Source organism: Arthrobacter sp. UYEF20 (assembly GCF_040546335.1).
In the GTDB taxonomy this organism is placed as follows: domain Bacteria; phylum Actinomycetota; class Actinomycetes; order Actinomycetales; family Micrococcaceae; genus Arthrobacter.
Map to the genome: position 1 here is coordinate 55775 of NZ_JBEPNP010000009.1, position 57671 is coordinate 113445.

Below are 57671 nucleotides of genomic sequence, written 5' to 3' on the forward strand. Positions count from 1 at the left end.
TTAGAGGGTTTGCCCGGCGATGCTGCGGTCGAGCACTTCATGTCCTGAGAGGCGCGGGCGCCGGTGGGTGGCGAAGTAGACGCCGGCCGCGACGGCTGCTCCGACGTAGTAGGAGAGGTCGCCGATTTGGGGGAACGCGGCCGCGATGGGGCCGGTGTAGATCGAGGACATCCAGAACGGGGAGGAGAGGACGACGCCTGCGGCCCAGGCCACGAAGCCCCACTCGAACTTCCTGCTCTTGTCGAATAGCTCGCGGAGGCCTCGCTCGGTGCGGCGCCCTCCGAAAAGGTAGTCGCACACGAGGACGGCTACGTAAGGGGCGATGCAGTAGGCCGTCAGATTGAGGAACGCCGTGAAACCTGCGTTGAACCCTTCCTGGCCGAACAGAGCTACGAGGTATGAGGCGACACAGATGACCACGACGGCGGTGTGGCGTTTGACGGGTACGCCCATGGTCTGGATGGATATGGCGCCGCCGTAGACGTTCAGAAAGTTCTGGGTGAAGGACGACAACGCGACGACGCCCAGTCCGACGGCGGCCCAGGGTCCCATGACCTCTTTAAGGGCCCCGATGCTGTCGGACGCGGTGGTGGAGGAGCCGAGGAGGGTCCCGAGGATTCCCATCCAGACCAGGGTGATGAAGTTTCCGAGCATGGTGGCCCGGCTGGCACCCCGCCGGTTGCCGGGTGTGTTGGGGAGGTAGCGAGAGTAATCGGAGGCGAACGGCATCCAGGCGACGATGAAGGAGAAGAACCATCCGAAGAAGATGATCCATCCGCCGATGCCGTCAAAGCCCGGGGCAGATTCATTGACGACGTTGACGACGCGGCCATTGGCGGCTGCAACGATGGTGATGAAGGCGAAGCCGATCACCAGGACAAAGGAGAGGATGCGCTGGAGGAAGTGGATCAGGTTGTATCCGATGACCGCCACTCCGAGCTGGATGACCATGAGAATGAGTGCAGAGAGCCAGAATGGCACGTCGGTCAGCAGCGAGATGGCCTTGCCGCCGAGAATCACGGTCACGGCGGCCCAGCCGACGCCGGCGAAGACGTTCACATATGCCACCGGGAACAGGTTGCCGATGAATCCGAGAGGTCCCCGGCCCTGCATTTGCTGGGGGACGCCCAGCCGGACGCCCATGGCCGACAGGTAGCCCATTCCTGCCGAGGAGGTCACGCCGGCGAGGACGATCGCCAGGGCGGCGGCCCAGAAGGGCAGGCCGAAATAGGCGGCGCTGAAGCCGAGGACGACGATGGGGAAGTTCATGCCTGCCGCGAACCAGAGAAAGAACTGCGAGCGGGGCTTGCCGTGGCGTTCCACGTCGGGGATGTGTTCGATGCCGTAGGGCTCGATTTTGGTGAGACTGTTGCGGTACCCGCGGTCTTCGGCGACGCTGTTTTCGGCAGCGCGCATGGTGTCTTCGCTCATTTTTGTCCTAAAGTTGGATACGCACCTTGGTGCGCTGCTTGCGAGCAGTTTGGGTCGGCGCGGCTGGTTTCCTGTCCGAGGGTGGTCAGCCGCGCCGGAACTTAGAGTTCGGCGAGGTCTGCGCCGTCGTAGAACCGGCCGGCCTTGTAGATCATGGGTGCCGTGTTGTCGATCTCGGCATGCCGGACCCGGCAGATAAAGACGGTGTGGGTCTTGGCTTGGAATCGTTCCTGGATCTCGGCTTCAAGGGATGCGGCCGAGCCGTCCAGGAGCGGGCTGCCTTTCGGGCCCTCGTGCCAGTCGAGCTCCGCAAACTTGTCCGGGGCCTTGGACGCGAAGACATTGACCGTATCCTTCTGCCCCGTTCCCAGGATGTTGATGCCGAGGTGGCTCGATGAGAAGAGCGCCGGGTAGGTACTGGAGGTCTTCTGGACACAGACGAGTACGAGCGGTGGCTCAATGGATACTGAGCAGTACGAGTTCGCTGCCAGTCCTTTGGGGGTTTCGCCGTCCTTGGTGGTGACCACGGTGACGCCCGTGATGAACTGGCGGTTGAACGCCTTCATCAGGTCTGCGTCGAGCTCGGGGAAATCGCCGGCGTCTCCAACCTCCGGTGCGGCTATCCCGCGCAGGGGACGAATCCCGAGGCCGGCCAGCAGCTCACTCCCGTCCCACGTCACGGTTTCTTTCGTGATCTTCCCGTCCTGGAGGATCAGGATGTTCGAGCCCCTGGTCTGAACAGTAAGTCCTGTTGCCGGGACGCCGAGGTATTCGTGGGTGTGAGTGCCCGTGGACGTCCAGAAGACGGCCACTGTTTCCGCACCTTCCACGATGTCGTCAATGGTCGTGCGCAGGTCCGGGAAGGCTTCCCGCACTGCGGCGATCTCTGCTTTTAGACCAGTGATATCGACAGTTGCGCCTGTCGCTTTACTGGTGCGCGTGTAGCCAGCCGCCACGAGGCCGTCGAGGGCATTTAGGTCACCCTTGTCCCAAGCCGCGAGCCAGGCTGACGTGATCAGCGGTTCAAGTGTCTGTTGCATACCAATGACGGTAAGGCAGATCACATGATCACGTCAACAGAAACCTCAAAAAACCTCAAAACACCCGGAATACAGGCATTTTGTAAAAAGCAGCCCTGCTCCCTTGACGCGCTTCTTGCATGCAACATAAGCTGTCATGCATGCAAGAAGAAATGGTGCTCAGTGTTGAAGCGGCGGAACGGCAGGGCCTCCTCGAAAAGATCCGGGGGCTCGTCCTGGGAGGCGAATTCCCGCCGGGCGCAGTGCTGCCGGAGGCTTTCCTTGCCCAGGAATTCGAAGTCAGCCGCACTCCTGTACGGGAAGCCCTCAAGCAGCTTCAGAATGAGGGACTGGTGGAGATACGTCCGAAGGTGGGAACCTTCGTCCGCGAGCCGACCCACAGGGAGATCATCGAACTGTTCCAGCTCAAGGAGTCCCTCGAGGGGCTCGCAGCATCGCTGCTCGCCCGCCGCGGCGAGACACCGGAACTGTCTGCCCTCCGCCTGAATCTCGAGGACTCCGAGGCCGCGGTCCTCACGAATGACAGCAAGGCCTACTCCCGGCTAGTACATGAGTTTCACTGGACAATCGTCCGGGGCTCGGACAATCTCAAACTTGCGGAGCACTATGAGCGGCTCATGAACCAGCTCGCCTACCAGCGGCTGGTCCTGCGCACCATTGAACACCCGGGCAGGATCGCAGCCTCCACCCGCGAGCACCGCGCCGTCCTCGAAATGATCGAACACAAAGACCCCTTCGGCGCCGAAACCGCCATGAGGAACCACGTCCACGCCTCGTCCCGAGAGGCGCTCACCGAACCAGTGCGGTCGCTCCGGAACTGAACCAACCACGAAAGGAAGCCATGCGCTTCTCCATTTTTCACGCCCTGGCCGGGGCCAAATGATGAACGTCCAGGGCTTCGACATCCGCAAGATCGTCTATTACAGCGAGGAGACCCTGCTCGAAAACGGCGTCTCCCCCGCCGTCCCGGCAGTCCGCGCCACGGCTGCGGCCGTGGTCGCCAACCCGTGGCTGGGTGGAAGGCCCACCGATGACCTGAACGAGGAAGTCGTCCAGCTCGCCCCGATCCTCGCGCGCAAACTCACCGACATACTCACCACCGCACTCGGGGGCGTGGACGCGATCCAGGCCTTCGGCAAGGCAGCAATTGTGGGCACCGGCGGCGAAATCGAACACGGCGCCGCACTCATCCACACACCGTTCTTCGGCAACCTCGTCCGGGAGTATTTCGACGGCGAATCCATCATCTGCTTCGCCGATGACCGGGCCGAGGCCGGCGCCACGCTGGTGGTGCCCCTCTGGCACAAGAACGCCGCCGCCACCCGCACGCATTACCAGACCATCACCACACGGATCGGTGACGCGCCACGGCCCGGGGAAATCGTCGTCGTGCTCGGCGCATCCACCGGACCCCGACCGCATTCGCGCATCGGAGACCGCCTCACCGACCCCGTCGTCAAAGCAGAAACCCTAGGAGAACTGATTTCATGAGCATCCGCAAAATCGTCACCCTGACCGAAGACATCCTCATCGAAGGCGGCCGCGACGTCACGCCCAACGCGCGGGTCGCCGTCGTCGCAGCCATCATCAAGAACCCCTGGGCCGGCCAGGGTTTCGTCGAGGACCTCTCCGCCGGGATCGACGGCAACGCCTCCGACATCGGCGCCCTGCTCGCCCCCCGCGTGCTCGAGGCCCTCGGCGCACCCGCCGAAGCATACGGCAAGGCCGCCATCGTCGGCCTCAACGGTGAAATCGAGCACGGTTCCGGCCTCATCCACACCCTTGCCTTTGGAAATCACTTCCGTGACGCGGCCAAAGCCACCACGCTCTTGCCGGCCGTGGAAAAACGCGGCCCCGCCGGCGTCGTGTTCGACATTCCGCTCAAGCACATCACGGATGCGACGATCCGCTCCCACCACCAGAGCATCGAGGTGCGGATCAACGACGCACCCCACGCCGATGAAATCGTGATCGCCCTCGCCGCCGCGGCCCAGGGACGCCCGCAGCAGCGCCTCGCGGCGTTCACCACCGAAACGAAGTAGGTGTCCGCCGTCGTGAGCCGCGCCCGCGTAGCACTGATCCACGGCGTCGGCCTCGACGGGTCGATGTGGGCGCCCCTGCGTGAATTCCTCGAACCGGAATACGACATTCAGGTCCTCGAACTCCTTGGGCACGGAGGCCGGGAGGCTGCGCCCGAAGGGGTGACGCTGGCCGAACTCGCGGCGGACGTCGCGGAGCGCCTGGAACCGGGCACCCATGTGGTGGGGTTCTCACTGGGTGCCCTCGTCGCGCAGCACCTGGCCCGGTTCCGGCCCGATCTGGTTGCTTCCCTGGTCTCCGTCGGATCGGTGTGCGACCGGACGGCGCAGGAGCACGCCGCGGTGATGATGCGCCTGGCCTCAGCGGCATCCGACTTCCCCGCAACGGTGGAAACCTCGATCCGCCGGTGGTACCCGGAAGGCTCCCCCGTCCCGGCGGAACTGATCGAGGCGACCAAGGAAGTCCTGCTTCGCAACGACCCGCAGTCCTTCCTGGCCTGCTACCGCGTCTTCGCAACCGCTGACGCGGAAATCGCGCCCGAACTCGTCCGGATCACCGTTCCGTCCCTTGCCGTGACCGGCGAGCTGGACCCGGGGTCGACGCCGGAGATGAGCGCCCGGCTCGCCGCGGCCATCCCCGGCTGCACGTACTCCGTCATCGGCGGGACCCGCCACATGATGCCGGTGGAACGCCCCCAAGAGCTCGCCACCACCCTCACTGCTTTCATCAAGGAGCATTCACATGTCCACTGATCGCCGCTACGAGCACTTCATCAACGGGGAATGGGCTCCGCCCTCATCCGGGGAATACTTCGACAGCACCAACCCTGCCACGCTGGACGTTCTCTACCGGGCCGCGCGCGGTAACGAGGCCGACGTCGAGCGGGCCGTGTCAGCCGCGGCGGCAGCCTTCGAAAACCCCGCATGGCGGGACCTCAGCCAGACCAAGCGCGGGCACCTGCTCCGCCGGCTGGGCGACCTCGTGGGCGAACATGCGGACGAACTCGCCCGCATGGAATCCGAAGACAACGGCAAACTCCTGCGGGAAATGCGCGCCCAGCTTGCCGCGATGCCCGAGTACTACTACTACTACGCCGGACTGGCTGACAAAATCCAAGGCGACACCATCCCGGGCTCCAGCCGGGCCATGCTGAACTACACCCTCCGCGAACCCCTCGGGGTCGTGGGCGCCATCACGCCATGGAACTCGCCGCTGACGCTGACCACCAGCAAGCTCGCCCCCGCCCTCGCAACGGGCAACACCATCGTGATCAAACCGTCCGAATACACCTCCGCCACCGTTCTGCGCCTGGCCGCACTGGCCAACGAAGCCGGATTCCCGCCCGGTGTCATCAACGTCGTCACCGGCTTCGGCGCAGAAGCCGGAGCCGCACTCGTCGATGACCGCCGGCTGGCGAAAATCTCCTTCACCGGCAGCACCGCCACCGGTGCCCGCATTGCCTCCTCCACCGCATCCCGCTTTATCGGCTCGACGCTGGAACTGGGCGGCAAATCCCCCAACATTGTCTTCGCCGACGCGGACATAGCCAATGCCTCCATGGGAGTGGTTGCCGGCATCTTCGCCGCGGCCGGCCAGACCTGCATCGCAGGCAGCCGCGTGTTCGCTCACACGTCCGTCTACGACGAACTGCTTGAGCGGGTCGCCAACCGCGCCCGCAGCATCGTCATCGGAGACCCGCTCCTGGACGCCACCGAACTCGGGCCGCTGGCCTTCCAGGACCAGCGGGACAAAGTCGCCAGTTACGTCGACCTCGGCGTCTCCGAAGGCGCCACCGTCCTTACCGGCGGCGGCCGGCCCAACACCGGCCTCGGCGGCTACTTCTTCGAACCCACCGTCCTCACCGACGTCAACAACTCCATGCGCGTGGTCAGGGAAGAGATCTTCGGCCCCGTAGCCGCGATCATGCCTTTTGAAACCGAGGAAGAAGTCCTCCGGCTCGCGAACGACACCAGCTACGGACTGGCCGCCGGCATCTGGACCACCAACCTCTCCAGGGCGCACCGCATGGCCAGCCGCCTGGAAGCCGGCACCATCTGGGTAAACACCTACCGCACCATGTCCCCCCAATCACCACGCGAAGGCTTCAAAACCAGTGGCGTCGGAGTCGAACACGGCATCGAAAGCATCCGCGAATACACCCGGGTCAAGAGCGTCTGGATCAACACGGACGAATCTCCCCTCGCCGACCCCTTCATCATGAGGAGCTGACCACATTGCCTCTTATCGAAGTCTCGATCGCCCGGGGCCGGACCCCCGAGCAACTCCGCTCTCTCATTCGCGCACTGCACCGTGCAGCCGAGAACTCTGTGGGCGCGACACCGGAAAACACCACCGTGATAGTCCGGGAAATTGAACACGAGCACTGGTCCCGCGGCGACCAGACAATTGCCGAACGCAGCGCCGCAGCCCGGGACGCAGCACCCACCCATCAAGCGTCGGCCAACATCGTCGCAGAACGAAGGAGTCACTAATGCGCTTTTCCCTCTTTGCCCACATGGAGCGCTGGGACGAATCCGTCTCACACCGCGAGTGCTTCGAGAACCTCACGGAACTCGCCCTCATCGCGGAAGCCGGAGGGTTCAGCACCGTCTGGATTGGTGAGCATCACTCGATGGAGTACACCATCTCTCCCAGTCCCATGCCCCAGCTTGCATACCTGGCAGCGCGCACGTCGCGCATTCGGCTGGGCGCCGGAACGATCATCGCACCCTTCTGGAACCCGCTGCGCGTAGCCGGCGAGACCGCGCTCCTGGATGTCATCAGCAACGGCCGCATGGAAGTGGGCCTGGCACGCGGCGCCTACCAGTTCGAGTTCGACCGCCTCATGGGCGGTATGTCCGCAGTCGATGGCGGCAAGCACCTGCGCGAGCTCGTCCCGGCCGTGCGCGCGCTCTGGAAAGGCGACTACGCCCACGACGGCGAGGTCTGGCAGTTCCCGACCTCCACCAGCGTCCCCAAGCCTCTGCAGAAGCCGACCCCGCCCATGTGGATCGCCGCCCGCGACATCTCCTCACACGAGTTCGCCGTCGCTAACGGCTGCAACGTGATGGTGACGCCGCTCATGAAGGGCGACGAGGAAGTCGAAGACCTTGCACACAAGTTCAACACCGCTGTGGAGAACAACCCCGGCGTCCCCCGCCCGGACCTCATGGTGCTGCGCCACACGCATGTCCACCCCGCCGACGAGCCCGAGGGATGGCGGCGTCCGGCCGAAGGCATCCAGAAGTTCTACCGGACATTTGATGCCTGGTTCGGAAACAAGACCACTCCCAAGAACGGTTTCCTCGAGCCCAGCCCTGCAGAGAAATTCGCCGACCGCCCGGAGTTCACGCCAGAGTCCCTCCACCAGACGGCGCTAATCGGGACGCCTGACGAGTTGATCGAGCGGCTCCGCCACTACGAGGCACTCGGCGTAGACGAGTTCAGCCTTTGGTCCGACAACAGCCTGACCCATGAGGAGAAGAAACGCTCGCTCGAGCTCTTCATCGAGCACGTCGTGCCGGCGTTCCAGGAGCAGACCGCTACCGCGGTACGCTGATGTCAACTGGTGCCGCGGGGCTCCGGCCGGGCCGATTCGGCTCCGGCCGGAGCCCCGGCACTCCTCTTCCCCGGCTCGACTGATGTGGCCGACGCCGTCGTTGTCTTTGGCCGCCGACGCTCTTGGGCTTGTTGGGGCTTTGGGCGCCAAGTGACCCCGCGTTGCTCCCGGCGGCTAGGAGGGTTCGTGGTTCTGGCCCTCGCGGGCCAGTGCGGTCAGCCGGGACACCGCCCGGAAATACTTTTTCGTGTACCCGCCGGTCATCATTTCCTCGGTGAACAGCTGATCGAACGGCACACCGCTGGCGAGGATCGGCACATCCTTGTCGTAGAGCCGGTCCGCCAGCACCACAAAGCGCAGCGCGACAGCCTGTTCCGTAATGGTGTGGACGTTCTTCCACACCACGCCCTCGATGCCGTCCAGCAGCTGGCGGTAGCGGCTCGGGTGGACACCCGCCAGGTGGTTGATCAGGGTGCTGAATTCGTCGCGCGCCACCGTCTTGCCGTCGAATTCGGCATGCATATGGTGTGTCAGGTCATCGTTGCGCAGCGGCAACGGTGCGGCCGGCAGGCCACGGTGGCGGAAGTCCTCGCCGTCGATCCGGACGACGTCGAACTGGTCCGCCAGCACCTGGATTTCTCGGGCGAAGTCGACGGCGGCAAAGCGGCCGTCGCCCAGGGACCCCGGCAGGGTGTTGGAGGTGGCCGCCAGCTTGACGCCGGCGTCGGCCAGTTCGCGCATCAGCCGGGACATCAGAACGGTGTCGCCCGGATCGTCGAGCTCGAATTCGTCGATGCAGACCAGCTTGTAGTGGCTCAGCGCCTCCACGGTCTTGCGGAAGGACAACGCGCCCACCAGGTTGGTGTATTCGACGAAGGTGCCGAACGCCTTGGGCCCGGGGGCGGCGTGCCACAGGGAGGCAAGCAGGTGGGTCTTGCCGACGCCGAATCCGCCGTCGAGGTAGATCCCGGCGCGCGAGGTGTCCTTCTTCCCGAAGAGCCGCTTGAAGAGCCCGTCGCCGTCGCGCGCGCCGACGCCCGCAGCGAAGCTCTCGAGCGCCCGGACCGCCGCAGCCTGGCTGGGCTGGGAATGATCCGGCCGGTAGCTGGAAAACGACACCTCACCGAAGCGCGGCGAGGGATAAAAACCGGTGAGGAGTTCATCCACTGAAACTGCCGGGGTGCGGGCGGCGAGCTGTTCGATCTGTACCAAGGTGGTCCGTTCTGCTGGTCACTTGTCCCCAGCAAGAATACCGGCAACGCAGGCCCTGCTTGTGAGCGGCCGAGGGAGCGGCCGGCCCACGTGACGAAGGCCATATTTCCGAGTGTGAACGGGGGCGGGACATTCCCGGCGGTGCGTGGCTACTGTTGTAGGAGACCCGGCGCCGCCATCGATCCGTCCGTGGCCCGGCCCTGACCGATTCAGTGAAAGGCCATCACCATGCCCTATCCCGTTGAGCAGAACGAAAAGTTTGCCGCCTACGCCCACCCGGAGCGGCTGGTCTCCACCGAGTGGCTGGCCACTGAAATCGAAGCCGGCGCCCTCGACGGCGGCAAGCTGGTGGTGGTGGAATCCGACGAGGATGTGTTGGTCTACGAGACCGGCCACATCCCCGGAGCGGTGAAAGTCGACTGGCACACCGACCTGAACGATGAAGTCACCCGCGACTACGTGGACGGCCGGGCGTTTGCCGCCCTGGCAGCGGCCAAGGGGATCTCCCGCGACAGCACCGTGGTGATCTACGGCGACAAATCGAACTGGTGGGCGGCCTACGCCCTGTGGGTGTTCACGCTCTTCGGCCACGAGGACGTCCGGCTCCTGGACGGCGGCCGCGACAAGTGGATCGCCGAGGACCGTGCCCTCAGCACCGAGACCACCGTGCCCGTTCCCGGCGAATACCCCGTCGTGGAGCGCAACGACGCCCCGATCCGGGCCTTCAAGGACGATGTCCTGGCGCACTTCGGCAAGCCGCTGATCGACGTCCGCTCCCCCGAGGAATACACCGGCCAGCGCACGCACATGCCCGCCTACCCTGAGGAAGGTGCCCTGCGCGGCGGCCACATCCCGACGGCTGCCTCCATCCCGTGGGCCCGCGCGGCCGCCGGCGACGGAACCTACCGCAACCGCCCCGAACTTGAAGCGCTCTACCTCGGTGAAGCCGGCCTGAAGGCGGGCGACGACGTCGTGGCCTACTGCCGCATCGGCGAGCGTTCCAGCCACACCTGGTTCGCGCTGAAGTACCTCCTGGGCTTCGACACCGTCCGCAACTATGACGGCTCCTGGACCGAATGGGGCAACGCCGTGCGCGTCCCGATCGTCAAGGGCACCGAACGCGGCGCGGTTCCGGCTGGCACGGTTCCGGCTGGCCACTGAAGGGGACAACTGAAGCTCAGTGTGGCCGGACCGGGACACAATCGGCTGCCGTGCGTAAGCTGGGAGTGATGAATACTTCTGCCCTCCCCGCCGCGCTGGCGGAAATTGTTGACGACTTCCAGGCCCTGACCGAACCCGACCGGCTGCAGCTGCTGCTCGATTTCTCGCGCGAGCTTCCGGAGCTCCCGGACCGGCTCAAGGACCACCCGGAGCTCATGGAGCAGGTGGTCGAGTGCCAGACGCCGCTGTTCCTCACCATCGAGACGGAGCCGCGCGACGGCGGTGCGCCGGACGGCGTGCGGCTCTTCTTCAAGGCGCCCCCGGAAGCCCCGACCACCCGGGGCTTCGCCGGCGTCCTGCGCGAAGGACTCGACGGGCTCAGCCCGGCCGAGATCCTGGCCGTCCCGGACGACATGCCGGAGCTGCTGGGCCTCACCCGCGCCATCACTCCCCTGCGCATGCGCGGCATGACGGCGATGCTGGGCCGGATCAAGCGCAAGGTTGCCGCGCTTCCGCAGCACTCCTGACGTTCGGCAACTGCTGATGGCCCGCAAACAGGCGTCACAGGGAACTCCGGCCACCGCGGCCCTCGCGGCGGCCGGGGTTCCTTTTGTCTCGCACCCGTACAGCCATGACCCCGCGGCGGCCAGCTACGGGCTGGAGGCCGCGGAGGTCCTTGGCGTCGATCCCGCCCGGGTGTTCAAGACCCTGATGGTCGACGTCGACGGGCGGCTCGCCGTCGGGGTGGTTCCGGTGAGCGGCAACCTGGACCTCAAGGCGATGGCCGCGGCCCTGGGCGCCAAGAAAGCCGCGATGGCGGACCCCGCCGCCGCGGAACGCCGGACCGGCTACGTGCTCGGCGGGATCTCGCCGCTGGGGCAGCGGCAGCCCTCCCCCACGGTGGTGGACGACAGCGCCCTGGCCCTGGACACGATCCTGGTCTCGGGCGGGCGGCGCGGCCTGGACATCGAGCTCAGCCCGGCCGAACTGATCCGGCTCACCGGCGCCCGCACGGCCCGGATCGGCACCGGCCGGGACTGAACATCACGGGTTGCGCACCGTCGAGATGGCATTTCGCCGCAGTATCCGCGCAAAACATTGCCGTGAAGTGCCGCCTCGGCGCGGTTAGGGCAGTTCCGGGCCGGACTGGCCCGGGTTGGGCCGGGGGGCGAGCTGCCGGCCCAGCCAGGCCGCCACGAGCCCTTCCCAGCGCTCCGGGTCCACGTTCCATTCCTTGGTATGCAGGGCGCGGTCGAACTTCTCGAAGGTGACCATCTCGGGGTTCTTCTCGGCCAGGGCCGCCGACGGGCCGTACGGGACGTATTCGTCGTCGACGCTGTGCAGGATCAGCGTCGGCGTCCGCAGTTCCACGGCGCGCGAGACCCAGTCCATCGTCTTCAGGTCCACCGGCGCGGCGAGGCCGGTCAGCCGGCGGCCCAGCTTGTGGCTCATCATCAGCTGCCCGTAGCGGCCCACGGCGGACGGGATCCGGTTGAGCTCCGCGTGGTGCGCCAGCACGTTCACCCAGTTGATCACCGGGGCGTCGAGCACCATGGCCCGGATCAGGTGGTGATAGCGGGAGAGGTCCGCGGTCTGCAGGCAGATGGCGCCGCCCATCGACCAGCCGAACAGCACCACCTCGCGGGCGCCCTGCGCCAGGGCGTAGCCGATGGCCGCCTCGACGTCCCGCCATTCGGTGGAACCGAGGCCGTAGCGTCCGTCCAGGGCTGATGGCGCGAGCCCGTCGTTGCGGTAGGAGATCAGCAGGCTGGACATGCCCAGTTCGTGTGCTGTGCGGACGGCCCGCAGGCCTTCGAGCCGGTTCGCCCCGCGCCCGTGGACCATGATCGCCCAGGTGTCCGCCTCGGGTGCCCGGATGAGCCACGCCGGTGCGGTCCCGCCGTCGACGTCGATCTGCACCTCTTCCGAGGCGAGGCCGATGCTGGCGGCGTCCGGGTGCGCGGCGCCGGTCCACCAGCCGCGCCGCGCCTTGGTGAGGTCGCCGCTGTAGACCGCCTCGACTTCCCGCAGCACCGTGCGCTCCGCCGGCGAGTAGGACACGATCCGGCCGATCCGCGCGTGGCCCCGGCCGCCGTCGAAAATGAAGCCGTAGACGCCCTCAACGGTGTTATCGGGGGTGGCCGCGAGGATGACCTGCAGCCCGTGCCCGTCACGGATCACCGCGAGGATTTCCTGGTCCTCGTCGCGGACCCTGTCCGGGGTGATCACCCGGCGGGCGAAGTACAGGGCCAGGGCGGAGGATCCGGCGGCGAGCAGTCCGGCCGCGGCGCTCCCGCCGATGATGCCCCCCAGGACCCACTTGGCGCTGGCGGGCAACGATGCCTCGGTCCCGGGTGCTGCCGCGGCGGTGACCGCCTTACCTCGGGCACGGGATACGCGGGCGGTGGGGATCCGGGGCGGGTCCGGCAGGAGTCGCTGGGAGGAAGCCATGCCACCATTCTTACCGAACGCGGCGCTCACAGCGGCATCCGGGCCGTTCCGAGACCCGGCTGCGTGCGCCGCGCCGGGCGAGGCAGGCCCGGACACGGGCAAATTCGTGCCGGGCCAGTAGCGCACGGCTAGGCTGGGGGCATGAGTGATCCAATCGTCATTTTGACAGAAGAGCCCCTCGGCGCGGATGACCGCGTCAACATCGAAGCCCTGGTTGCCGGCGGTGATGCTCCCCTGGTGGTCCTGGTACCCGCCAATACCGAGCGGCACCTGCTGGTGGACTTCCTGGAAAACCTTTCCCTGCTGGAAATATCCAAGGCCTTCCGTGAACTGACGGCACACTCCAACCCTGCCGGGGAACGGGCTGAAGCGGCCGAAACGCTGGCGCTCTCGCTCGCGGCCCTGGCCGGGCTGGGCGGCAGCGTCTCGGGCGAAATCGTCGAAGGCAGGGCCGTTGACGGCCTGGTCGCCAAGGTCAAGGAACTCGGCGCCGGACAGGCTGTGGTGATCACCCGCCCGCACGCCGTCGCTGACACCTTCCACACCGACTGGGCCAACAAGGCACAGGACAAGCTGGGCCTGCCGGTCCTGCATCTGTACGCCGGATCGGGATTTATCGGGGACTCCTGAGCGTTATTTAGGCTATGAGCATCTTTAACCACAGGCCCAAAGTCACGCCCGTAGCAGCTCCCGCCGCCGGGGATGCCGCCGAAACGGCCAGCACAGCGGTCGAAAAGTCAGATGAGCAGTGGCGCCAGGAGCTGACCCCGGAAGAGTACCGGGTACTGCGCCAGGCCGGAACCGAGCGCCCGTACACCGGCGAGTACTGGGACACCCATACCTCGGGCGTCTACCAGTGCCGGGCCTGCGGCACCGAGCTCTTCACGAGCAACGAGAAGTTCGACTCCCACTGCGGCTGGCCCTCCTTCTGGGCGCCGCTCGCGGAGGGCACCGTCCGCTACATCCACGACCGCACGCTGGGCATGGAACGTGTGGAAGTCCGCTGCGCCACCTGCGATTCCCATCTGGGCCATGTGTTCGACGGCGAAGGCTACGGAACCCCCACCGACCAGCGCTTTTGCATCAATTCCGTCTCGCTGAAGCTCGTCTCGGCTGACGACTCCGGCAAGTAGCCGCACGCCTGGTCCCGGGCAGCCCCGCCCTCACGCCTGGTCCGGGCAGCCCCGTCCGGGCAGTCCGGTCAGTTCAGCCCGGTCAGTTCAGCCCGGTCAGTTCAGCCCGGTCAGTTCGGCCCGGTCAGTTCAGCCCCGCCCGGGCTTTGGCTGGGACGGGCTCCCCGGCCCGATTGCCACAGAGTTTCTTATGCTCGAGGCATTTTTGCATTAGGGCTGCTGTTTGCTTGCTACGCTCGCCATAGATACTGACGAGCGATGCTCACGGCACACAGAAAGGCGCCTGCTGACGATGACTACTACCGCTATCACCGCCACCGCCCCCATCACTTCCAACTCCCCGGACTGGCTGCGGCTCAAGGCTGCGGCCACCGCGCTGCAGGGCCTCCAGGTGCAGGACGGATCCGTGCCCGAGGCTGCCGACCATGCGGCCGCGGCCGGTCATGTCGAAACCATCACTGCAGCGATCAGGGCCCTCTCCCCCGCCTTCCCGCACGACGCCGAATACCTCGACCTCCTCGTCAGCGACTTCGGCCGCTGGGCCGACGCCGGGTTCGGCGTCCCGGACTTCCTGGACTCCCTGCAGGCCTTCCAGCCGCAGCAGCATCGGGTCAACGGCCTGCAGCATCTCGTGGTCTTCCCGATGTACACCCAGAACGGCAGCAGCAACCGCCTGGTCGAAGCCGTGCTGATCGAGGTCATCTGGCCCGAGTTCATCGCCGGGCTGGAAGAGGGCGAATACTCCAACAAGCTCTTCGTCCCGATCCGCTTCCTGGACTTCACCCCCGGCTACAACACCAACTCCGCGGTGCTGTTCCCCGAATCCGTCGCGGTCCGGGAAACCCCCACCTTCACCTGGGGCGCCATCTTCGCGGACCGCGAGGCGGCCCGTTTCCGCCGCGTGCTCCGCGCCGCGGCGGACATCACCTCCCTGCAGCTGCCCGAGGACGCGGCGGCCCTGCTTGAGGACCAGGAGCTGACGCAGGAAACCTTCGTGATGTGGGACCTCATCCACGACCGCACCCACATGCGCGGCGATCTGCCCTTCGATCCGTTCATGATCAAGCAGCGCATGCCGTTCTTCCTCTACTCCCTCGAGGAACTGCGCTGCGACCTGACCGCCTTCCGCGAATCCGTGAAGATCGAGAAGGACGAGGACGCGGACCCGGAGGCACGCCGGCACGCCAAGCTCGTCCAGTACGCCGTCATCTTCGACCGGATCTTCCGCTTCGCCATCACCGGCAGCCGCGTCCGCAACTACGACGGCCTCGGCGGGCAACTGCTCTTCGCCTGGATGCACCAGCACCACGTCCTGCACTGGACCGACAGCAAGCTCAGCATCGACTGGGACGAGGCTGCCGACGTCGTGGTTGAACTCGGCGCGAAGATCGAGGAACTGTACTGGCGCTCTATCGACCGGCCCAAGATGGCGCACTGGCTGGCCGCCTACGAGCTGATCTCGGCGACCGTCACGCCCAACCCGGCCTCCGTCTGGGCCAAGGGCCCCGGCGCGCTCCCGCTGGACGGCCCGCCGCGCGGCCTCACGGACCAGGTGCTCGACGACGAGTTCCCGCTGTCCATGTTCTACGAGGCGCTGGAGAAGAAGATGCGGCCGGTCATCGAATCGACCGCCGGCATTACGGGGTCCTCAGACACCGGCAGGGACACCGGCTCCCCCGCCGGCACAGCAGCCGGCACGGCAATCACTGACATGAGCGCCGGATGAGTGCTGGACACGCCCTGAACGTGGTGGTCACGGGCGGCAGCGGGCCGTCCGGGATCGCCACGGCGCGCGCCCTGCACGACGCCGGGCATACAGTCTTCACGGTCGGCTCCGACGGGCCCCGGATCGAGGCCGCCGCCGCGGCGGCCGGCACCGGCGTCACGCCGCTCGTGTGCGACCTCGCGTCCCTTGCCGACGTCCGGGCGCTGCACGCCACCATCGCCGCGAAGGTGGGGGCCGTCGACGGCGTCGTGCACCTGGTGGGCGGCTGGCGCGGCGCGAAGGGCATCACCGACCAGAGCGACGAGGACTGGGACTTTTTGGAACGCGGCGCCATCACCACGCTGCGGAACGTCACCCGGGTCTTCTACGACGACCTCGCGGCCTCGGACAGTGGCCGCTTCGCCATGGTCTCCTCCACCGCCGTCGGCACCCCGACGGCGGCCACCGCCAGCTATGTGGCGGCCAAGGCCGCGGCCGAGGCGTGGACCCTTGCGGTGGCTGACGGCTTCCGCCGGGACCAGGCGGCCGCCCGCTCCGGCAGTACAGCAGACCCGGGCAGCCCAGCAGTTCCGGGCAGTACAGCAGTTCCGGGCAGTTCCGGCAATCCGGTGGAGCAGCGCAGCGCCGCCGTCGTGTTCGTGATCAAGGCGCTCGTCGACCCGGGCATGCGGGCCAACTCCCCCGAGCGGAAGTTCCCGGGCTTCACCGATGTGGAGGAGCTGGCCGCCGCCGTCGCCGGGCTCTTCACCACCCCTGCGGCGGAGCTGAACGGCCAGCGCCTGCTGCTGAACCGCTGAACCCGCTGACCTGAGCGTTCCGGCCCGACCTCCTTAGACTGAAAGTGTGAGCAAACCGATGACCAGCACAGTTGAAAATGCCCCTGCCAGCACTGCGGTGCGGCTCCATGACCCGTCCGTCCGGGGCTTTGCCTCGGACAACTACTCCGGCGTCCATCCCGAGGTGCTGGCCGCGCTGGCCGCCGCCAACGAGGGACACCAGGTCTCTTACGGCGAGGACGACTACACCGCCCGGCTGCAGCAGCTGATGGAAGGGCACTTCGGCGAGGGGATCGAATGCTTCCCGGTCTTCAACGGCACCGGCGCCAACGTGCTGTCGCTGCAGTCGCTGCTGCCGCGCTGGGGGGCGGTCATCTGCGCCTCGACGGCTCACATCAACATGGACGAGAACGGCGCCCCGGAGCGGATCGGCGGGATCAAGCTGCTCCAGGTCCGCACGGCGGACGGCAAGCTCACCCCCGAATTGATCGACCAGGAAGCCTGGGGCTGGGGCGACGAGCACCGGGCCCAGCCGCTCGCGGTGTCCATAACGCAGACCACCGAACTCGGCACGTGCTACACGCCGGAGGAAGTCCGGGCCATCGCGGAACATGTCCACTCCAAGGGCATGAAGCTGCACATGGACGGCGCCCGGCTGGCCAACGCCGCCGCGCACCTTGAGGTGCCGCTGCGGGCCTTCACCCGCGACGCCGGCGTGGACATCCTCTCCTTCGGCGGCACCAAGAACGGGCTGCTCTTCGGCGAGGTGGTGGTGGCGCTGAACCCGGAAGCGGCCCACGGCCTGATTTACCTGCGCAAGATGAACATGCAGCTGGCTTCCAAGATGCGGTTCATGTCCGCCCAGTTCATCGCCCTGCTCGAAGGTGACCTGTGGCTGCGCTCGGCCTCGCACGCCAACGCGATGGCGGCCCGGCTTCGCGCCGGCGTCGAGTCGATCCCGGGCGTCGAGCTGAGCCAGAAGACCGAATCCAACGGAGTCTTCGCGATCCTGCCTGCCGGTGTGGCTGACCGGCTGCGCACGTCCTTCCGCTTCTACGACTGGAATGAGGCGGCCCGCGAGGTCCGCTGGATGTGCTCCTTCGACACCACCGAGGACGACGTTGACTCCTTTATCGCGGCCATCAAGCGCGAACTCGCTGCCGGCTAGTCCGGCCCGCCGGCTTCCGCCCGGCCCGGCGGCTTCCGCCCGGCCGGCGGCGAGCCTGCCGGGCTTCGAAGCCCGCGTTGCATAATCTTCCATTGTGAACGCACTAGACGAGGTTCCGGCAGATTTTCTCTTCGCCTTGGGGACCCTTCGCCAAGCACGGTGCCGCAGTGAGCTGCACCTGGAGGAGATTCCGGCGCCCTCACGGCTGGCACCCTTCGCAGTGGCACTGGGAGCAGAAGTCATTGCCCCGGGAGAGGCGGCAGGCGCCGGCGCCGTCCACGGTCCGGCAGCGGCGGCACTGGAACCCGCTTCCGGGAGTGACGACGTCGAACTGGCCACCGGCCGCTTCATCCTGCTCCACGATCCCGACGGCTCCGCCGTCTGGGACGGGGAGTTCAGGGTGGTGACCTACATCCGCGCCCAGCTCGAGCCCGAGATGGGCAACGACGAAATGCTCGGCTCGGTCGCCTGGACCTGGCTCGTGGAAGCACTCGACAACCACGCCGCGTCCTACCGTTCGGCCGGCGGCACCGCAACGAGGGTGCTCTCTGAAAGCTTTGGCACCCTCTCCGACCGGCCCAATTCGATCGACATCGAACTCCGCGCCTCCTGGACCCCGGCCAGCCCGGACATCACCTCACACCTGGAGGCATGGTCTGACATGGTCTGCACCTTCGCGGGGCTCCCACCGCTGCCCGACGGCGTCACCCCGCTGCCGCACCGACGGCGGGAGCCGTCATGAGCCCGCGCCGAATCGGCCCGGTTTTTGCCGAATGCGCGGTCCGCAACGCCGTGTTGCCGGTAACTTGTCGGTAAACTGAAGTCACCATGACCCCTCAAATACCGGAAATCACCACGGCCGGCGCCGTTCAAAGTAAGGCAGCCGTTCCAAGTAAGACAGAGGCCGCTGACATCACAGCCCATATCACCGTGGAGGGCTTCGACAGCCTGGTCCCCGAGGTGATCGACCTCGATGCCCCCCGCGACGGCGTGCCGCTGGTGATCGAAACCCAGTCCGGCCTGGAACGCTGCGCTGCGGCTCTTGCCGCAGGCCAAGGCCCCGCGGGAGTGGATGCCGAACGTGCCTCCGGCTTCCGCTACGGCCAGCGCGCCTTCCTGGTGCAGATCCGCCGTGAAGGCTCGGGCACCTGGCTGATCGACCCGGAAGCCTTCGGGGACCTGCGGATCGTCAACGAGGCCCTCAAGGGGGTCGAATGGATCCTGCACGCGGCCAGCCAGGACCTGCCTTGCCTGTCCGAGCTCGGCATGTGGCCGGACAAACTCTTTGACACCGAACTCGCCGCCCGGCTCGCCGGACTGCCGCGGGTGGGCCTCGCCGCCGTGATCGAACAGCTCCTGGGCTTCGGCCTCGCGAAGGAACACTCCGCGGCCGACTGGTCCACCCGCCCGCTCCCGGAACCCTGGCTGCGCTACGCTGCCCTCGACGTCGAGGTCCTGGCCGAGCTGCGCGAGGAACTCATTGAGCTCCTCGTGGCCGACGGAAAACTGGACTTCGCCAAACAGGAGTTCGCCGCCATCCTCGAGGCCGGCCAGGCCCTGCCCCGCGTCGACCCCTGGCGCAAGACCTCCGGCCTCCACCAGATCCGGGACCGGCGCCAGCTGGCCGCGGTCCGTGAACTCTGGCTGGAACGCGACTCGCTGGCGCAGAAGCGCGACGTCGCCCCGGGCCGGCTCATCCCGGACTCCGCCCTCGTGGCCGCGGCCAAGGCGATGCCCACCACCGTGCCGCAACTGCTCGGCACGAAGGGATTCCATGGCCGCGCTGCCCAGCGCGAGGCGCCGCGGTGGCTGCGCTGCATCAGCACCGCCAGGAGCCTCGAGGAGCTTCCGCCCCTGCACCTGCCCACCAACGCTCCCCCGCCGCCGCGCGTCTGGGCCGACCGGGACCCTGAGGCCGCGGCACGGCTGGCCACCGCCCGGCCGAAGCTGCAGGCCAAGGCCGAGGAACTGAACCTGCCCGTGGAGAACCTGCTGACCCCCGACTACCTGCGGCGGGTGACGTGGCGTCCGCCGGTCGAGCCCAGCGAGGAAGGCATCGCCGAGGAACTCCAGAACCTCGGGGCACGCCAGTGGCAGATCGAACTCACCGCACCGCTGATCACCGAGGCCTTCCTGCACCCCGAGCCGCTGCCGGTGAAGGAACCCAGGGCCGCAGCCGAAGCGGCGGCGGACACGGCCTCCTGACGGGCATTCCGCACGCTCCTTGCCGGCAATGTTACTGACGAGTAACCTGTTGAATGATGTCGCCCGGATCCACGCTGCCTGTGGCTGTTTCGCCAACGGCGCGGATCCGGCATCCATGTCTCAATGAGGAGTCACACGTGAGCCAAGACCCGAGCAGAGAAGCCCGCAGCAGCGGAAAACCCAGCAGCGCGAATCCCCGCACCGCGGGTCCCCGCACCGTCCGCGATATCGTCTTCGTCGACGGCGTCCGCACGCCGTTCGGCCGCGCCGGCGAGAAGGGCCTCTACGCCGGAACCCGCGCCGATGACCTGGTGGTCAAGTGCATCCGGGAACTGATGTGCCGCAACCCGTCCCTGCCCGCTGAACGCATCGACGAGGTTGCCATCGCGGCCACGACGCAGACCGGCGACCAGGGCCTGACCATCGGCCGCACCGCCGCCCTGCTGGCCGGGCTGCCCCGCACGGTGCCCGGCTTCGCGATCGACCGGATGTGCGCCGGCGCGATGACCGCCGTGACCACGACGGCGAGCGGCATCGGCTTCGGCGCCTACGACATCGTGATTGCCGGCGGCGTCGAGCACATGGGCAACCACCCCATGGGCGCCGGCGCGGACCCCAACCCGCGGTTCATGTCCGAACGGATCGTGGACCCGGCGGCCCTGAACATGGGCAACACCGCCGAGAACCTGCACGACCGTTTCCCGGCCATCACCAGGGACCGCGCCGACGCGTACGCCGTCGCCTCCCAGGACAAGCTGGCCGCCGCCTACGCAAACGGCCAGATCCAGCCGGACCTGGTGCCGGTCGCCACGATGAAGCCCGGCCAGGGCTGGACCGTGAACACCGTGGACGAGCCGCCGCGGCCGGGAACGACGCTGGATGACCTCGCCGCGCTCAAGACCCCTTTCCGGGCCCACGGCCGGGTCACCGCCGGCAACGCCGCCGGCCTCAACGACGGCGCGACGGCGGCCCTGCTGGCTTCCGCCGAGGCCGCCGAAGAGCTGGGCCTGCCGGTCCGCATGCGCCTGGTCAGCTACGCCTTTGCCGGCGTGGAACCCGAGGTGATGGGCATCGGCCCGGTTCCCGCCACCGAAAAGGCCCTCAAGAACGCCGGCATCGGCATCGGGGACATCGGCCTCTTCGAGATCAACGAGGCCTTCGCCGTCCAGGTGCTCAGCTTCCTGGACCACTTCGGCATCGCCGACGACGACCCCCGGGTCAACCGCTACGGCGGCGCGATCGCCGTCGGACACCCGCTCGCCTCCTCGGGCGTGCGGCTGATGAACCAGCTGGCCCGCCAGTTCGAGGAGGACCCCTCGGTCCGCTTCGGCATGACCACGATGTGCATCGGGCTGGGCATGGGCGCCACCGTCATCTGGGAAAACCCGCACCACGCCGAGTACGGCACTGCCTTTGAACCAGCCACCACCACCGAGACTGGAGCCGCAGCATGAGCGCCGCCGATTTCCGCAAGCTTGCCGATCTCTTTCCGAACGAGACGGTCACCCACTCCTATGTCCAGGACATCCAGCTGCCCGCCGCAGGTGGGAAGACGACTGACGGCACCAGCCCCGGCACCTTCGCGCTGATCACCCTGGACAACGGGCTGGACCACTCCAAGCCGACCACCCTGGGGCCCAACACCCTGATCGAACTCGGCCTCGTCCTGGAGGGGCTGAAGGAACGCGCCGCCCGCGGCGAGATCGCCGGCGTCGGCGTCACCGGCAAGCCGTACTTCCTGGTGGCCGGCGCGGACCTGTCCACGGTCAAGTCCATCAGCGGCCGCGAACACGGGCTCTGGATGGCCCAGCTGGGCCACGAGGTTTACTCCACCCTGGCAAACCTCGGCGTCCCCAGCTTCGCCTTCATCAACGGTGTCGCCCTGGGCGGCGGGCTGGAGATCGCGCTCCAGTCCACCTACCGCACCGTGTCCACCGGCGCCGGCGCACTGGCGTTGCCCGAGGCGTTCATCGGCCTGATCCCCGGCTGGGGCGGCGTGTACCTCCTGCCGCGGCTCATCGGCCCCGAGAACGCCCTTAAGGTGATGATCGAGAACCCGCTGAGCAACAACCGCACCCTCACCGGGCCGCAGGCCTACCAGCTGGGCATGGCCGACGCGATCTTCGAGCCCGCCGACTTCATCGAACAGTCCGTCGCCTGGGCCGCGAAGGTCATCTCCGGTGCCGTGACGCCGGAGCGGGCCAACGCCGTCGACCCCGCCGCTCCGGAGGTCGCCGCCCGCTGGGCGGACGCCGTCGCCGCCGGCCGCGCCTTCGTGGAAGCCAAGACCTCCAACGCCTCCCCGGCACCGGCGAAGGTCCTGGACGCGATGGAAGCCAACCGCACCCTGACTCAGGCGGAATCCGCGGAGCTCGAATGCGAGACGCTCGCGGACCTCATGCAGACCGACGAGTTCCGTTCCACCGTCTACGCCTTCCTGGACCTCGTGCAGAAGCGCTCCAAACGCCCCGCCGGCGCCCCGGACCGCAAGCTCGCCCGCCCGGTGACCAAGATCGGCGTCGTGGGCGCCGGGCTGATGGCAAGCCAGCTCGCGCTGCTCTTCGCCCGCCAGCTCAAGGTGCCCGTGGTCATGACGGACATCGACCAGGCCAGGGTGGACAAGGGCGTGGGGTACGTCCACGCCGAGGTAGACACGCTCCTGGCCAAGAAACGGATCAGCCCCGACGCCGCCAACCGGACCCGGGCACTGGTGACCGGCTCCGTGTCCAAGGAGGCCTTCGCCGACGCCGACTTCGTGATCGAAGCCGTCTTTGAAGAGCTGAACGTGAAGAAGCAGGTCTTCAAGGAGGTCGAGGCGATCGTCTCCCCCGAGTGCATCCTCGCCACCAACACCTCCTCACTGTCCGTCACCGCCATGGCCGAAGACCTCGAGCACCCGGAACGGCTCGTGGGTTTCCACTTCTTCAACCCGGTGGCCGTGATGCCGCTGCTGGAGATCGTCCGGGCGCCCGGAACCGACGACGCCGTGCTGGCCACGGCGTTTGAGCTCGCGAAGGGCCTCAAGAAGTCCGCGGTGCTGGTCAAGGACGCCCCGGCGTTCGTGGTCAACCGCCTCCTGCTGCGCCTGATGGGCGAAGTGACGGCGGCCTTCGACGAGGGCACGCCCGCCGGGGTGGCGGACAATGCGCTGCGCCCGATGGGCCTGCCGATGACGCCCTTCGTCCTCGGTGCCATGGTGGGCCTGCCGGTGGCGCAGCATGTCCAGGAATCCCTGCACACCGCCTTCGGCGACCGTTTCCCGGTGTCCCAGAACCTGCAGACGCTGATCGACAACGGCGTGAAGTCCATCTGGGCCGTGCAGAATGGGACACCCGAAAAGGGCCCGGACGGCAGGCTGTTCCTTCCGGCCGAAACCCTGGCGCTGCTGTCCTTCGGCACCAGCCCGTCCACCGGCGAGGACGTGCTGCGCCGGACACAGGACGCGCTGGCAGAGGAAATCGGCCTGATGCTGGACGAGGGCGTCGTGGCCGGCCCCGAAGACATCGACCTGTGCATGATCCTCGGCGCGGGCTGGCCGATGTTCCTCGGCGGCATCACACCTTACCTGGACCGGGTGGGGGCCTCCGAACGGGTCAACGGCAGGAAGTTCCTGGCCGCCGGCGTGGCGTCCGGGCCGGCTGCCTGATCGGCCCCCGGCTTTGACCGCCGGCACCCCCGTCCGTACTGTTGATTGCCAGTGCGGACGGGGGTGCCGGCGCGTTTGGTGCCGCCGCAGTCACTGTCCTGGCGCCAGCGCCGCCGCGCCGTCGTGCGTCAGATCTCGCGCAGCCTGCCGCCGTCGAGCCGCAGGATGCGGTGTGCGCGGGCACGCGCGTAGCTGAGGTCGTGAGTGACCAGCACAACCGCGCCGCCCCGGGCCGTCGTGTCCTCGATGGCCTGCCGCAGCCGCTCAAGCCCGTACCGGTCCAGCCCCACGGTGGGCTCGTCCAGGGCCAGCACGGCCGGTTCGCGGGCCAGCACCGTGGCGAGGGCAAGCATCCGCTGGAGTGAGGCCGGCAGCTCCGCCGGGTGGGTCTCCGCAGCATCGGCCAGTCCGACGGCGGCCAGCGCCGCTTCCGCGCGGGTTGCGGCCCGCTCCGCTCCGAACAGCTTGCGGAGCCCGAAGCTCACCTCCCGGCGAACCGTCCGTTCAAAGAGCTGGTCCCGCGGCTGCTGGAACAGCAGCCCCACGGACGCGGCAACCCGGCCGGTCGGGATGCCGGCGATGCTGCTCCCGGAAACCCGGACCTCCCCGGCGTCCGGGCTCAGCAGACCGTTGAAATGGCGCAGCAGGGTTGACTTTCCTGCGCCGTTCGGGCCGGTGATGGCAATGATCTCCCCCGGCCGGACCGTCAGCTCGAGGTCCCGGAGCACAGCCGTCCGCGGCCCGGTTCCCGACGATCCGTGCGGGTCCGCGTAGCCGAAGCCGATGCCGCGCAGCTCCAGAGCCGGGGTGGTGTTGCCTGGCCCGCGGCTGGACATGTCCCTCAGGGGCGCCCGCGGGGAGGGCATGTCCGCTACAACGATGCCTGCCCGGGCCAGCACGGTCGCTTCCTCCAGCGCCGCAGGTGCGCCCCGGGCCGTGACGGTGCCGCCGTCGAGGATGATCCAGTGTGCTGCGGTACGGGCCAGCCGGTCAGCGGTCTGGCTCAGCAGCACGACGGCGGTGCCGGCGTCGAGCAGTCCCGTGATGAGCTCCCGGATCTGGGCCTCGCCTGACGGATCGAGGGAGGCCAGCGGCTCGTCGAGCACCAGCACTTCCGGGCCGGCAATCACGGCGCATCCCACGGCAAGGCGCCGCAGTTCCCCGCCGGAGAGCGTGGCGGGGTCCCGGTCCAGCAGATCTGCCAGGCCGGTGCGCGCGGCCGTGCTGGCCACCTCGCGGAGCATCTGGTCCCGCGGCGTGCCGTGGTTCTCGAGCCCGAAGGCGAGTTCCTCCGCCACGGTGGAGCGCACCGAAGACAGCATGGCGGAGGCGTCCTGCGGAACGAAGCCCACCCTCCGTGCCCACGCACCGGAATCGATCCGGGGATCGTCCCCGCCGCCGCGGAACTCCAGGCATGTCGCACCGAGCTGCAGGCTGCCACGGAGGCTGCCAGCAGGGCCAGGCCGCAGCCAGCCGGCCAGCAGTTTTCCCAGCGTCGTCTTTCCGCTGCCGGAGCCGCCCAGGACCGCTGTCAGCGTTCCCGGGGTGGCAACCAGCCCGAGCCCGCGCAACACGGGGGCGGTATCCCCGTGGAAAGTGAAGGTATCGACGCTCGCGCCCAGGGCGGGCCAGGCGGCGGCAGTCACGGAGTCCACCCGGCCGGCCACGAGGCGGCGAACCGCAGGGCCACGGCGGTGGCAGCGAGCAGCAGGGCTGCGGCCCGGGCCAGCCGTTGGCCGGGCGCGTCCGCGACCTCGCGGTAGCTGGTCCGCGGACCGGTGCTGCCGAAGCCCCGGGCGTCTAGGGCCTGGGCACGGCTGCCGGCGTCCTCGATCAGCCCCAGGACCAGCGGAACCATCTGCAGCCGGACGGCCCCGAGCCGGGACAGCACCCCGCCGCGGAGGACCAGGCCGCGGGCTTCCTGCGCCTGCCGGATGCGGTCGAGCCTGCCTGCGATGGCCGGCAGCAGCGTCAGGGTGGATGCCAGGACGAAGCCAAGCTGCGGCGGCACCCGCCGTGCCGAGAGTGCGGCAACGAGGTCAGGAACACTGACCGTGCAAGAGAACAGCAGCAGGACCACCACGCAGGCGGCCGTGCGCGTACCCAGTTCCAGGGCGAAGCTCAGCCCTTCCGCCGTCACCCGCGCCGGACCCCAGGCGGCAAGGACAGTGTGTCCTTCGGGAAAGAACAGCCCGTGCAGGACCAGGAGTGACAGCCACAGGGGGGCCAGGATCACGGCTGCCGCCGTCAGTACCCGGGTCCCGACCCCGGCGCGGACGGCCAGCAGCGCCGCCCCGAGGGCGACGGCGACGGACAGCGGCCAGCTTGCTGCCGCCGTCGTGATGACCGCGGCGCAGCCGGCCGCAGTCAGCGCCGTGAGCGGGTGGAGGGTGGATCGCGTTCTTCCGGCGGGCACGGCTCAGGCTTCGGGCGTTCCCGGGGCCGTGCCGGCGAGCACGCGGAACCGCCGGACGAAGGGGAACTGGAAGGTGGTGCGTCGCGGCAAGGCATAGACGAGCAGCGCGGCGATTACGAAGACGATCGCCTTGTCCATCGGGTCCGAGATCAGCGCCTGCTTGGTGATGGCCGCGAGCAGGGTGTCGCCCATGGCGCGGAAGGCGCTGACGATCGCACCGGTGCCCACGCCGGACGTGCCGCCGAAGACGAAGGCGGCGATCGGAGCGGAGACGACGCCGGCGAGGATGCCGGTCATGAACCCCGCGACCGGTGCCAGGTAGAACCGGCGGAACAGTCCGCTGCGCGCGGCCACGCCGGCCAGGAAGCCGATCAGGGCTGCGCCGGCGGCGAAGGGCAGGACGGTGGGGTTGAAGAAGGACCACACGACGCTGCTGAGCGCTCCGGTGGCGGCACCGGCAGCGGGACCGGCCAGGACGGCGATCAAAACCGTGCCGATCGCGTCGAAGTAGAACGGCAGCCCGGTGCTGCCCATGAGCTGGCCGAGGACCACGTTCAAGATCAGCGCCACCGGCATCAGGACCACGGTGGAGGTAGGGAGGACCGGCAGCACGGCGACGATCAGCAGCACGGCGCCGAGCAGGAATCCGCCGAGCGCCACGAGCGCGGAGAAGCTCGCCGGGCCGTTGGCGATGTCCGCCGGCTGGGTGAGGACAAGGAAGATGTACGTGGCCGCGATGGAGGCAGCCCCGGCCAGTTCCAGCAGGCGGCGTCGGCCGGCCGCGTGCCCGGAGTAGGGGTCAGATCCGGGGCCGGAGCCGGGGAGGGTCAGGGACTGCGGTGACATGGGATGGTCCTTCGGCTGGGTAGCTGCAACATCCGCCTATGTCACCTCGGCGCAGCTACCATCCTAGCGAGCAGCGGACCGTGCTGTGAACGGGTGTCGCGCCGGAGTGCCCGTTGGATGAGGTGGATGCCGATCAGGAGAGGAACTTGTCCGGGGTGAGCGGCAACTCTCGAATTCGAATTCCTGTCGCGTTGTAGGAGGCATTCGCAATCGCCGCTGCCGCTCCCACGATGCCGATTTCACCGATTCCCCTGGCCCCGAGCGGCCCGGCGTGATGGTCGATTTCGTCGAGCCAGATCGCCTCCACGTCGGCGATGTCGGCGTTGGTCGGGATGTGGTACTCGGCGAAGTCGTGGTTCATGATGCAGCCAAACCGGGCATCCATAACGCTTTCCTCGTGGAGTGCCATGCCGATTCCCATGGTCATTCCGCCGATGAACTGAGAGCGCGCCGTGCGGGGATTGATGATGCGGCCGGCGGAGAACACTCCGAGCATCCGGGACACCCGGACCTCGCCGGTGTCGGCATGCACGCGGACTTCAGCGAACTGGGCGCCGAAGGAGTGCATCGCATAGCGCTCATTATCGGGATCCACCGGTGCCTTTGCCTGCGTCTCGGCACCGGATGCAGGATTATCGCCATGCTCTTTCCGGAAAGCATCGGCCGCGGCGATGATTGTCCCACCCCAGCTTGCGGTGCCCGAGGAACCACCGGCCACACTGGCTACGGGGAGGGAGGTATCGCCGATTTCGAGCCGTACCAACTCCACCGGACAGTCCAACGCATCGGCCGCAATCTGGGTCAAAGTGGTCCAGGTTCCGGTGCCCAAGTCCGCTGCACCGATTTGTACCGTGTAGCTGCCGTCATTATCGAAGGAAATCCGCGCGGTGTTGCCCGGAATGCGCATGAACGGATACGTCGCACTGGCAACACCCAGCCCTACCAGCCAGCCATCCTCCAGCCGGCTCCGCGGCGGTGCCGAACGCTGGTCCCAACCGAAGCGCCCGGCGCCCTCGCTGAAACACTCCAGCAAATGGCGGCTGGAGAATGGCCTCCCGGATTCCGGATCAACTTCCGGTTCGTTGCGGACCCGGAGCTCAATGGGGTCCAGCCCGCAGGCTTCGGCCAGTTCGTCCATGGCAACTTCCGGGCCGAACATGCCCGGGCATTCGCCGGGCGCACGCATCCACGATGGGATCGGGACATCCAACGCAGCCACACGGTGCGTGGTCCTGCGGTTAGGCGCCGCATACATCATCCGTGCGGGGATGGCGGTCTGCTCGGCGAACTCCTTGATCCTGGAGGTCTGCTCCACCACGTCCTGTGAGATAGCGGTGAGCCGGCCGTCGTCGTGCGCGCCCAACCGCACATGCTGGATGGTGGGCGTCCGGTAGCCCGCGAGCGAAAACATCTGCTGGCGCGTCAACGCGAACTTCACCGGCCGGCCGTTGCTGCATTTGGCCGCAAGTGCGGCAAGCACTACGTGGGCGTGCGGAAGGCCCTTGGACCCGAAGCCGCCGCCCACGTGAGGTGCGATGACCCGGACATCTTCAGGCTCCAGTCCAAAAATCGGCGCAATAGTCTGCCGGACGGGATGGACGCCCTGGGTGGAGTCATACAGCGTCAGGCGCCCGCCGTCCCAGACCGCCACGGTGGTGTGCGGTTCCATCGGATTATTGTGCACGGTTGGAGTGGTGTAGGTGTGATCGATGACGACGGCGGCCTCCGCCAGTGCGGCCTCGACGTCACCTGCGGACGTATCCGTTTCATACCCGGCGTTGACGTGCTCCGGTGCGTACAGTCCGGGGTGGTCCGGGGTGAGTTGGGCATCGTGCTCGGCCGTCTCGTATCCCACGGTCACCAGAGAGGCCGCGTGGCGCGCGGTTTCGGGGGTTTCTGCAATCACGGCGCCGACGAACTGGCCGCGGAAGCCGACGTCGGGGCCCTGCAGAACGGTGTACTCCGCGTCGTCGGTCCGGGCCAGTTTCGGGGCGTTGAGATGGGTGATCACTGCGATCACGCCGTCGAGCGCCTCGGCCTCAGCCGTGTCGATTCGGCTTACTTTTCCCCGCGCGATGGTCGCCTGGACGGGGTGCAGATAGGTGGGGTTGTCTACTGGTTGTTCGAAGGCGTAGCGCGCGGTGCCCCGCACTTTCGCTATGCCGTCTAGGCGCCGGAGGCTGGTGCCGATTGATTTGGATTCGAGCAGTTCAGACATCGTTCCGCCTTCCGGTGAGATCCCGGAGCACCGCAACCATAACGTTGCGGGCCATGGGTATTTTGAAGGCGTTGTCCCGCAGCGCCGCCGCGAATTCCAGTTCCGCTTCAGCAGCTGTGCGAAAATTCTCCTCCGTGGCCTCCGCACCGCGCAGGATTTCCTCGGCGCGTTCTGCGCGCCAGGGTTTGTGGGCCACTCCGCCGAGCGCCATGCGCACTTCGCGGATGGTCCCGCCGCCGTCCATGGCAATCACGGCCGCCACGGACACCAGCGCGAACGCGTACGACGCGCGGTCCCGCACCTTCCGGTACGCTGACCGGCTGTAAGTGCCCGCTGGCAGATCCACCGCAGTGATCAGCTCGCCGTGCTCCAGCATTGTGTCGCGGTCCGGCTCGTCACCGGGAAGACGGTGGAACGCGGTCAGCGGGAGAGTGCGTTCGCCTCCTGGTCCCAGGACCACGATTTCGGCATCGAGTGCGGTCATCGCGACCGCCATATCGGAGGGGTGAACGGCCACGCAGCTGTCCGAGGCGCCAAGGATGGCGTGGTTCCGGGTGTAGCCCTCAAGGGCCGAGCAGCCTGAACCGGGCTCACGCTTGTTGCATGGCGTCGTCACATCCTGGAAGTAGACGCACCGGGTGCGCTGGAGCAGATTTCCGCCGGTGGTGGCCATGTTGCGGAGCTGACCGGAGGCGCCGGCCAGCAGCGCCTCGGCGAGCACGGGATAGCGTTGCCGGATGAGTGGGTGCGCCGCGAGGTCGCTGTTACGGAGCGTCGCGCCAACCCGCACCCGGCCGTCCGCGAGTTCTTCAACGGTGTCCAGCGGAAGCCTGCTGACGTCCACCAGCAGATCCGGGTTGGCGATGCCGAGCTTCATGTGATCCACAAGGTTGGTGCCGCCGCCGAGGAACTTGGCGCCGGGGCGTCCGGTAACCTCCGCAACCGCGCTGGCTGGATCTTCGGCACGCTGGTAGTCGAAGGGCATCATGATTTGGCACCGGCCTTCTGCACTGTCTCTCCAGCGGCACTTTTCCCCGCGGCGCCTTTCCCCACGGCGTCCCGGATCGCGGCCACGATGTTCACATAGGCGCCGCATCGGCAGAGGTTTCCGCTCATACGTTCGCGAATCTCGTCATCGTTCAATTCCACCGGTCCGTTGAGATCGGCGGTGACGTGGCTTGGATGTCCCGCAGCGGCTTCCCGCAGCATTCCCACCGCGGAACACACCTGCCCGGGAGTGCAGTACCCGCACTGGAACCCGTCCCTGTCCAGGAAGGCCTCCTGCACGGGATGCAGTTCATCGCCCTCGCCGAGTCCCTGGGCCGTGGTGACCTCCGCGCCGTCCTCCGCTACGGCGAGCACCAGGCAGGAGGTCACGCGCCGCCCCTCAAGCAGCACCGTGCAGGCGCCGCACTGGCCGTGATCGCAACCCTTCTTCGGCGACGTAACGTCGAGCCTGTCCCGCAGCGCGTCCAACAGAGTCGTGCGGGTATCCACGGTCAACGGCCTCTTGACCCCGTCCACCAGCAGTGTGATCTGAACGTCCATGAATGGAGCACCTCCGGTTGGTACGGACGGGTTGCAGCGGGCCGGCCAAGTGCCAGATACTAAGCGTGCTGATTTCCAAATCTAACCCAGTGATCAGCGGTGAACAACCCTATGCCCGGAGCGGCGGGCCTGCTCCGGCCAGTGGCCCGTTGGGAGTGCCCGCTACCGGCCGCCGAGCCGGCGGGCCAGGGCGCCGACGGAGGAGATCAGCTCATCAAAGCACTGTTCCGGATCGTTGGAGGCCACGATCCGGGCGTTGGGCGGCAGTCCCCAGAGTCCCCGGTAGTCGGCCACCGTGGTGCCGATGAGCAGCGGCGAAGAGGTTTCGACGTCGACTGTTGCCAGCCGCGCCGTGAGCTCGGTGCGGCCGACGGCGGCGCAGGCCGCGAAGGCATCGTGCATGTGCGCCACGTAGCCCTGATCGTGGCTGCGGTGGAACTCCAGGTAGAACCGGATCGCGTCGGACAGGCAGGCGACGAGCGGGCTGCTGGAGGTGCTGCGGAGCCCCTCGGGCTGGCCCGGCAGGACCAGTTCCGGGCCGTCGGTGCCGGCGGCCTCCGCGAGCCGGCGCAGGTGCTCCGGCCGCATTTCGATCCGCTCCGTGGTTTCCAGCGCGCACACCAGCGGGAGCTTGTCCTCGGGCAGGCCGCGGTAGGCCGCGAAGACTTCCCGGGCGGCGTGCGGGTCCACCGAGACGTTCCACTCGGCCGTCGGGGTGGTGTTGCCCTGGTAGTAGAAGCTCCCGCCCATGATGACCAGGCCCTTGAGCAGCCGCGGCAGTTCCGGTTCCCGGCGCAGGGCCAGGGCGAAGTTGGTCAACGGCCCGGTGATGAGCCCGGTCAGCTCCCCCGGGTGTGCCCGGGCTTCCTGTACCCAGACGTCGACGGCGTGCCGGGCCGAGACCTGCTGGGCGGCCGGCGGTAGTTCAGCGTAGCCGATCCCCTGCGGCCCGTGCGTTTCCTCGGTGGTCACCAGCGGGATCTCCAGGGGCACCTCGGCACCGATGGCGACCTCCACGCCCGGGCTCCCGCACAGCTCCAGCAGGGCCAGGTTGTTCAGCGCCACCTGGCGGGCGCCCACGTTGCCGGCGGTGCAGGTGATGGCCTGGATCTGCACCTCCGGGCGGGACAGCAGGTACACGAGGGCCAGTGCGTCGTCGATTCCGGTGTCGACGTCCATCAGCACGGAATGCGTCAGGGCAGGCTCACGGTCCATTTAGAACAGGGCGACCTTCGGCGCCCGCGGGAAGAGGTCGTCGAGTTCTGCCAGTTCCGCGGCGCTCGGGATCCAGGCCACGGCCGCGGCGTTCTGCCGGATCTGCTCGGGCCGGGTGGCGCCGGCGATGACGCTGCTGACGGAGGGCTGGGCCGCAAGCCAAGAGAAAGCGACCTGGATCTCGTTGAGGCCCCGCTCCAGGGCGAAGGCGCTGAAGCTGTCCAGCTGCTCCCAGTCGGCGTCGTGGACGAGGTTGGTGCGGGTGTGGCTCAGCCGCGAGCCGGCCGGCGCCTTGCCCGGGGCGTACTTGCCGGTCAGCAGGCCGTTGGCCAGCGGGAAGTACGGCAGCACGCCCAGTCCGTAGGCCTCCGCAGCGGGGGTGACCTCAAGTTCGGCGCTGCGGTCCAGCAGGTTGTAGTGATTCTGGCTGGAGATGAAGCGTGCTCCCCCGCGGGCCCGCGCCACGAATTCGGCCTCGGCAATCTGCCAGCCGGCCCGGTTCGAGTGACCGATGTAGCGGACCTTCCCGCTCGTCACCAGCTCGTCCAGGGCTGCCAGCGTCTCGTCGATGGGTGTCAGCGGGTCCGGCGTGTGGAACTGGTACAGGTCGATCCAGTCCGTTCCCAGCCGGCGCAGGGAGGCCTCGGCGGCCTTAATGATGTAGCGGCGGGACCCGCGGGCGCCGAAGTCGTTGCCGTTGGTCCCGCTCATGTCCATGCCGAACTTCGTGCCAACGACGGCGTCGTCGCGGCGGCCGGCGAGGGCCTTGCCCAGCATCGTCTCGCTGAGGCCCGGTTCCCGGCCGTAGTTGTCCGCCACGTCGAAGAAGGTGATGCCGGCGTCCAGTGCGGCATGTACGACGGCGTCGGTCCCCTCCTGCGACTCGGTGGCCGTATTGGACCGGCCAAGGTTGTTACAGCCAAGCCCTACGACAGAGACGGTCAGTCCGGAATTTCCCACGCGGCGGTATTCAGTCATGGGATTCAGCCTATAACAGCCCGGCGCCGCTCCCGCCCGAGCCGTCCGGGAGTTCCAGTCCGTTCTCATCCAGGGCGTCCCGCAGCTGGGCCATGGTCCGCGGGCAGACCCCTGCCATGTTGGCGAGTTGGCGTTCGCCCAGCTGCACCAGTTGTTCCAGGGTTTCCACCCCGGCGTGCGCCAGGGATCTGCGGGCCGGTGCCGCAATCCCGCGTGGAAGCGGGGTGCGGCCCGGTTCAAAGGATTTCGGCGTCATTGCGGTTGCCTTTCAGTTGGTAGCCCCCAAACTGATGTGACCCTTACGGTGTGAACTGACGAGCGGTGTGAACTGGCGGAGTGGACTAGCGGTGTGAACTGGCGGAGTGGACTAGCGGAGTGGACTACAGGCTGAAGCCGTTGGCGGGCTTCGGTGAGTGCTTGAGTTTGAAGGACGTCTCGCCGAACGGTGCGGCGCCGATGCTCAGCTTGGTGAAGTCGAGATCCTCGCCGCGGATGCACACCTTAATGGCGTTGACGGCCTTGTTGACGTCCGGGGTGAGGCAGAAGATGTTCAGTTTGGCGTCGGAAAACTCGGACCGGTCCACGATCCCCAGCCCGCGCCAGGCCAGATGGCTGATGAGCGCGTCCTTGGCTTTTTCTTCTAGGTAGCGGTCGCGGTCGGTGCCGTCCTTGGTCTTCAGGGCGTACTGGGCCACCACCCAGAACTGCTCGTCCTCGGGGATTTCGGCGTAGCCGTCCTCGGCGCACTGCACCGCGAAGGCATCCATGAGTCCCTCGGCGGCGGCGGCGTCGGCGACGTCGGTCTCATCGGTTTTGCTTTGGTGCCCGACGACGCCGTGATTCATCACAAACTGGCTGTAGTCCTCGTCAAACCAGGCTTCCCTGAACTCGAGGACCCCTTCTTCGTTGCGTTTGTAGACCCGGATAATTCCGCTCATGTGCCAGTTCCTTCGTGGACCGTGCCGCAACGGCGCCACTGGGGCGCCGTCGGACGGTGTTGCTGTTCGGACGGTTGCTGTTCGGACGGTTGCTGTTCAGACGTCCTGGCTAAAGCAGCGGCAGGCTGCCGGTGCTGGGGTGTTCCTGCCCGGGCAGGGGGCGGGCGAACGGCACCTTGGTCCCAAGGACCTGGGCGACGACGTCGTGCGTGACCCTCTGGGCGGTCAAGCCAACCCGCTCCAGCACCTGGCTGCGGGTTCCGTGGTCCAGGAATTCCACCGGAAGCCCCACCTCGTTCAGTGCGGTGTCCACCCCGGCGGCCCGCATCTCCTGCCGGATCCGGGAGCCGACGCCGCCGGCGCGCACCCCGTCCTCGATGCAGATGACGAGGCGGTGGTGCGAGGCGAGGGCGATGATGGACTTGCGGACGGGCAGCAGCCAGCGGGGGTCCACCACGGTGGAGCTGATGCCCTGGGCGCCGAGCCGGTTGGAGACGTCCAGGGCGAGTTCGGACATCGCCCCGACGCTGACAATCAGGACGTCGTTTTCGGTCGAACCGGCGGGGCGGCGCGCCAGTACGTCCACGCCGTCGCTGAGCCGCTCGATGGCTTCCACCTCGGCCCCGACGCTGCCCTTGGAATAGCGGATCACGCTGGGCGCGTTCTCGATCGCGACGGCCTCGCGGAGTTCCTCGCGCAGCCGGCTGGCGTCTCGCGGGGCGGCAAGGTGCAGTCCCGGGACGATCTGGACCATGGCCATGTCCCACATGCCGTGGTGGCTTGCGCCGTCGGGCCCCGTGACCCCGGCGCGGTCCAGGACCATTGTCACCCCGGCTTTGTGCAGGGCCACATCCATGAGCAGCTGGTCGAAGGCGCGGTTGAGGAAAGTCGCGTAAAGGCTGACCACCGGGTGCAGTCCGCCAAACGCCATGCCGGCGGCGGAGGTGAGCGCGTGCTGTTCGGCGATGCCGACGTCGAACACCCGCTCGGGGTGACGCGCGGCGAACTTGTGCAGCCCTACCGGGATCAGCATGGCGCCGGTGATGCCGACGATGTCCTTGCGTTCGTCCGCGATGTCCGCGATCTCGTCCGCGAAGACGGAAGTCCAGGATTTCGCGCCGCCGGCCTGGGTGGGCTCGCCCGTCTCCGGGTCGATGATGCCGACGGCGTGGAACTGGTCCGCCTCGTGCGCGCGGGCCGGCGCGTAGCCGTGGCCCTTCTCCGTCATGGCGTGGACAATCACGGGTCCGGCGTAGTTCTTGGCGGTGGAGAGGGCGTGTTCCATGGCCTGGAGGTTGTGGCCGTCCACCGGGCCGATGTACTTCATCCCGAGGTCCTCGAACATGCCCTGCGGCGCCCACCAGTCCTTGATGCCCTTCTTCATGGCATGGAGGCTGCGGTAGGTGAACTGGCCCGCGGGTCCGCCGCTCTGCAGCTTCCGGCGCCACCAGTCCAGGGTGCCCTCATAGGCGGGCGCGGCGCGGAAGGAATCGATGGTGGGGCGCAGCGAGGCTAGATAGTCCGCGAAGCCGCCCACCGTCGGGGCGTAGGAGCGGCCGTTGTCGTTGACGACGATCACGACGCGGCGCTTCTTGTCCGCGGCAATGTTGTTGATGGCCTCCCAGGCCATGCCCCCGGTCAGGGCACCGTCGCCCACGACGGCGATGACGTAGCGGTCGCCGTCGCCGGTCAGCCCCCGGGCCCGGGAGATCCCGTCAGCCCAGGACAGGGAGGAGGAGGCGTGCGAGCTTTCGACGATGTCATGCTCGGACTCGGCGCGGTCCGGGTAGCCGGACAGTCCGCCCTGCTGGCGGAGGGTGCTGAAGTCCTGGCGGCCGGTCAGGAGTTTATGGACGTAGGACTGGTGGCCGGTATCGAAGACGATGCTGTCGCGGGGCGAGTCGAAGATCCGGTGCACCGCGATGGTCAGCTCCACGACGCCCAGGTTCGGGCCGAGGTGGCCTCCGGTCTGGGAGACGTTGCCGATCAGGAAGTCCCTGACCTCCGCTGCCAGCTGATCCAGCTGCGCCCCGGACAACTTGCTCAGGTCCTGCGGATTCCGGATAGTCTCCAAGATTCCCAACGGCCCCTCCTTCGAGTGGTAGACATGCCTTTTAACTCTAACGCCTCCGGAGGAACGCCGCTGCCGGAACAGGAGCCGCGGAACGTGAAGGCCCCGGCCGGTCATTGACCGGCCGGGGCCTTCACTGCTGCTGTTTCTCCCGCGGGGAGGGGATTTCCGCCTAGTTGGCGGAGATCTGGCGCAGCACGTACTGCAGGATACCGCCGTTGCGGTAGTAGTCCGCCTCGCCCGGAGTGTCGATGCGCAGGACCGCATCGAAGGACTTGACGGAGCCGTCTTCGGCCGTTGCCGTGACCTTGAGCGTCTTCGGCGTGGTGCCTTCGTTGAGGGCAGTGACGCCCTCGACGGCGAAGGTTTCCGTGCCGATCAGGCCCAGGGTGGCAGCGGATTCGCCGGCCGGGTACTGCAGGGGCAGGACGCCCATGCCGATCAGGTTGGAGCGGTGGATCCGCTCGTAGCTCTCGGCCACCACAGCCTTCACGCCCAGCAGTGCCGTGCCCTTGGCTGCCCAGTCACGGGACGAGCCGGAGCCGTACTCCTTGCCCGCCAGGACCACCAGCGGGGTGCCGGCGCCCTGGTAGTTCTGCGCGGCGTCGTAGACGTAGGCCTGCGGGCCGTCCGCCTGCGTGAAGTCCCGGGTGAAGCCACCCTCGACGCCCGCGCCCTCGTTGAAGTCAGCGAGCAGCTGGTTCTTGATCCGGATATTGGCGAAGGTGCCGCGGATCATGACCTCGTGGTTGCCGCGGCGTGAACCGTAGGAGTTGAAGTCCTTGCGCTCCACGCCGTTGGCCAGCAGGTACTGGCCGGCCGGGGTGTCCGACTTGAAGGAGCCGGCCGGGGAGATGTGGTCGGTCGTGACCGAATCACCGAGCTTCAGCAGCACGCGGGCGCCGCTGATGTCGGTGACAGCGTCCGGCTCAGCCTTCATGCCGTCGAAGTACGGGGGCTTCCGCACGTAGGTGGACTTCGGGTCCCAGGCGAAGGTGTCGCCGGCCGGGGTGTCGAGTGCCTTCCAGCGTGCGTCGCCGTCGAAGACGCCCTCGTAGCCGCGGGCGAACATGTCCTTGTCGATGGAGGAATCGATGACCTGCTGAACCTCGACCGGGTTCGGCCAGATGTCCTTCAGGAAAACGTCGTTGCCGGCCTCGTCCTTGCCGAGTGAATCGGTGTCAAAGTCGAAGTCCATGGAACCGGCCAGGGCGTAGGCGATGACCAGCGGCGGGGAGGCCAGGTAGTTCATCTTCACGTCCGGGTTGATCCGGCCCTCGAAGTTGCGGTTACCGGACAGCACCGCCGTGACCGAAAGGTCGTTGGCCTGGATGGCCTCGGAGATTTCGGCGTCAAGCGGGCCGGAGTTGCCGATGCAGGTGGCGCAGCCGTAGCCGACGATGTAGAAGCCAAGCTTCTCCAGGTACGGCGTCAGGCCCGACTTGTTGTAGTAGTCGGTGACCACCTTGGAACCGGGGGCCACGGAGGTCTTGACCCAGGGCTTGGACATCAGGCCCTTGTCGACGGCGTTGCGGGCCAGCAGTGCGGCGGCCAGCATCACCGACGGGTTGGACGTGTTGGTGCAGGACGTGATCGAGGCGATGGAGACCGCCCCGTGATCCAGCTCGAACTCGCGGCCGTCTTCGGTCTTGATGTGCACCGGGTTGCTCGGACGCCCGTGGGCGCCGTTCGCGGCGGACATAACGCGCTCGATTTCCGTCGTGTGGGAATCGGCGTGCGTGAAGGAAGGCGGGTCCGAGGCCGGGAAGGACTCGTCCAGGGACTCGTCCACGCTGCCGTCTTCGAGCGTGACGTAGTTGTGGATGTCCTTGCGGAACTGTTCCTTGGCATCCGTGAGCTCGATGCGGTCCTGGGGACGCTTCGGGCCGGAGATGGAGGGAACAACCGTGGACAGGTCCAGCTCGAGGTACTCGGAGAACTTGATCTCGCGGGAGGGATCGTGCCAGAGGCCCTGTTCCTTCGCGTAGGACTCCACGAGGGCCACGTTCTCGTCGGACCGGCCGGTGAGGCGCAGGTAGTCGAGGGTGACGTCGTCGATCGGGAACATGGCGGCCGTGGAGCCGAACTCCGGGCTCATGTTGCCGATGGTGGCGCGGTTGGCCAGCGGCACAGCCGCGACGCCTTCGCCGTAGAACTCGACGAACTTGCCCACCACACCGTGCTTGCGCAGCTGTTCGGTGATGGTCAGGACGACGTCGGTGGCGGTGGCGCCGGCCGGGATGGACCCGGTCAGCTTGAAGCCCACGACGCGCGGGATCAGCATGGAGACGGGCTGGCCGAGCATGGCAGCCTCGGCCTCGATGCCGCCCACGCCCCAGCCCAGCACGCCCATGCCGTTGACCATGGTGGTGTGTGAGTCGGTGCCGACGCAGGTGTCCGGGTAGGCCCGGACAACGCCGTCAATTTCGCGGGTCATGACCGTGCGGGCCAGGTACTCGATGTTGACCTGGTGCACGATGCCGGTTCCCGGCGGGACCACCTTGAAGTCGTCAAATGCGGTCTGGCCCCACCGCAGGAACTGGTACCGCTCGCCGTTGCGCTGGTACTCGATCTCCATGTTGCGCTCCAGCGCGCCGGAGTTGCCGAAGGCATCGATCTGCACGGAGTGGTCGATCACCATTTCCGCCGGTGCCAGCGGGTTGACCCGCTTGGGGTCTCCACCGAGTTCCTTGACGGCCTCACGCATGGTGGCAAGGTCCACAACGCAGGGCACGCCAGTGAAGTCCTGCATGATCACGCGCGCCGGCGTGAACTGGATTTCAGTGTCGGGCTCCGCGCTGGGGTCCCAGCCGGCCAGTGCTCGGACGTGGTCGGCCGTGATGTTGGCGCCGTCCTCGGTCCTCAACAGGTTTTCAAGCAATACCTTGAGGCTGAACGGAAGGTTTTCTGCACCTTCAACGGAGTTCAACCGGAAAATTTCGTATTCGGTACCGGCTACATTAAGTTTGCCTTTTGAACCGAAGCTGTCCACAATGCTCATCGCAGGACTCCTCTCGCAACAGTTTCATCTTTGTCGCGCCGCAGACCCCATGCTAGTTAGGTCAACCTAACTGGCACTGAGACTCGCCAGGACAAGTCGTCGGGACAAGTCGCCAGGACCAGGATCAGCAGGTATTGCATGAGGTCAGCCGTGATTACGGAGCGCGACGTCGGACTACTAGGCCTATCGTAGTGGCATCAGCGCCGGGGAGTCAGCAGCGCCACAGTCTCCATGTGGTGGGTGTGCGGATACAGGTCGAAGGCCCGTAGTCCCGAGAGTTCCCAGCCGCCCTGCTGGAAGTAGCCGAGGTCGCGTGCGAACGACGCCGGATCGCACGAGACGTAGGCGACGGCGCGGGGGCCCGTGCCGATCAGCTGGTTCACGACGGCTTTGCCGGCGCCGGCCCGGGGCGGGTCCAGCAGGATGGCGTCGAAATTGCGCTGATTCTGGCGCAGCACCCGCTCCACCCGGCCCTGGACAATTTCGACCTGGGACGCGCCGTGCAGGTTCTTGCGGGCGTCCCGGCTGGTGCCGGGTGACCCTTCCACGGACAGCACCGATCCGGTCACGCCCACGGCGTCGGCGAGGGGCGCCGTGAAGAGTCCGGCCCCGGCATAGAGGTCCGCGACCACCGCCCCCGCGTCCAGGAAACCGCCGTCGTGCAGGAAGCCGGTCATGGCCCCGACGAGGGTGTCCGGGCCGGCGCGGTGGATCTGCCAGAACCCGTCGCCCGTGACACGGTAGTCATGGCCGGCCGCGGTCTCCTGGACGTAGGTCCGCCCGCGCAGCTGCAGGGCCTCGCCCTTGGCCGGGTCGAAGCTGGCCACCGAGACGTCCTCCGGAAGCTGCGCGAGGATGGCGCTGAGGCGCTTGGCCCGGGTACCCGGGGCCGGGACCAGGAGTACGAGCGGGCGGGAACCGTTGGCCGGGGCCGCGACCTCCACGCGTTCGATGCCCTGCAGGTCGATCTCCCAGAGCCGGAGGGCGTTGATGCCGTCCACCGCCAGGGGCATCTCCCGGACCGGCAGGACGGTGTCGGAGCGGTGCGCGTGCATGCCGAGTTTGCCGCCGGGTGTGACGGCGAAGCCGGCCCGGGTCCGCCAGGCCAGGCCGCCGGGCGTTCCTGCTGCCGCGGGGCTTTCCGCTGTTCCCGTCTGCTCCCCCACCGCTTCAACCACCGGTGAAAGCTCGACGCCGGCCAGGCGCTTGAGCTGTTCGGCCAGCACCTCGGCCTTGAGGCTGCGCTGGCGTGCCAGTGAAATGTGGCCCAGCTCCGCCCCGCCGAGGGGCGGGTGGCGGTGGGACCAGGAGCGGCGGGAGTCGGCAAAGTCCCAGAAGTGCTCCACCCGGTCCGGGGATGCCGCCAGGACCTCCACCACGTCGCCGCGCCAGAACTTGGCGTCCGGGGCCGACTCGGTCAGGCGGACCCGGACCTTCTCGCCCGGGATCCCGTGCCGGACGAACACCACGCGTCCCTCATGCCGGGCAACGCAGTGGCCGCCGTGGGCCACCGGCCCGACGTCGACCACGAGGTCGGTGTGGGATTGCGTGGCTGTTTCGGGGCTCATTGGATATCCTGCAGTTTCTTGGCTTCTTCGGACGATTTCAGCTGCCAGGGCACGCTGGCAACCATGACTCCCGGCTCGAAGTGGAGCCGGGTCTTGATGCGCAGCGCGGTCTGGTTGTGGACCAGCTGCTCCCACCATTTGCCGACGACGTACTCCGGGATGTACACGACGATCAGGTCCCGGGGGGAGTCGCGCCGCATGTTCTTGACGTACTCCATGATGGGCGTCACCGTTTCGCGGAACGGGCTGGCCAGCACCGTCAGCGGTACCGGGATTTCCAGTTTCTCCCAGTCTGCGACGGTCTGCTCGGTCTCCTCCTGGCTGATGTCCACGGTGATGGCGTCCAGCCGGGAGGGCCGCGAGGCCCGGGCGTAGGCCAGCGCACGCAGCACGGGCTTGCGGACGTGCGAGACGAGCAGTACGGCGTGCACGCGGGTGGGCAGCGCGCGCGGCGAGGAGTCCTCATCCACGGCGAGTTCCTTGGCCACGTTGTCGTAGTGCGCCCGGATGCTCCACATGATGAGGAACAGCACGAACATCGCCAGCAGCGCGATCCAGGCGCCCTGTTCGAACTTCGTGATCAGCACAATCACCAGGACCAGGGCGGTCATGCCGAAGCCGATCGTGTTGATGGTCCGGGACTTGACCATCCGCAGCTTCGCCGCCGGGTCCTTGGCGAGCTTCAGTTCCCGGCCCCAGTGCCGGATCATGCCGAGCTGGCTCATGGTGAAGGAGATGAAGACGCCCACGATGTAGAGCTGGATGAGTTTTGTGACGTCCGCGTTGAAGGCGATGATCAGCACCAGGGCGCCGGCGGCCAGCGCCAGCACACCGTTGCTGAAGGCCAGGCGGTCCCCGCGGGTGCGCAGCTGGCGGGGCAGGTAGCCGTCCTGGGCCAGGATGGAGCCGAGGACCGGGAACCCGTTGAAGGCCGTGTTGGAGGCGAACACCAGGATCACGCCGGTCGCGGCGACCACGAGGTAGAACGGGATCGATCCGGCGCCGAAGATGGTCTGCGCGATCTGGCTGATCGCGGGGCTCTGGATATAGTCCTCCGCCACCGGCTTGCCGTCCAGCAGGAATTCCTTTGCCGGGTCCAGCACGATGTGCACCTTGGTGGCGTTGGCGAGGTAGATGATGCCGGCCAGCATGGAGGCGGCAATCACGCCAAGCAGCAGCAGCGTGGTAGCCGCGTTCTTGCTCTTGGGCTTCTGGAAGTTCGGCACGCCGTTGCTGATCGCCTCGACGCCGGTCAGGGCGGCGGCGCCGGAGGAGAACGCGCGCAGCAGCAGGAAGGCGCCCGCCAGCCCGACCAGACCTTCGTCGAAGCCTCCCGCGGGCACAATGGCGAAGGCGGCCGAGGGCGCCTGGCCCAGCTGCCCGGTGGCGGCCTGGAAGATGCCGACGGCCGTCATTCCCAGGATGGAGGCCATGAAGATGTAGGTCGGCACGGCGAAGACGCTGCCGGCTTCCCGGATGCCGCGCAGGTTCACGAGGGCCAGGATCACGACGCCGATCGTGGCGATGGCGGCCTGCTGGCCGTGCAGCGAGGGGATGGCGGTGGTCAGGTAGGCGGCGGCGGAGGACATCGACACGGCGACGGTCAGCACGTAGTCAACGAGCAGCGCGGCGGCGACAGTGAGGCCGGCGTACTTGCCCAGGTTCACGTTGGCGATCTCGTAGTCGCCGCCGCCGGAGGGGTAGGCGTGGACGTTCTGGCGGTAGGAGGCGACGACCGTCAGCAGCACCACCATGACGGCCAGCCCCACCCAGGGTGAAAACGCCACGGCGCTGACCCCGGCCAGGGCCAGCGTCAGGAGGATTTCGTCCGGCGCGTATGCCACGGAGGACAGCGCGTCGGAGGCGAAAATGGGCAGCGCGATCCGCTTCGGCAGCAGGGTGTGGGCCAGACTCTCGTTCCGGAAGGGCTTGCCTACCAGCACCCGCTTCACGGCATTGAATATTGTCAGCACCAGACAAAGCTAGTCGCATTCGCGCGCGATGTCATGACGGCTTCGTCCGCTGGGTCCTGGCGGCAAGCTGCGGGGCGCCCGGCGGCGGGGCGCCGCGGGCCGCAGCGGGGACCCGGCGGCGGGGCGCGGCACTAGCCGCGGCACAGCCGGCGGCGGGGCGCGGCACTGGCTGCGGGGCGCCGCATGGCCGGTAGAGTTTTACGCAGCAGCAGACCGCGAAGCATTAGGAGGCACGTGTGGCGCACTTCGTCATCATGGGTTGTGGCCGGGTGGGGGCAACCCTGGCGCACACGCTCGAGGACGCCGGTCATTCGGTGGCCATCATCGACCAGGACGACCGTGCCTTCCGGCGGCTCCGCACCGGTTTCACCGGGCGCAAGGTCACCGGCGTCGGCTTTGACCGGGAAACCATGAAGCAGGCCGGCGTCGAGGAGGCCTACGCCTTCGCCGCCGTCTCCAGCGGCGACAATTCCAACATCCTGGCCACCCGGGTGGCCCGGGAGACTTTCCACGTCCCGCACGTCGTGGCCAGGATTTACGATCCGGGCCGCGCGGAGATCTACCAGCGGCTCGGCATCCCCACGGTCGCGGCCGTTCGCTGGAGCGCCGACCAGGTGCTCCGCCGGATCCTGCCGGAGCAGCACATCGCCGGCGATTTCCGCGACCCCTCCGGCCGGCTCGTGCTCGCCGAGGTGGACCTGGCAGCCGGCTGGATCGGGCACGCCGTGAGCGCGATCGAGAAGGCTGCGGGCATCCGGGTGGCATACCTGACCCGTTTCGGCGAGGGAATGCTGCCCGGTGCCGGTACCTCTTACCAGGACGGCGACACGGTCCACGCGATGCTGGATGTGGACCGCAGCACCGAAGTCGCCCATATTCTTGCCAAGTCCCCCGCCAAGGAGTCCTAAGTGAAAGTTGTCATCGTCGGGGCGGGAAGTGTCGGCTCGTCGATCGCCCGCGAGCTGCTGGCCCACAAACATGAAATCCTGCTGATCGATCTCAAGCCCGAGGTGATCGGACGCAGCGGCCTGCGGGGCGCCCACTGGCTGGTCGGCGACGCCTGCGAACTGAGCACGCTCAAGGACGCGAAACTGGAGGACGCCGACGTCGTGGTGTCCGCCACCGGAGACGACAAGGTCAACCTCGTGGTGTCGCTGCTGGCAAAGACGGAGTTCGGCGTGGGCAGGACGGTGGGGCGGGTCAACAATCCCAAGAACGACTGGATGTTCGACGATTCCTGGGGTGTCGACGTCGCAGTCAACACGCCGCAGCTGATGACGGCCCTGGTCGAGGAGGCGGTGGAGATCGGCGACCTTGTCCGGCTCCTCACCCTGCAGACGGGGGTGTCATCACTGGTCGAGTTCACCGTCCCGCACGACTCGCACGTCATCGGACTGACCGTCGGCGACATCGAGTGGCCGGAGGACGCCACCCTCGTGGCGATCCTGCGGGACCAGGCGCCGATCACCCCGAGCCGTGACGACGTGATTGACGGCGGGGATGAACTGTTCTTCGTGACCACGATCGCCGCCGAGGACCAGCTGCGTGCCCTGCTCTCGCCGGAATCAACGCTCGAGGAACAGCACCCGGTCACTTCCGACCGGCACGGCGCCGGGAACCAGCCGTCAGAGAACGACGGCTTCGACGGCTGAACCCAACTAGCTGGCAGTAGTTGTCGTTATGGGCCCACAGAACGACAACTACTGCGGGTCAGTTGGGCCGGCGGGGGCAGGGGCGGGCCGGGTCAGGAGCCAGGCCACCCAGACACCGAGGACGTAGAGCGGGGTCCCCATCAGGAGCCGGGTCGTGGCCAGGGCGGCCAGCCCGGCCTCGCCCATGAAGTACAGCGGAACCTGGACCAGCAGCCGCAGCACGAGCACGGAGACGATCACCCACGTGCCGATCCGGTAGGCCTTCATCCGGGCAGGGTGCTTGCGCCACTCCAGGCCCTCGTTCCGAATGAACCCGAAGATGAGCCCGGCGAAGGGCCAGCGGAAGGCAATCGAGAGGGACATCGCCAGGATGTACGCAATGTTGGTGAGGAAACCCAGAATGTAGAAGTCTTCCGCCTTGCCGGTGGAGTTGGCGATCCACGCAGAGAGGCCGACGCCGACGATCCCCGCCAGGGCCTGCGTCAGCGGCTTCCGCTGCACCAGCCGGGCGGCAGTGAAGGCTGCGGCGGCGGCCAGCGACGAGATGAGCGCCAGGGGCAGTTCCCGGGTGATGGTGAAGGTGATGAGGAAGACCAGCCCGGGCAGGATGCTTTCGGCAATGCCCTGGATGCCGCCGGCGCTCTTGAGCACGTCGATGTTGCCGTTGCCGGAACGGTGCAGGCCGACCTTGCTCGCGTATCCCTCGGCAAGCTGTGCCATGGTGGGCTGTTCAGCAGGGGGCTGTTCAGGACTGCCCTGTTCGGCTGGGGGCTGTTCAGCAGCGCCCTGAACAAGAGTGGGCTGTTCAGCTGGGGGCCGTTCAGCACTGCCCTGAACAAGAGTGGGCTGTTCAGCAGCGCCCTGTTCAGCTCGGGGCTCGGACTTTTCGGGCAAGGTCATTGCTCCTCCTGGCGGGAGAGTATCTCGTAGCGGGGATTGAACATGGTGAGCATGCCGTCACGCATGGTGACCATGCCTTCGAGCCGCAGCTCTGTGCCGGCGGCGACCCCGGAGATCCGCCGCCGCCCCAGCCAGATGACCCGCAAACGGGCCGGGGCGACTTTGCGGGTGGACTTGGACGCCGGCGGAGTATCGTGATCGACGACGACGGCGGTGAAGGCCGCCACCTGGCTTGCCGGCGCGTAGGTTACCGCCTCGATAAAGCCGTGGCACAACACGCGGCCGCGGTTCGGCAGTCCCCTGATGGAGAGCGAGGCGGCGATTCCCTCGCGGGCGGCATCAGCCAATCTGGGTGATCTCCGGTCCACGCTCAGGCTGTTCGAGGTCCGGAGCAGCCTTGGGTGACGGGGCGGCGGAGTCCTTGGGGAGGCGCAGCTGCAACAGGTCGCGCGGCGGCATGGGGTTCTCGCCCCGGACCACGACGATCCGACGGAACAGCCCTTCAAGCGCGGCGGCGGCGTCGCGGTCCACTGCAGCCTCTCCACCCAGGACGCCCCTGAGGAACCAGCGCGGGCCGTCGACGCCGATGAAGCGTGCCACGCGGTAACCCTGGCTTTCGTCCGAGCCGCTGGCGGGAAGCTTGGCGACGAGTTCGGTGCCGAAGTTGCCCTGGATCTCCTCGACCTGTCCACCCTGGCTTCCGACCGACTGTCCGATCTGTTCGCGGATTTCGTCCCAGAGCCCTTCGGACCGGGGCGCGGCAAACGCCTGCAGCTGGAGGCTTGAGCCGTCCAGGTCCATGGTGACAGCGACGACGCGCTGGGTGGCCTCCTCGACCTCGAGCCGGAGCTGAAGGCCTTCCTGGGGGGCGATCAGGAGTGCACCGAGGTCCACATACCCGTCCTGGTTCTCGATTTCCGAGACGTCGAACGGACCCGTGGCGCCGCGGGCCGCACCGTCAGCGGAATCCGCGGCGGAGCCTTCAGCTGCGCTCTCCTGGGTGTCCCCGGTCTCGCTCAGCTGCTGCTGCTTGGCTTTCCTGCCACGCCCAAAAACCATCGGGTTGTCTCCTTCGTTGTGATGTGCCGCCGCGACGCTTTGCGTCCGCGTGGCGTCTGCCCGTTCCCTCGGCACCGCCGGCTTAAGGTACCTGCTCAAAATCCTGAATTCCGCATGCCACGGATCTTTGCCACCGTCCCATGCCCGCTGCCCAATGCCGGCTACCCAATGCCCGCTGGGCAGGGCTGCGGGTCGCTCTTCTCAGGCTCAGGCCGTGGCGGCGCCGAAGCCACCCGTGGACCCGAAGCCACCGCCGCCGCGGACCGAGTCGCCCAGTTCCTCAACGGCGAGGAACCGTGCGTACTCGACGCGCTGGATAACCATTTGTGCAATTCTATCGCCGCGCTTGAGTTCGATCGCCTCATGCCGGTCAGTATTCAGCAGTGTCACGGCAATTTCGCCCCGGTAGCCCGCATCAACGGTTCCGGGCGCGTTCACCACCGTCAGTCCGTGCTTGGTGGCCAGGCCGGACCGCGGGTGGATCAGGGCAACGAAGCCGTCCGGGAGGGCGATGGACACGCCGGTCGGCACCAGCCTGCGCTCCCCCGGCTTCAGCACGACGTCCTCGCGGGCACGCAGGTCCGCGCCGGCGTCCCCCGGATGCGCGTACGACGGCGGTTCCAGCCCGGCGTCGAGCATCTTCAACTGCACGGTCAGGGTGGGGTTTCCGTACTCCCCGGCGCCGGTTTCCGCTGGCTGGTCCGGGCGGGTGGTCACGGCGGTTTTTTCTTCAGTCACAGTCCCTCACTCTAACGCCCGGCTGTGGTTCGCACCTAGCCGCACCTAGCCGCAGCGGCCTTCGGCCAGCACAGCAGCGGGCAGTACGTGCGCCGGACCGGACCACGCCCGGCGGCCAAGATGAAATAGGCCGGGAAAAGTGGAAAGCTGGGCTCATGCCCGAATCCAGTGCAGCTGTGCCTGCTTCCAACACCCCCAGTGACGCCGCCGTTCTCTACCAGGAGAAGATCTGGCCGAATTTCTGGATCTGGCTGGTGTCGGCGGGACTGTCCAGCGCCGGGATCCTGGTCTTCGCACCCATCAGCATCGCCGCCGGGATCACGGCCGCCGCCGTGCTCTTCGTCATCATCTCCGTACTGCTGATCGTCTCCACGCCGGCCATCACGGTGACGGGTTCGACCCTGCGCGTCGGCCGGGCCACGATCGAACGCCGCTTCCTCGGGACCGCGGAGGCCTACCGGGGTAAGGAAGCGACGGCGGAGCGCGGCACCCGGCTCAACGGCCTGGCGTTCATGTGCATCCGGGGCTGGGTGGATCCGGTGGTCCGGATCGAGATCACGGACCCCTCGGACCGCACGCCGTACTGGCTGACGTCCACCAAGCACCCGGATCAGCTGCTCGCCGCGCTGCAGTCCCGGAACTGACTCTCCGCGGCCGTTTTTCCTAGCCCACGCACTCCTTGCAGTACTTAAGCCCGTCCTTTTCGCGGGCGATCTGCGAACGGTGGCGGACGAGGAAACAGGAAGCACAGGTGAATTCATCCGCCTGGGCCGGCATCACCCGGACCAGGAGTTCCTCCCCGGAGAGGTCTGCCCCGGGGAGTTCGTAGCCTTCAGCCAGCTCGGTTTCATCTTCATCCACCACTGCGGAAGGCTTGTCCGTACGCCGCGTTTTCAGTTCCTCGATGGAGTCCTCGCTGAGGTCCTCTTCGGTCTTGCGTGGCGCATCGTAGTCTGTCGCCATTATATGTTGCTCACACTCCGCTGGTTCGATTGGTTTGCCGAGCCCCGGTTGGTCCTGCCGGGCTCGTGGCCCGGGACCCCTCCGGGCCCGGTTCACCGATGACAACGCCGGGCATGCGGTTTTTGTGCCCGATGTCGGGTCATTTTTGCTTAAGCGTCTGGTGAAAACCAGAGGCGAGTGGTGCACTGCCCGCCGGACGGTCCTTGACGGGCCGAAAAGTGCCGGAAAGTCGCGGAATTTCGCGGCGCGCCCTCTGTCCTCACCCGAAAAGTCCCCTCCGGGTGGCAGAGTTTCGATTGTTAGTAATGCCAGGGTGGAGGATTTGTATGCAGGATCTACGGCTTGTAGGCGTCCACGACGACGGGGAGCATCTCCTGTTGAGCGGCGCCGGCGGCGAGATGTTCCAGCTGCCAATCGATGAAGCACTTCGGGTGGCGTCCAGCCGGACGTCGGCGAAGGCTGCTTCCGGCGCGGGCACCACGCCTATTGCCATGTCTCCGCGCGATATCCAGGCCCGGATCCGCAGCGGGTCGACGGCGGCGGAGGTGGCGGAGCTCTCGGGCATCCCGCTCGCCAAAGTCCAGCGCTATGAGGGTCCGGTACTTGCCGAGCGCGAGTACATCGCGCTGCAGGCCCGCAAGGTGGAAGTTGCCTCCCCCGCCCCCGGCCAGGACATATACCGCTCGGTGTTCGGTGACAACCCGGCCTCCCTGAGCGACATGGTGACGCACCGCCTGCCGGCGCACGGCATCGATCCTTCGACGGTCCAGTGGGACTCCTGGCGGCGCACAGACGGCAGCTGGAACGTGGTGGCCCGCTTCGAACCGAAGCCCGGCCAGTCCGGCATCGGCGAGGAGCCGCCGGCGATGTGGACGTTCAATCCGGCCCGCAAATCCCTGCAGAACGCCAACCGTTGGGCGCAGCAGCTCAGCGAACTGGAACCGCTCGACGGGCCCGTCCCGGCACGCCGGCTCTCGGCCGTTTCGGACCGTCCCTTTGACTTTGAGACCGACGCCGATGCGGCGGCCCGGACGGCGACTGCCCAGCACAACGCCATCCAGCAACTCCAGCTCCAGCAGGATCAGGAAGCGGACGGGCTGCTCGACATGCTGCGCTCCCGCCGGGGCCAGCGCCTCGGCGTCGACGAAGACGCCGACGACGCCCTCGCCTTACTCCTGACCAACGGAGTCCCGGCGGCCCACCCGCGGCCGTCCGAAGTTCCGGCCGAAACCGAAGCGGAGCCGGAAGCGGATTCCACCCAGGAGCTGCCCGCGGCCCCGGAAGCGGACCGCCCGGACGCACCGGCAGAAGCGTTAGAAGCGGTAGAACAGCCCGGTGCGGACACAGTGCAGCCCGGTGCGGACACAGTGCAGCCCGGTGCGGACACCTGGGGACGCCGCCGCGACGGCCGGCCCTCCATCATGTCCCGGCTCACCTTGGCCCCCCGGCATGAGGACGCGGACGACGCCCTCAAACTGCACGACGGTGTGAGCACGGAGACCCGGGAGATCACCCTTGCGGCGTCCCAGCTCCGGCCGGCCGGGCAGCAGGGCCCCACCCCGAACAAAGGCCTGGACGAACTCCTCGGCGGCGGGAGCCCGCGCCGCCAGCACCGTGACGCCGGAGCCGACGTCCGCACCGAACGGGAATCCGAGCAGCCGGAGCGCCAGCCCGCCAAGCCCAAGCGTTCCAGCGTCCCCAGCTGGGACGAAATAGTCTTCGGCACCCGCGGCGACTAACGGGCACGCACCGGCATCCTGACCCCGACGGCTTAAGCGAATATGAGCACCGGATCAGGACATGCCCCGCGCCCAGGCCGGCCGATGGGCATATTCCGGTAATGCCCTGTCCCGGGCGCGAAAACTGGACATGTCCTCCCGGGGAAGCGGCCCGACGCCCCCAGCGGAGCCGCTGCACCTGCCACCGGATCAGGACATGCCCCGTGCCGGGGCCGGCGCCTGGACATATTCCGGATATGCCCCGTGCCGGGGCCGGCGCCTGGACATATTCCGGATATGCCCTGTCCCGGGCGCGAAAACTGGACATGTCCTCCCGGGGAAGCGGCCCGACGCCCCCAAGCCAGCCACTGCACCTGCCCCCCCGATCAGGACATGCCCCGCGCCCGGGCCGGCCGATGGGCATATTCCGGTAATGCCCTGTCCCGGGCGCGAAAACTGGGCATGTCCTCCCGGGGAAGTGGCCCGCCGTCCCAACGGCACCGTTCCAGCGGCACACCGTCCCAGCGGCACCGTCTCAGCGGCGTGGCGCCTTGGCCCCGTCGGCCGTGAAGCACAGCAGCGGGACGTCGCGTTCCGCCTTGGTCAGGGAACCGTGCTGGCCCACCACCTCCAGGGCAGTCGGCCGCACCCGCCGGGTGTCATAGAGTGCCAGGGCATCCCGGGCGGCGATCATGACGTCGCCGATCCGAGGGGCAACCTCGGCGCGGACCTCCCCGAACAGCCCCGCGGCGACGGCCTCTTCACGGGTGAACGCCCAGATCCGGTCGCCGAAGCGGGCACGCCAGGCCGCCAGCAGCCGGGCGCGGCCGGCGTCGTCCGTCCCGTCCTCCAGATAGAGATGGACCATCCGCGGCTCCCCCGCGGTGTGCCGGACACCGGCGATGAGGTCCGGTTCCGCCGAATAGTCGATCCGCTGGGATTCCGGGACGTCAAGCATGCCGTGGTCCGCCGTGAGCAATACCGTGGTGCCGGCCGGAAGGGTGGAGCTGAGCCGGCGCACGGTGGCGTCAAGTTCTTCGAGCTGGTACTCCCACTGCGCCGACTGGCAGCCGTGCCGGTGCCCGGCCTTGTCGAGCTCGTTGACGTAGAAGTACATCAGCGAGCTCCCCGCACCGGCCATGGCCTCGGCGGCAGCGGCGGTCCTGGCGTGCGAGGTGGTGGCCGTGACGTAGCGGCCGCCCCGGAGCGCCGCCTGGGTCATGGCGGAGTCGCCGAACTGGGGCAGGCCCACGGTGGTGACGTCCGCGTGCTCCGCGGCCCGCTCAAACACTGTGGGAAAGGGCTGCCATTTCTGCGGATCCACGCCGGCGTCCCAATTGCCCAGCATGTTGACCACGCGGTCCTGGTCCGGGTCCAGCACGTCGTAGCCCACCATGCCGTGCTGCCCTGAGGCCAGGCCCGTGCCGAAGCTGGCCAGCGAGGCTGCCGTGGTCGAGGGGAAGGCGGAATCCAGCGACACCGGCACCCGCCCCTGGCCTGCCTGCATGACGGAGCGCAGGAACGGAGTGTGGGCCGACTTCTGCTTCAGCAGGTTCCGGCCCAGCCCGTCGGCCAGCACGACGCAGATCCGCTTGCCAGCGGGCAGATCCAGCCGGTTTTCGAATCCGGGGACCCCGATGCTGGCCGCGGCGCTGCTGAGCACCTCGGCGACGGAGCGGTGGCCGAACGCCGGCGCGGCCGGCATGGCGGTGGGGAGCGTCACGGGCAGGGACGGTGCGGAAGGCACAGAGAGCGGCTCGGGCACGCGGACCGGCGCCATCTAGCGCTGGTGGCCGCGGCTGAGGCGGTTTCCGAAGACACCCATGCGGGCGCGCGGCGGCAGCCCGGGGCCGGTGTGCGGTGTGGGGGCCGAGGACCCGGTGTTCACGGCCCGGAGGGCGCGGGCGAAGAGTTTGGCGTCCTGGACGGCCTGCAGCCCGTCGGCTTCGGCGCTGATCCGGATCACAATGTCTTCCTGGGCGATGGTGCCGCTGTAGCCGTGGTCCGCTTCGCATTGCGGATCGCCGCAGCTGGCCGGGCCCATGTCCAACCGCTGCCCGCCGGACCAGGCGATGGACAGGGTCAGCTCGCGGACCGGGTCCGAGGACTTGTACTCCTGCGGCTGGGCGTACACGTAGCTGAGCACGACGGAGCGGATCTGCGTCACGGGGACGGATTCCGTGGAGACCTGCGCGACGGTCTGTTCGCCGGCATCATCGAGCTGCTGGTCATCCACATGGGTGATGACCAGCATGTCCTCGGTCAGCACCAGCACGGTGATGTGGCGGCGGACCTCGGCCCGGTCGAAATGCGTCTCAAGATGGACCAGGTGCGCCACGCAGTCGCGACCGTCCAGGGCGTCAGCGACCACATCGGCCACGAGCCGGGGGTAGAAACCGGACTGCTGGAGGGCCCCCTCGAGGCTTTGACCCTGCTCACTGTGGTCATGCAGGCCGTGGTGCGGCGTGCCCTGGCGTCCGGAGGCGGGCGCCGGGGACTTGGGTGTCGGAGACTGGGAGCTCATGATCTCCATTTTCACAGATCGGCTGGGGACATGCTAACTGCACGGCGGCTCGCACCGGCCAGCCGCGCGGCACCGGCCGGCCGCACGGAAGCGGCCAGCCGGCAGGGCCAGTCGGCAGGAACGGGCGGCGGACCGTCCGCAGCGCTCAGCTGCGCATCGCCCGGCGCGCGCTGTCGGTGCGCTGGGCGGCATTGGCGATCCGGACGTCCGCGGCGAGGATCGAGGCGCCGTCGGGTCCGGCCAGGACGGGATTGAACTCCACGAGGGCGATCTCCGGATGGTTGTCCTTGAGCCTGGTCAGCCGGGCGGCCAGATCCTCGAGGGCTGGAACGTCCACGGGCGGCAGCCCCTGGTAGCCGAACAGTTTCCGCGAGGCCCGCGGACCCCGGATGAAGTCGTGGACGTCGGAGCCGAACAGCGGCGGGACCCGGTGCGCCCAGTCATCGAGCAGATTGACCGCATCCCCGGCCAGGCCGAAGGAGATCACCGGGCCCAGCAGCGGGTCCTCGACGGCGCGGAAGGTGCAGGCCTGCCCCACCGGCGCCATGGTTTGCACTTCGAGCGAAGGCGAGCCGTAGCGTTCCAGCGACTTGCGCATCTGCAGCACGTTCAGCCGCAGCGATTCGGCGTCCTGGATGTCCAGCCGCACCCCGCCGAGGTCCAGCCGGTGCCGCAGCGCCGGGTCCGTGGTCTTCAGGGCCACCGGCCAGCCGAGCTTGTCCGCCGCGGCCACGGCTTCCTCGGCGGTCTCGAAGCCCACGGAGGGCACCACGCTGATGCCGTAGCGCGCCAGCAGCTTCGACGCCGTCGGCTGGTCGAGCCTGCGCAGCTGCTCGCCCCCCACGCTGCGGAGCAGCTCTTCCAGTTCCGCCCGGGTGCCCTCCGGGTCGCAGCCTTCGGGTTCCACGAAGAGTCCCTGGTCCCGGTCCAGCCATTGGGCGTAGCGGACCACGGCGCCGAGGGCGGCGACGGCGGCCCCGGGGTTGGAATAGCACGGCACGGCGGCCCTGGCGGCCGGCTCTGCGGCATCTGCGGCGTCTGCGCCGACCATGCCTTCCACAGACACGGAGGGATCCAGGATGCCGCTGAAGGCGGCCACCACCGGCTTTCCGGCGGCCGCCGAGCATTCGGCCAGCACTGCGGCGATCTTCTCCACGGTCAGCCCGTGCGCCGGGAGCAGTGCCACGACGACCGCGTGGACAGCGTCGATCGTGAGGGTTTCCTGCAGGCTGCGCCGCAGCGCCGGCAGCGCCAGCGGCATCCCGGCGTCGAGGTCGACGTCGGTGACGATGCGTTCCACGCCGAGCCCCTGGACGGCGGCGCTGTCCGCGACGACCTTTCCCAGGGCCCGGGAGTTGCTGAAGACGGCGACGCCGGGGCCCGTGGGCAAGGCCTGGCTCGAGACGATCTGGGCGATGTCCATCAGCTGTTCGATGGTCTCGACCCGGATCACTCCGGCCTGGCGCATCATCGCGTCGACTGCCTCGGGCGGGGCCTGGGTGGTCCGCACCGCGTGGCCGGGGGGCAGATGCAGTCCCACCGCGTCGGACTTGGCCACGATGACGGGCTTTGTCCGGGCCAGCCGCCGGGCCAGGCGGGAGAACTTGCGCGGATTGCCGATCGATTCCAGGTAAAGGCCCACCGCAGTGGTGTCGGCGTCGTCTTCCCAGAACTGCATCATGTCGTTGCCGGAGACGTCGGCGCGGTTCCCGGCCGAGAGAAACGTGGAGATGCCGACACGGCGGCGGCTCGAGGCGGCGTAGAGGGAGACCCCGATCGCTGCCGACTGGCTGAACAGCCCGAGGCCGCCGCGGCGGGCCAGCGAGGGTGCCATCGAGGCGTTCAGCGAGACCGCCGGGTTGGTGTTGACGATGCCCAGCGATGCCGGGCCGATCACGCGCATGCCGTTGGCGCGGGCCTGGCGGACCACCTCGCGCTGCCTGGCCAGTCCGCGGTCGCCGTCGTCCGCGAAGCCGGCCGTCGCGACGACCATCCCCTTGACGCCGGCGGCACCGCACTCCTCGACCACCGTGGGCACCTCGTCGTACGGGACGGCGATGACGGCGAGCTTCACGGGGCCCGGGACCTCGGAAAGCCTGGCGAAGGACAGCATCCCGGCGAGCTCCAAGGCCTCCCGGTTGATGGCGTAGACCGGGCCGGTGAACCCGCCTTCGATGACGTGTTCGAGCAGCTGGTAGCCCACGGTGCCCCACCTGCGGCTGGCCCCGATCACGGCCACGGAGGACGGGGCGAGCAGTTCCTGGATGCTGCGCGCCTCCGCGCGGTGCTCGCGGGATTCCATCACGGCGCGGGACTTATCGGTGGGGTCGATGTTGAACTCGAGGCTGACCACGCCGTCGTCGAAGTGGCGCTTGACGTCGTAGCCGGCGTCCGAGAAAACCATCAGCATCTTGCGGTTCTCCGGGAGCACCTCGGCGCTGAACCTGCGGATGCCGTTTTCGCGGGCGGCGGCGGCCAGGTGTTCGAGCAGGATGGACCCGATGCCGCGGCCCTGGTGGGCGTCGGCGATGTTGAAGGCCACTTCCGCTTCTTCCGGATCGTCCAGCCGGTCGTAGCGGCCGATGCCCATGATCTCCCCGCCGATCGTGATCACCAGGGCCACCCGGTCCCGGTAATCCACTTCGGTGAAACGCTGGAGTTCCTTGGCTGAGAGCCTGGACTTGAACGCGAAGAACCGCATGTAGGTGGACTTCTGCGACTGGCCCACGTGGAAGGCCTGCACGGCGTCCGCATCGGCCGGATGGATCGGGCGAAGGTGGGCGGTCCCGCCGTCGCGCAGGACAACATCGGCTTCCCAATATTCCGGATATACGCCGTCCGCGGGCTGATCCACCATAGGCTTAGCCTAGTCATAAACCTCCGCAGCACCCGCCCAGCACCCCTCAGAAGGACCCACCAGCCTCATGGCACGCCGCCAAACCACGCCCCCGGCAGGGGAAGCCAACCCCGATTCCGCAGGGAAATTCGTCGAGAACATCGTCGATATCGATGTCACTTCCGAGATGGAGGGATCGTTCCTCGAGTACGCCTATTCGGTGATCTACTCGAGGGCCCTTCCGGACGCCCGCGACGGCCTGAAGCCCGTGCAGCGGCGCATCCTGTACATGATGAGCGACATGGGCCTGCGCCCGGACCGCGGCCACGTCAAGAGCGCCCGTGTGGTGGGCGAGGTGATGGGCAAGCTGCACCCGCACGGCGACACAGCGATCTACGACGCCATGGTGCGCATGGCGCAGGACTTCTCGCTGCGGCTGCCGCTGATCGACGGGCACGGCAACTTCGGCTCGCTCGACGACGGCCCGGCGGCCCCGCGGTACACCGAGGCGCGCCTTGCGGCGGCGGCGCTGACCATGACGGACCACCTCGACGAGGACGTCGTCGACTTCGTGCCCAACTACGACAACCAGCTGACCCAGCCGGATGTGCTGCCGGCCGCGTTCCCGAACCTTTTGGTCAACGGCGCCACCGGCATCGCCGTCGGCATGGCCACCAACATGGCCCCGCACAACCTGGTGGAAGTGATCGCCGCCGCCCGGCACCTGATCGACAACCCGGACGCCACGCTCGAGGACATCATGAAGTTCGTCCCCGGCCCGGATCTGCCCACCGGCGGCCGGATCGTGGGCCTGGACGGCATCCGGGACGCCTACGCCACCGGCCGCGGCTCCTTCAGGACCCGGGCCAAGGTGGAGATCGAGCAGCTCTCGGCCCGCCGCACCGGCCTTGTGGTCACGGAGCTGCCGTACATGGTGGGCCCGGAGAAGGTGATCGAGAAGATCAAGGACGCGGTCAACGGCAAGAAGCTGACCGGCATCAGCGACATCGTGGACCTCACGGACCGCAAGCACGGCCTGCGCCTCGTGATCGAGCTGAAGAACGGCTTCAACCCGACCGCCGTGCTCCAGCAGCTCTACCGCTACTCGCCGATGGAGGACTCCTTCGGCATCAACAACGTCACGCTCGTGGACGGGCAGCCGCAGACCCTGGGCCTGCTGCAGCTGCTGTCCGTCTACGTCGAGCACCGCATCACCGTCGTCCGGCGCCGCACGGCCTACCGCCTGGGCAAGAAAAAGGACCGGCTGCACCTGGTCGAGGGCCTCCTCATCGCCATCGTGGACATCGACGAGGTCATCCAGATCATCCGCTCCTCGGACGAGGTGGCCGCCGCCAGGACCCGCCTGATGTCCATCTACGACCTCTCCGAGATCCAGGCCAACTACATCCTGGAACTCCGGCTCCGGCAGCTGACCAAGTACTCCCGGATCGAGCTCGAAAAGGAGCAGGAGGAGCTGCGCCGGGAAATCGCCGAACTTGAGGCCATCCTCGGTTCCAGCGAGCGGCTCCGCGCCCTCGTGTCTTCCGAACTTGCCGAGATCGCCGAGAAGTTCGGCACCCCGCGACGGACCGTGCTGCTCGAGTCCGAGGCCGTCTCGCCCACCGTCGCCGCTGCCCTTGCCGCAGCCCCGGGAGTCAAGGGCAAGGCCGCCCCGCTGGTGCTCGAGATCGCCGACGACCCGTGCTGGGCCATCCTCACCGTGTCCGGGCAGATCGCCCGCACCGCGAACCAGGACAGCCTCGCCGAGTCCGGCCCGCGGACGCGGCACGATGTGTTCCAGTCCGCGATCAAGACCTCCGCGCGCGGCGAGATCGCCGCCGTCACCTCCCAGGGGCGCATGCTGCGCCTGCAGGTGATGGACATGCCGGTGCTGCCGCCCACCTCGGGCACCCCGAATATGGCAGGCGGGGTGCCCGCCAGGGACTTCATCACGCTGCTGAAGAACGAGTCGCTCGTCGCCTTCGCCCCGCTGGACGAGGTACTGGCGGTCGGCACGGCGCAGGGCGTGGTCAAGCGGGTCCAGCCGGACTACCCGCTGAACCGCGAGGACTGGGAAGTCATCGTGCTCAAGGACCAGGACGCCGTGATCGGCGTGGCTCCCGCGGGATCCGACGACGTCGACCTCGTCTTCGTGACGCAGCAGGCCCAGCTGCTGCGCTTCAGCGCCTCGGCGGTCCGTCCGCAGGGCCGCACGGCCGGCGGCATGGCCGGGATCAAGCTGGCCGCCGGGGACAACGTGCAATTCTTCGGCGCCGCCGACGCGGCCGACGCGGCCGCCGTCGTGGTGACCGTCGCCGGCACGGAGGGGGCCCTCCCCGGCACCGCTCCCGGAGCCGCCAAGGTCACCGCCCTGTCCGAGTACCCGGCGAAGGGCCGCGCCACGGCCGGGGTCCGGGCGCACCGCTTCCTGAAGGGCGAAGACACCCTCCTGCTCGCGTGGGCCGGGCATGGTCCGGCGAAGGCATCCTCGCTGGCCGGGGTGGCACGTTCCCTGCCCGGGGAGCACGGCCGCCGCGACGGTTCCGGGATTCCGCTCTCACAGGCCATAGACGCAATCGGGCCGAGCATGGCCTGGACCGCGGAAGACGCCGACGGAGCTGCCGCCCCCTAAGGAAGGTCGGGCGCCCGGGACGCACCGAGCCCGGGCTGGCCGCGTTTCCGCGGGCGCCCGGGTCCCTCGTATCCGGCAATTCACACCGGGAGCCCAGGTAGACGTGCCAAGGTCACGGATCACGGATCACGGATCACGGATCACCCATTCGCCACAGATGGCCGCCATAGGACCCGCCATTGCGGCCATCTGTGACGAACGGCCGGCGCCGATCCGGATCGGTGGCGGCCAACCCAATTCCGGCTTCCGCGTCGTTGGAACCGGGGCCGGCGGACCGGGTCATCACGGCGCTGGTGTAGAGCCCGGTTACCGGCGATGATGTGTCCCTT

Annotated in this window: 50 protein-coding genes; 24 read left to right on the forward strand and 26 right to left on the reverse strand. The window is 67.8% G+C overall.

Annotated elements, in window-relative coordinates; translation table 11 throughout:
• Together ABIB26_RS11870 and ABIB26_RS11875 are read right to left on the reverse strand one after the other, a co-directional pair.
• Positions 1–1431, reverse strand: a complete 1431-nt coding sequence (locus tag ABIB26_RS11870) for a purine-cytosine permease family protein (RefSeq protein ID WP_354243013.1) — start codon at positions 1429–1431, stop codon at positions 1–3.
• Between the two features lie 101 nt (positions 1432–1532).
• Entirely contained in the window at positions 1533–2471 is a 939-nt protein-coding gene (locus ABIB26_RS11875; protein ID WP_354243016.1) for a flavin reductase, read from the reverse strand.
• Between the two features lie 140 nt (positions 2472–2611).
• Here ABIB26_RS11875 and ABIB26_RS11880 point away from each other — a divergent pair, with 140 nt between their 5' ends.
• From ABIB26_RS11880 to ABIB26_RS11910, 7 genes are read left to right on the forward strand one after another with little or no spacing between them, the layout of a single operon-like run.
• The gene (locus tag ABIB26_RS11880) at positions 2612–3292 is read left to right on the forward strand and encodes a GntR family transcriptional regulator (protein WP_354243019.1); all 681 of its coding nucleotides are present in this window, start codon (positions 2612–2614) and stop codon (positions 3290–3292) included.
• A 58-nt stretch (positions 3293–3350) separates the two neighbouring features.
• On the forward strand, positions 3351–3962 hold the full coding sequence (locus ABIB26_RS11885) for an amino acid synthesis family protein (protein WP_354243022.1): 612 nt from the start codon (positions 3351–3353) through the stop codon (positions 3960–3962).
• Positions 3959–4513: an amino acid synthesis family protein gene (locus tag ABIB26_RS11890; protein ID WP_354243025.1), complete on the forward strand. Its 555-nt coding sequence runs from the start codon at positions 3959–3961 to the stop codon at positions 4511–4513. The genes ABIB26_RS11885 and ABIB26_RS11890 overlap by 4 nt, the downstream gene beginning before the upstream one ends.
• 12 nt (positions 4514–4525) lie before the next feature.
• Positions 4526–5263, forward strand: a complete 738-nt coding sequence (locus ABIB26_RS11895; protein ID WP_354243027.1) for an alpha/beta fold hydrolase — start codon at positions 4526–4528, stop codon at positions 5261–5263.
• The gene (locus ABIB26_RS11900; protein WP_354243030.1) at positions 5253–6740 is read left to right on the forward strand and encodes an aldehyde dehydrogenase; all 1488 of its coding nucleotides are present in this window, start codon (positions 5253–5255) and stop codon (positions 6738–6740) included. The genes ABIB26_RS11895 and ABIB26_RS11900 overlap by 11 nt, the downstream gene beginning before the upstream one ends.
• Positions 6741–6745: 5 nt before the next feature.
• Positions 6746–7003: a tautomerase family protein gene (locus ABIB26_RS11905; RefSeq protein ID WP_354243033.1), complete on the forward strand. Its 258-nt coding sequence runs from the start codon at positions 6746–6748 to the stop codon at positions 7001–7003.
• Entirely contained in the window at positions 7003–8070 is a 1068-nt protein-coding gene (locus tag ABIB26_RS11910; protein WP_354243035.1) for an LLM class flavin-dependent oxidoreductase, read from the forward strand. Before ABIB26_RS11905 ends, ABIB26_RS11910 begins: the two co-directional genes overlap by 1 nt.
• Positions 8071–8244: 174 nt before the next feature.
• On the opposite strand, the gene zapE is transcribed toward ABIB26_RS11910, so the two are convergent.
• Entirely contained in the window at positions 8245–9282 is a 1038-nt protein-coding gene (gene zapE / locus ABIB26_RS11915) for a cell division protein ZapE (protein WP_354243038.1), read from the reverse strand.
• A gap of 228 nt (positions 9283–9510) precedes the next feature.
• Between zapE and ABIB26_RS11920 the strand changes: the two genes are divergently transcribed.
• From ABIB26_RS11920 to ybaK, 3 genes are all read left to right on the forward strand, one after another.
• Positions 9511–10443 (forward strand): sulfurtransferase, encoded by a 933-nt coding sequence (locus ABIB26_RS11920; RefSeq protein ID WP_354243041.1) that lies wholly within the window; start codon positions 9511–9513, stop codon positions 10441–10443.
• A 68-nt stretch (positions 10444–10511) separates the two neighbouring features.
• Complete coding sequence (locus ABIB26_RS11925) at positions 10512–10970, forward strand: SufE family protein (RefSeq protein ID WP_354243044.1); 459 nt, start codon at positions 10512–10514, stop codon at positions 10968–10970.
• A 16-nt stretch (positions 10971–10986) separates the two neighbouring features.
• Positions 10987–11484 (forward strand): Cys-tRNA(Pro) deacylase, encoded by a 498-nt coding sequence (ybaK, locus tag ABIB26_RS11930; protein ID WP_354243047.1) that lies wholly within the window; start codon positions 10987–10989, stop codon positions 11482–11484.
• Between the two features lie 84 nt (positions 11485–11568).
• On the opposite strand, the gene ABIB26_RS11935 is transcribed toward ybaK, so the two are convergent.
• On the reverse strand, positions 11569–12894 hold the full coding sequence (locus tag ABIB26_RS11935; RefSeq protein WP_354243050.1) for an alpha/beta hydrolase family protein: 1326 nt from the start codon (positions 12892–12894) through the stop codon (positions 11569–11571).
• A 141-nt stretch (positions 12895–13035) separates the two neighbouring features.
• Here ABIB26_RS11935 and ABIB26_RS11940 point away from each other — a divergent pair, with 141 nt between their 5' ends.
• From ABIB26_RS11940 to ABIB26_RS11980, 9 genes are all read left to right on the forward strand, one after another.
• Positions 13036–13524 (forward strand): hypothetical protein, encoded by a 489-nt coding sequence (locus ABIB26_RS11940; RefSeq protein WP_354243053.1) that lies wholly within the window; start codon positions 13036–13038, stop codon positions 13522–13524.
• Positions 13525–13538: 14 nt separating this feature from the next.
• Positions 13539–14027, forward strand: coding sequence for a peptide-methionine (R)-S-oxide reductase MsrB (msrB, locus tag ABIB26_RS11945; RefSeq protein ID WP_354243056.1), 489 nt, complete (start codon positions 13539–13541; stop codon positions 14025–14027).
• 292 nt (positions 14028–14319) lie between these two features.
• Complete coding sequence (locus ABIB26_RS11950; RefSeq protein WP_354243059.1) at positions 14320–15753, forward strand: DUF6421 family protein; 1434 nt, start codon at positions 14320–14322, stop codon at positions 15751–15753.
• The gene (locus ABIB26_RS11955) at positions 15750–16550 is read left to right on the forward strand and encodes an SDR family oxidoreductase (protein ID WP_354243062.1); all 801 of its coding nucleotides are present in this window, start codon (positions 15750–15752) and stop codon (positions 16548–16550) included. Before ABIB26_RS11950 ends, ABIB26_RS11955 begins: the two co-directional genes overlap by 4 nt.
• A 58-nt stretch (positions 16551–16608) precedes the next feature.
• Positions 16609–17697 (forward strand): threonine aldolase family protein, encoded by a 1089-nt coding sequence (locus ABIB26_RS11960; protein WP_354243298.1) that lies wholly within the window; start codon positions 16609–16611, stop codon positions 17695–17697.
• A gap of 91 nt (positions 17698–17788) precedes the next feature.
• Positions 17789–18439 carry a DUF3000 domain-containing protein gene (locus ABIB26_RS11965; protein ID WP_354243301.1) on the forward strand — a complete coding sequence of 217 codons (651 nt, stop codon included), beginning with the start codon at positions 17789–17791 and terminating at the stop codon, positions 18437–18439.
• An 86-nt stretch (positions 18440–18525) separates the two neighbouring features.
• Positions 18526–19902, forward strand: a complete 1377-nt coding sequence (locus ABIB26_RS11970) for an HRDC domain-containing protein (protein WP_354243064.1) — start codon at positions 18526–18528, stop codon at positions 19900–19902.
• Between the two features lie 227 nt (positions 19903–20129).
• Positions 20130–21356, forward strand: coding sequence for a thiolase family protein (locus ABIB26_RS11975; protein WP_354243303.1), 1227 nt, complete (start codon positions 20130–20132; stop codon positions 21354–21356).
• On the forward strand, positions 21353–23548 hold the full coding sequence (locus ABIB26_RS11980) for a 3-hydroxyacyl-CoA dehydrogenase NAD-binding domain-containing protein (protein ID WP_354243067.1): 2196 nt from the start codon (positions 21353–21355) through the stop codon (positions 23546–23548). The genes ABIB26_RS11975 and ABIB26_RS11980 overlap by 4 nt, the downstream gene beginning before the upstream one ends.
• A 128-nt stretch (positions 23549–23676) precedes the next feature.
• On the opposite strand, the gene ABIB26_RS11985 is transcribed toward ABIB26_RS11980, so the two are convergent.
• The 14 genes from ABIB26_RS11985 to ABIB26_RS12050 form a co-directional block, all read right to left on the reverse strand.
• A complete protein-coding gene (locus ABIB26_RS11985; protein ID WP_354243070.1) occupies positions 23677–25194 on the reverse strand; it encodes an ABC transporter ATP-binding protein in 1518 nt (505 codons plus the stop codon).
• The gene (locus ABIB26_RS11990; protein WP_354243073.1) at positions 25191–25964 is read right to left on the reverse strand and encodes an energy-coupling factor transporter transmembrane component T; all 774 of its coding nucleotides are present in this window, start codon (positions 25962–25964) and stop codon (positions 25191–25193) included. The genes ABIB26_RS11985 and ABIB26_RS11990 overlap by 4 nt, the downstream gene beginning before the upstream one ends.
• A 3-nt stretch (positions 25965–25967) precedes the next feature.
• Positions 25968–26810 carry an ECF transporter S component gene (locus tag ABIB26_RS11995; RefSeq protein ID WP_354243076.1) on the reverse strand — a complete coding sequence of 281 codons (843 nt, stop codon included), beginning with the start codon at positions 26808–26810 and terminating at the stop codon, positions 25968–25970.
• 133 nt (positions 26811–26943) lie between these two features.
• Positions 26944–29028: a xanthine dehydrogenase family protein molybdopterin-binding subunit gene (locus tag ABIB26_RS12000; protein ID WP_354243079.1), complete on the reverse strand. Its 2085-nt coding sequence runs from the start codon at positions 29026–29028 to the stop codon at positions 26944–26946.
• Positions 29021–30016, reverse strand: a complete 996-nt coding sequence (locus ABIB26_RS12005) for an FAD binding domain-containing protein (protein WP_354243081.1) — start codon at positions 30014–30016, stop codon at positions 29021–29023. The genes ABIB26_RS12000 and ABIB26_RS12005 overlap by 8 nt, the downstream gene beginning before the upstream one ends.
• Entirely contained in the window at positions 30013–30576 is a 564-nt protein-coding gene (locus ABIB26_RS12010; protein WP_354243084.1) for a 2Fe-2S iron-sulfur cluster-binding protein, read from the reverse strand. Before ABIB26_RS12010 ends, ABIB26_RS12005 begins: the two co-directional genes overlap by 4 nt.
• Positions 30577–30738: 162 nt before the next feature.
• Positions 30739–31791, reverse strand: coding sequence for a nucleoside hydrolase (locus tag ABIB26_RS12015; RefSeq protein ID WP_354243087.1), 1053 nt, complete (start codon positions 31789–31791; stop codon positions 30739–30741).
• Positions 31792–32769, reverse strand: coding sequence for an aldo/keto reductase (locus ABIB26_RS12020; RefSeq protein WP_354243089.1), 978 nt, complete (start codon positions 32767–32769; stop codon positions 31792–31794). It lies immediately after the preceding gene.
• Between the two features lie 10 nt (positions 32770–32779).
• A complete protein-coding gene (locus ABIB26_RS12025) occupies positions 32780–33025 on the reverse strand; it encodes a helix-hairpin-helix domain-containing protein (RefSeq protein WP_354243092.1) in 246 nt (81 codons plus the stop codon).
• Between the two features lie 124 nt (positions 33026–33149).
• On the reverse strand, positions 33150–33707 hold the full coding sequence (locus ABIB26_RS12030) for a hypothetical protein (protein WP_354243094.1): 558 nt from the start codon (positions 33705–33707) through the stop codon (positions 33150–33152).
• 109 nt (positions 33708–33816) lie between these two features.
• The gene (gene dxs / locus ABIB26_RS12035) at positions 33817–35790 is read right to left on the reverse strand and encodes a 1-deoxy-D-xylulose-5-phosphate synthase (protein ID WP_354243096.1); all 1974 of its coding nucleotides are present in this window, start codon (positions 35788–35790) and stop codon (positions 33817–33819) included.
• Positions 35791–35950: 160 nt separating this feature from the next.
• Positions 35951–38779 carry an aconitate hydratase AcnA gene (gene acnA, locus ABIB26_RS12040; protein ID WP_354243099.1) on the reverse strand — a complete coding sequence of 943 codons (2829 nt, stop codon included), beginning with the start codon at positions 38777–38779 and terminating at the stop codon, positions 35951–35953.
• A 197-nt stretch (positions 38780–38976) separates the two neighbouring features.
• Positions 38977–40347, reverse strand: a complete 1371-nt coding sequence (locus ABIB26_RS12045; protein WP_354243102.1) for a class I SAM-dependent RNA methyltransferase — start codon at positions 40345–40347, stop codon at positions 38977–38979.
• Positions 40344–42320 (reverse strand): APC family permease, encoded by a 1977-nt coding sequence (locus ABIB26_RS12050; protein ID WP_354243105.1) that lies wholly within the window; start codon positions 42318–42320, stop codon positions 40344–40346. The genes ABIB26_RS12045 and ABIB26_RS12050 overlap by 4 nt, the downstream gene beginning before the upstream one ends.
• Positions 42321–42556: 236 nt before the next feature.
• Between ABIB26_RS12050 and ABIB26_RS12055 the strand changes: the two genes are divergently transcribed.
• Entirely contained in the window at positions 42557–43228 is a 672-nt protein-coding gene (locus tag ABIB26_RS12055) for a potassium channel family protein (protein WP_354243108.1), read from the forward strand.
• Positions 43229–43972, forward strand: a complete 744-nt coding sequence (locus ABIB26_RS12060; protein WP_354243111.1) for a potassium channel family protein — start codon at positions 43229–43231, stop codon at positions 43970–43972. It begins immediately after the preceding gene.
• Between the two features lie 48 nt (positions 43973–44020).
• On the opposite strand, the gene ABIB26_RS12065 is transcribed toward ABIB26_RS12060, so the two are convergent.
• The 4 genes from ABIB26_RS12065 to dut form a co-directional block, all read right to left on the reverse strand.
• The gene (locus tag ABIB26_RS12065; RefSeq protein WP_354243114.1) at positions 44021–44872 is read right to left on the reverse strand and encodes a DUF3159 domain-containing protein; all 852 of its coding nucleotides are present in this window, start codon (positions 44870–44872) and stop codon (positions 44021–44023) included.
• On the reverse strand, positions 44869–45219 hold the full coding sequence (locus ABIB26_RS12070) for a single stranded DNA-binding domain-containing protein (RefSeq protein ID WP_354243116.1): 351 nt from the start codon (positions 45217–45219) through the stop codon (positions 44869–44871). Before ABIB26_RS12070 ends, ABIB26_RS12065 begins: the two co-directional genes overlap by 4 nt.
• Positions 45212–45931 (reverse strand): DUF3710 domain-containing protein, encoded by a 720-nt coding sequence (locus ABIB26_RS12075; protein WP_354243118.1) that lies wholly within the window; start codon positions 45929–45931, stop codon positions 45212–45214. The genes ABIB26_RS12070 and ABIB26_RS12075 overlap by 8 nt, the downstream gene beginning before the upstream one ends.
• Positions 45932–46138: 207 nt before the next feature.
• Complete coding sequence (gene dut / locus ABIB26_RS12080) at positions 46139–46669, reverse strand: dUTP diphosphatase (RefSeq protein ID WP_502913659.1); 531 nt, start codon at positions 46667–46669, stop codon at positions 46139–46141.
• 155 nt (positions 46670–46824) lie between these two features.
• Between dut and ABIB26_RS12085 the strand changes: the two genes are divergently transcribed.
• Positions 46825–47313 carry a DUF3093 domain-containing protein gene (locus tag ABIB26_RS12085; protein WP_354243121.1) on the forward strand — a complete coding sequence of 163 codons (489 nt, stop codon included), beginning with the start codon at positions 46825–46827 and terminating at the stop codon, positions 47311–47313.
• A 19-nt stretch (positions 47314–47332) separates the two neighbouring features.
• Here ABIB26_RS12085 and ABIB26_RS12090 read toward each other — a convergent pair whose 3' ends face one another.
• The gene (locus ABIB26_RS12090; protein ID WP_354243123.1) at positions 47333–47632 is read right to left on the reverse strand and encodes a DUF4193 domain-containing protein; all 300 of its coding nucleotides are present in this window, start codon (positions 47630–47632) and stop codon (positions 47333–47335) included.
• A 326-nt stretch (positions 47633–47958) separates the two neighbouring features.
• On the opposite strand from ABIB26_RS12090, the gene sepH reads away from it, so the two are divergent.
• The gene (sepH, locus tag ABIB26_RS12095) at positions 47959–49371 is read left to right on the forward strand and encodes a septation protein SepH (RefSeq protein ID WP_354243126.1); all 1413 of its coding nucleotides are present in this window, start codon (positions 47959–47961) and stop codon (positions 49369–49371) included.
• Between the two features lie 514 nt (positions 49372–49885).
• Here the strand turns inward: sepH and ABIB26_RS12100 are convergent.
• The 3 genes from ABIB26_RS12100 to ABIB26_RS12110 form a co-directional block, all read right to left on the reverse strand.
• On the reverse strand, positions 49886–51055 hold the full coding sequence (locus ABIB26_RS12100) for an alkaline phosphatase family protein (RefSeq protein ID WP_354243308.1): 1170 nt from the start codon (positions 51053–51055) through the stop codon (positions 49886–49888).
• A 75-nt stretch (positions 51056–51130) separates the two neighbouring features.
• Positions 51131–51874, reverse strand: coding sequence for a DUF5998 family protein (locus ABIB26_RS12105; RefSeq protein WP_354243128.1), 744 nt, complete (start codon positions 51872–51874; stop codon positions 51131–51133).
• Positions 51875–52019: 145 nt separating this feature from the next.
• Positions 52020–54731, reverse strand: a complete 2712-nt coding sequence (locus tag ABIB26_RS12110) for a bifunctional acetate--CoA ligase family protein/GNAT family N-acetyltransferase (protein WP_354243130.1) — start codon at positions 54729–54731, stop codon at positions 52020–52022.
• A 67-nt stretch (positions 54732–54798) separates the two neighbouring features.
• On the opposite strand from ABIB26_RS12110, the gene ABIB26_RS12115 reads away from it, so the two are divergent.
• A complete protein-coding gene (locus tag ABIB26_RS12115) occupies positions 54799–57342 on the forward strand; it encodes a DNA gyrase/topoisomerase IV subunit A (protein ID WP_354243132.1) in 2544 nt (847 codons plus the stop codon).
• Positions 57343–57671: the final 329 nt, after the last annotated feature.

Excerpts from the sequence above, each read along its gene's own strand:
- ABIB26_RS11870 (WP_354243013.1), bottom strand. The coding sequence starts at position 1,431 with ATGAGCGAAGACACCATGCGCGCTGCCGAAAACAGCGTCGCCGAAGAC.
- ABIB26_RS11875 (WP_354243016.1), bottom strand. The coding sequence starts at position 2,471 with ATGCAACAGACACTTGAACCGCTGATCACGTCAGCCTGGCTCGCGGCT.
- ABIB26_RS11880 (WP_354243019.1), top strand. The coding sequence starts at position 2,612 with ATGCAAGAAGAAATGGTGCTCAGTGTTGAAGCGGCGGAACGGCAGGGC.
- ABIB26_RS11885 (WP_354243022.1), top strand. The coding sequence starts at position 3,351 with ATGATGAACGTCCAGGGCTTCGACATCCGCAAGATCGTCTATTACAGC.
- ABIB26_RS11890 (WP_354243025.1), top strand. The coding sequence starts at position 3,959 with ATGAGCATCCGCAAAATCGTCACCCTGACCGAAGACATCCTCATCGAA.
- ABIB26_RS11900 (WP_354243030.1), top strand. The coding sequence starts at position 5,253 with ATGTCCACTGATCGCCGCTACGAGCACTTCATCAACGGGGAATGGGCT.
- ABIB26_RS11910 (WP_354243035.1), top strand. The coding sequence starts at position 7,003 with ATGCGCTTTTCCCTCTTTGCCCACATGGAGCGCTGGGACGAATCCGTC.
- ABIB26_RS11920 (WP_354243041.1), top strand. The coding sequence starts at position 9,511 with ATGCCCTATCCCGTTGAGCAGAACGAAAAGTTTGCCGCCTACGCCCAC.
- ABIB26_RS11925 (WP_354243044.1), top strand. The coding sequence starts at position 10,512 with ATGAATACTTCTGCCCTCCCCGCCGCGCTGGCGGAAATTGTTGACGAC.
- ybaK (WP_354243047.1), top strand. The coding sequence starts at position 10,987 with ATGGCCCGCAAACAGGCGTCACAGGGAACTCCGGCCACCGCGGCCCTC.
- ABIB26_RS11935 (WP_354243050.1), bottom strand. The coding sequence starts at position 12,894 with ATGGCTTCCTCCCAGCGACTCCTGCCGGACCCGCCCCGGATCCCCACC.
- ABIB26_RS11940 (WP_354243053.1), top strand. The coding sequence starts at position 13,036 with ATGAGTGATCCAATCGTCATTTTGACAGAAGAGCCCCTCGGCGCGGAT.
- msrB (WP_354243056.1), top strand. The coding sequence starts at position 13,539 with ATGAGCATCTTTAACCACAGGCCCAAAGTCACGCCCGTAGCAGCTCCC.
- ABIB26_RS11950 (WP_354243059.1), top strand. The coding sequence starts at position 14,320 with ATGACTACTACCGCTATCACCGCCACCGCCCCCATCACTTCCAACTCC.
- ABIB26_RS11955 (WP_354243062.1), top strand. The coding sequence starts at position 15,750 with ATGAGTGCTGGACACGCCCTGAACGTGGTGGTCACGGGCGGCAGCGGG.
- ABIB26_RS11960 (WP_354243298.1), top strand. The coding sequence starts at position 16,609 with ATGACCAGCACAGTTGAAAATGCCCCTGCCAGCACTGCGGTGCGGCTC.
- ABIB26_RS11970 (WP_354243064.1), top strand. The coding sequence starts at position 18,526 with ATGACCCCTCAAATACCGGAAATCACCACGGCCGGCGCCGTTCAAAGT.
- ABIB26_RS11980 (WP_354243067.1), top strand. The coding sequence starts at position 21,353 with ATGAGCGCCGCCGATTTCCGCAAGCTTGCCGATCTCTTTCCGAACGAG.
- ABIB26_RS11995 (WP_354243076.1), bottom strand. The coding sequence starts at position 26,810 with ATGTCACCGCAGTCCCTGACCCTCCCCGGCTCCGGCCCCGGATCTGAC.
- ABIB26_RS12000 (WP_354243079.1), bottom strand. The coding sequence starts at position 29,028 with ATGTCTGAACTGCTCGAATCCAAATCAATCGGCACCAGCCTCCGGCGC.
- ABIB26_RS12005 (WP_354243081.1), bottom strand. The coding sequence starts at position 30,016 with ATGATGCCCTTCGACTACCAGCGTGCCGAAGATCCAGCCAGCGCGGTT.
- ABIB26_RS12010 (WP_354243084.1), bottom strand. The coding sequence starts at position 30,576 with ATGGACGTTCAGATCACACTGCTGGTGGACGGGGTCAAGAGGCCGTTG.
- ABIB26_RS12015 (WP_354243087.1), bottom strand. The coding sequence starts at position 31,791 with ATGGACCGTGAGCCTGCCCTGACGCATTCCGTGCTGATGGACGTCGAC.
- ABIB26_RS12020 (WP_354243089.1), bottom strand. The coding sequence starts at position 32,769 with ATGACTGAATACCGCCGCGTGGGAAATTCCGGACTGACCGTCTCTGTC.
- ABIB26_RS12025 (WP_354243092.1), bottom strand. The coding sequence starts at position 33,025 with ATGACGCCGAAATCCTTTGAACCGGGCCGCACCCCGCTTCCACGCGGG.
- ABIB26_RS12030 (WP_354243094.1), bottom strand. The coding sequence starts at position 33,707 with ATGAGCGGAATTATCCGGGTCTACAAACGCAACGAAGAAGGGGTCCTC.
- acnA (WP_354243099.1), bottom strand. The coding sequence starts at position 38,779 with ATGAGCATTGTGGACAGCTTCGGTTCAAAAGGCAAACTTAATGTAGCC.
- ABIB26_RS12045 (WP_354243102.1), bottom strand. The coding sequence starts at position 40,347 with ATGAGCCCCGAAACAGCCACGCAATCCCACACCGACCTCGTGGTCGAC.
- ABIB26_RS12065 (WP_354243114.1), bottom strand. The coding sequence starts at position 44,872 with ATGACCTTGCCCGAAAAGTCCGAGCCCCGAGCTGAACAGGGCGCTGCT.
- ABIB26_RS12075 (WP_354243118.1), bottom strand. The coding sequence starts at position 45,931 with ATGGTTTTTGGGCGTGGCAGGAAAGCCAAGCAGCAGCAGCTGAGCGAG.
- ABIB26_RS12085 (WP_354243121.1), top strand. The coding sequence starts at position 46,825 with ATGCCCGAATCCAGTGCAGCTGTGCCTGCTTCCAACACCCCCAGTGAC.
- ABIB26_RS12090 (WP_354243123.1), bottom strand. The coding sequence starts at position 47,632 with ATGGCGACAGACTACGATGCGCCACGCAAGACCGAAGAGGACCTCAGC.
- sepH (WP_354243126.1), top strand. The coding sequence starts at position 47,959 with ATGCAGGATCTACGGCTTGTAGGCGTCCACGACGACGGGGAGCATCTC.
- ABIB26_RS12100 (WP_354243308.1), bottom strand. The coding sequence starts at position 51,055 with ATGCCGGCCGCGCCGGCGTTCGGCCACCGCTCCGTCGCCGAGGTGCTC.
- ABIB26_RS12105 (WP_354243128.1), bottom strand. The coding sequence starts at position 51,874 with ATGAGCTCCCAGTCTCCGACACCCAAGTCCCCGGCGCCCGCCTCCGGA.
- ABIB26_RS12110 (WP_354243130.1), bottom strand. The coding sequence starts at position 54,731 with ATGGTGGATCAGCCCGCGGACGGCGTATATCCGGAATATTGGGAAGCC.
- ABIB26_RS12115 (WP_354243132.1), top strand. The coding sequence starts at position 54,799 with ATGGCACGCCGCCAAACCACGCCCCCGGCAGGGGAAGCCAACCCCGAT.